This is a genomic window from Bradyrhizobium sp. CCGUVB1N3, from assembly GCF_024199925.1.
In the GTDB taxonomy this organism is placed as follows: Bacteria; Pseudomonadota; Alphaproteobacteria; order Rhizobiales; family Xanthobacteraceae; genus Bradyrhizobium.
Map to the genome: position 1 here is coordinate 1,764,338 of NZ_JANADR010000001.1, position 56,053 is coordinate 1,820,390.

Genomic DNA, 56,053 nt, shown 5'->3' on the forward strand with positions numbered 1-56,053 from the left:
TTCGTGCCGATGGCGCTTGCGACCGGCGCCGGCGCCGAGGTGCAGCGGCCGCTGGCCACCGTCGTGATCGGCGGCATCATCTCCTCGACCGTGCTGACGCTGCTGGTCCTGCCCGCCCTCTACGTGCTGTTCCGTCGTGACCACGGCCGCGAAACGCCTACAATGGGTTCTGATCTGGCGTGCGCCGATTCCGGGGAGCGGTAGACGTGGACAAGCACGACGACCATGCCGGTCATCATCATCATGACCACCACGACCATGTCGGGCACGACCATGGTCATAGCCACGGTCATGGCCACGGTGCGCATGTCCACGCGCCCGCAAGTTTTGGCAGGGCATTTGCGATCGGCATCTCACTGAATACTGCGCTCGTCGTCGCGCAAGGCGTTTACGGCTACCTCGCCAATTCCACCGCCCTGCTCGCCGACGCCAGCCACAATCTGAGCGACGTGCTCGGCCTCGTCATGGCCTGGGGAGCATCGGTCGCGGCGAGGCGCGCGCCCACGGGCCGCTTCACCTACGGCTTTCGCGCCTCGACCATTCTGGCCGCATTGGGGAACGCCGTCTTCCTCCTGGTCGCAACCGGTGCGATCGGCTGGGAGGCGATCCTGCGCCTGCGCGAGCCCGAGCCGATCGCCGGCGTCACGGTGATGATCGTCGCCGGCATCGGCATCCTCATCAACGGCGCGACCGCGATGCTGTTCGCGCGCGGACGCAAGGACGACATCAACATCCAGGGTGCGTTCCTGCACATGGCGGGAGACGCGGCGGTCTCGCTCGGCGTGGTCATCTCCGCGGCGCTGATCATGTGGACCGGCTGGCTCTGGCTCGATCCAGTCGCGAGCCTTCTGATCTGCGCCGTCATCCTCTGGAGCACGACGGGCCTGCTCCGCAGCTCCATCGACATGTCGATGGCCGCCGCGCCGCGCGGCACCGACCTCGACGCCATCAAGACCTTGCTGATCCAGCGGCCCGGCGTCTCCGATATTCACGATCTGCACGTCTGGCCGATCAGCACCACCGAAACGGCGCTGACGTGTCACCTCGTCATGCTGGGCGGTCACCCCGGCGACGCCTTCCTGATGGAGACCGCGCAGCTCCTTAAAACCTCCCACCGGATCGGCCACACGACGATCCAGATCGAGACCGGCCAGGACAACGGCTGCGCGCTCGCGCCCGATGATGTGGTGTGAGGAGATTGTGCGGTCGCCTCAATTTCAAGACGTCGTCCCGGACAAGCGAAGGGCCGATCCGGGACCCATACCCCCAGGATCAAATTTGGCGAAGACCGGTAACCACCATCTCGCGCCACAACTCCTCCCTGTGGTTATGGGTCCCGGCCTCCGCCGGGACGACACCGAGTTTGTGGCACGATGCTTCCAACTCGTTCGTGACAACGTCTGAAGGAGCGCGAGGCTACGCCGCCTTCGCCGTCACGATCCAGATCGCACCTTGCAGCACCACCGACGGCCCCTTGACGAACGGAGCCAGCGCTTCGCGGATCGAGCCTTTGGCGGCCTCGTAGGTCTCCGGCGGATGGCCTTGCAGCGCGCGGCTGGCGGGGCCGATTTGAACAGAGCCGTCGACGGCCGCGTCCAGGCCGCCACCGATCGCGATATCCATCGGAAGGTTATGGGGCTCCATCGCCACGTCCGCGAAGCCGGCGCCTCTCAGGATGCGCGTCACGCGCTCTTCCGACGCAAAGGCGAACGGACCGGGATCTTCCGGCCCGACCGGCGGCATCTTGGGCACATGTTTATAGACCGCCATCAGCGGCGTCATCATCCAGGGATTTTCGCGCGGCTCGCGCCAGCAGATGAAGGCGAGCCGCCCCGAAGGTTTCAGCGCGCGACGCAGGTTGGTGAAGGACGCAACCGGGTCGGCGAAAAACATCACGCCGAAACGCGAGGCGAGCAGATCGAAGCTTTGGGGCTCGAAGGGATAGACCGTCGCATCCGCCAGCACGAAATCGAGCGGCAGGTTCTTTGGCGAAAGTGCGCGGGCCTGCGACAGCATCGGGTCGGACACGTCGAGCCCGAGCGCAAATCCGTCAGGCGCCACTGCCTTGGCGAATGCAACAGTGGTCGCACCCGAGCCGCAGCCGATATCGAGCAGGCGCTCACCCGGCTTCGGCTTGGCGCGATCGATCAGGACGTCCGCGATCGGTCCGAGCAGGATCTCCTGTGCCGCGTGACGATCGGCCCATTTCTGGCCGCCGGGCCCATTCCAATAGGCAATCTGGTCGGCGTTCTCTTCGTGTCCGCTTGGCTGTACCATGGGGGCCCCTCTGGCAACTCGGTCGAAAGACCCCGATGCCGAAATGCAGAGACGCCGTCAACTGCGGCTGCCTGCTCTGTCGACTCGTCGGCGAGACACGTTTGAGTTCTCGCCGCGCTGCGCGGCGTCCGAGATCGACGGACGGTGAGAGGACCTAGCCGCTGAGCTGAGCTACGCCAATGCGCGAGGCAACGTCATTCGGCCGCCAGCGAGGCTCCGGTTCGCTTCGCAAGGACGCGGCGAAAGTCCGCTGCCAGCTCGTCATAGTAGCGAGCAAGCTCCTCATAGAAAGCCTTCCCAGCCTCGTCGCGCGCTTCCTGCGCTGCCTTCATGCAATGGGCGGCTTTGGACTCGTACCGTTCCAACTTCGTGCGAAGATCACTGATCACGGCGATACTCCACGCTGACGACAGGAGTTGGAACCGTGGTTCGGGCGGGGATCGAAAAGATGACCGAACGGAGGCAATTTTGGACCCGTCGGGGGCCCTTTCTGGGCGTCGGGTGCCTAGAGAAACGGGGATAAGGGGGGTGCCAACCGGTCGCGGCCGACTCGTCGCGCCATCAGCAAGCGAGCCCGGCAGGCAGACAAGCAAGGTCCAGCGGCGACCGCATTGGCCCCCTCCTTTGCGCATTTACCGAAATTGCGTTGGCCCGCCGGCGCGCTGATGGACGTGACGTCAGTCACAAATGGGGCTTTTGTTAATGCCATGCTCCGAATAATCTATTCTTATTGCGTTTTGGGGCTGGAATGGGCGCGCTTCGGCTTTTTGTTTTGTTGGTTTTTGCGACCTGGCTTGGTTCTGGCTCAGCTCAGGCCGAGAAGCGTGTCGCCCTGGTGATCGGCAATTCCGCCTACAAGAGCGCCCCCAGGCTCACCAACCCGGTAAACGATGCCACCCTGGTCGGCGACATGTTCAAGAAGGCCGGGTTCGAGCTGGTCGATATCAAGCTCGATCTCAATGCCGCCGAGATGCGCAGGGCGCTGCGCGACTTTGGCGGCAAGGCTCGCGAGGCCGAGGTGGCGGTCGTCTACTACGCCGGTCACGGCATCGAGCTGGACGGAACGAATTACCTGATCCCAACGGATGCGACCCTCGAGACGGACAGCGACGTCCTCGACGAGACGCTGCCGCTGGACCGTGCCCTGTTCGCGGTCGAACCGGCCAAGCAGCTCCGCCTCGTCATTCTGGATGCCTGCCGCGACAATCCCTTCTCCAAGACCATGAAGCGGACGATCGCCGCGCGCGCCATCGGGCGCGGCCTTGCCAAGGTCGAGCCCACGAGCCCGAATACCATGATCGCTTTCGCCGCGAAGGCGGGCTCGACCGCCTCGGACGGTGACTCCAAAAACAGCCCGTTTGCCGCAGCCCTCGTCGAGCGCCTGCCCTCGCCGGGTCTTGATCTGCGCAAGGCCTTCGGCTTCGTCCGCGACGACGTCCTCAAGAACACCGGCTACAAGCAGGAGCCTTATGTCTACGGCTCGCTCGGCGGCGATGACGTGCCGCTGGTCGCGGCAAAGCCGGTCGCAACAGGCCCACAGGCGAACCCTCAGGACGCAGTGCGCCGGGACTATGAGCTGGCGCTTCAGCTCGGCACCCGCGACGGCTGGACGGCGTTCCTCGGCCAATATCCCGACGGCTTCTATTCCAACCTGGCCAAGGGCCAATTGAACAAGATCGCGGCCGAAGAAACGCGCGCCGGCGCTGCCGAAAAGGCGCGGCAGGCCGAAGACGAGAAGGCGCGGCTCATCGCCGACCGGGCCAAGAAGGCCGAGCAGGAGAAGGCGGCTGCAGCGGCAAAGGCCGCCGAGGATGCTAAGCTCGCCGCAGAGAAGGCCAAACAGATCGAAGAAGCCAAGGCGACTGCCGCCGAGCAGCGACGGAGAGAGGCCGAGGCCGCCGTCGCCAAGGCGCTTGCTGACAAGCAGGCCGCTGAAAAGGCGCTCGCTGAAAAAACCGCAAATGACAAGGCTGCTGCCGAGCTCGCCGCCAAGCAAGTTGCGGCTGTCGCACCAACCTCATCGCAGCCGAGCCTGTCTCGGCAGGAGACCGCGAAGCTGGTGCAGTCCGAACTGCGGCGCGTCGGCTGTCTGGCAGCCGCTGCCGATGGCGACTGGAATGCATCATCGCAACGCTCGCTGACGCTGTTCAACAAGTATGCGGGAACGAAGTTCGACGCCAAGCTCGCGAGCTTCGATGCGTTCGACGCGATCAAAGCCAGGCAGGGACGGGTCTGCCCTCTCGTTTGCGACCACGGCTTCAAGGCGGATGGCGACGCCTGTGTGAAGATCACGTGCCGCGCCGGCTATCGCGTCAATGACGACAATGACTGCGAGAAGGTGCAGGACAAGAAGCCGGTCGCGACCCGCGAGGATACCAAGAAGCGCGATGCCGAGCGGAAGCAGATCGAAGCTGCACCCGCGAAGCCGTCTGCATCTGGTCAAATGATTTGTAACAATGCAGGCTGTCGGCCGCTAAGGCCCGGCTGTCGGGTTGCTACCCGGCCGTATGGACCTGGAGGCCAGGCCAATCCGGGAGGGGGACAAACGGAAGTGTGCGACTGAGCCACGGTCGAGGCGCGAACATTCTGTTGCAGACCGGGCACTGTAGCTCGTCTCGACAGGCCCGCCTTCGCTCGCTTCGCGTCAATGATGTTCGGAGGCTGGCTCGCCCAGCCGTAGCTCGCGAAGCAAGCGAAGGCTGGTGGGCGGTCACGGATTCGAACCGCGGACCCTCTCGGTGTAAACGAGATGCTCTAACCAGCTGAGCTAACCGCCCCTGGCCGCCTCTTTAGCCCCAGGGCCCCCGGAGGGGCAAGGGGCGAACGTCAATGCATATCAGTTCAGTCTCTGGGCCGCCCCGGCAAGACCGGCACCGTGTCGATCCACACCGCCGCCGATTGGCACCAGATCTGCCGGCTGGGCCGCAGGGCCTCGCGCTGGCGGATGCTGCCCCAGCGGATACCCCAATCGTCGGCCTCGGTGCCCTCGCCGCTGGTGAACAGCGGGGAGCCGCAGTCGCCACAAAAGTGCTGGAAGCGCATCCGGCCATTGTCGCCGCGCTTGCCATAGACCTTGGGCTTTCCGCCGGTCAGGCGGATGGTTTGGCCGGAGCAGATCGCGGTCACCCGAAAGGGAGAGCCGGTCAGCGCCTGGCAATCGGTGCAGTGGCACACCGAGACGGCCTCCGGATCGATCTCGGCCGCGTAGCTGACCCGGCCGCAATGGCATTGTCCGTCGATCTGCATGCCGCGCTCCCAAAACAAGAACGGCGCCCGAGGGCGCCGTTCTAATTTCCTTGGCAGGTCTCAGTGAGCGGTCAGGCCGCCGGCGGCTTCGTCGCCGTCCGGCTTCACCGTCACCTTGGTGTCTTCTTCCCAGACGATCGGCACCGGCTTCTTCACCAGCGCGCGGGCGACGACGTCGTCGAGCCGCGAGACCGGGACGATATCCATGCCGCCCTTGATCGCATCGGAAATCTCCGTGAGATCCTTGGCGTTGTCCTCGGGGATCAGCACCGTCTTGATGCCGCCACGGGCGGCAGCCAGGAGCTTCTCCTTCAGACCGCCGATCGGCAGCACGCGGCCGCGCAGCGTGATCTCGCCGGTCATCGCGACATCGTGGCGGACCGGAATGCCGGTCATGACCGAGATGATCGCGGTGGCCATCGCCACGCCTGCGGACGGGCCGTCCTTCGGGGTAGCGCCCTCCGGCACGTGCACGTGGATGTCGCGCCGGTCGAACTGCGGCGGCTCGATGCCGTAGTTGATCGCCCGCGAGCGGACATAGGACGCTGCCGCCGAGATCGATTCCTTCATCACGTCGCGCAGATTGCCGGTGACCGTCATCTTGCCCTTGCCGGGCATCATGACGCCTTCGATCGTCAGCAGCTCGCCGCCGACGTCGGTCCAGGCAAGCCCGGTGACGATGCCGACCTGAGGCTCGCTCTCGATCTCGCCGAAGCGATACTTCGGCACGCCGAGGAACTCTTCCAGAGTCTTCTCGGTGACCTTGACCGACTTCTTCTTGGAGATCATCAGCTCCTTCACCGCCTTGCGGGCGAGTGTCGACAGCTCACGCTCAAGATTACGCACACCCGCTTCGCGGGTATAGCGGCGGATCATCAGCAACAAAGCGTCGTCGTCGATCGACCATTCCTTGGAATCGAGGCCATGCTTGCCGATCGCGTTCGGGATCAGGTGCTTGCGCGCGATCTCGACCTTCTCGTTCTCGGTGTAGCCCGCGATCCGGATGATCTCCATGCGGTCCATCAGCGGCCCCGGAATATTGAGCGTATTCGCGGTCGTGATGAACATCACGTTGGAGAGATCGTAGTCGACTTCGAGGTAGTGGTCGTTGAAGGTCGAGTTCTGCTCGGGGTCCAGGACCTCGAGCAGCGCCGAGGACGGATCGCCGCGGAAATCGGCGCCCATCTTGTCGATCTCGTCCAGGAGGAACAGCGGATTGGACGACTTCGCCTTGCGCATCGACTGGATGATCTTGCCGGGCATCGAGCCGATATAGGTGCGGCGATGACCGCGGATCTCGGCCTCGTCGCGCACGCCGCCGAGCGAGACGCGCACGAATTCGCGCCCCGTCGCCTTGGCGATCGACTTGCCGAGCGAGGTCTTGCCGACGCCGGGAGGCCCGACCAGGCACAGGATCGGCCCGGTCAGCTTGTTGGCGCGCGACTGCACCGCAAGATACTCGACGATGCGGTCCTTGACCTTCTCGAGCCCGTAGTGATCGGCATCCAGAACCGCCTGCGCGGCTTCCAGATCCTTCTTGACCTTGGACTTCTTGTTCCACGGAATCGACAAGAGCCAATCCAGGTAGTTGCGCACGACAGTCGCTTCCGCGGACATCGGCGACATCTGGCGCAGCTTCTTCAGCTCGTGCTGCGCCTTCTCGCGCGCTTCCTTCGACAGCTTGGTCTTCGAGATCTTCTCTTCGAGATCAGCGAGCTCATCGCGACCATCGTCGTCGCCGAGCTCCTTCTGAATCGCCTTCATCTGCTCGTTGAGATAGTACTCGCGCTGCGTCTTCTCCATCTGGCGCTTGACGCGCGAGCGGATGCGCTTCTCGACCTGCAGCACCGAGATCTCGCTCTCCATCAGCCCCAGCACCTTCTCCAGGCGCGAGGTGACGGACAGCGTCTCCAGGATTCCTTGCCGATCCGCGATCTTGACGGCGAGATGCGAGGCAACGGTGTCGGCGAGCTTGGCGAAATCGGTGATCGCCTGCACGACACCGACGACCTCCGCCGAGATCTTCTTGTTAAGCTTCACATAGCTCTCGAAGTCGGACACGACCGAGCGCGCCAGCGCTTCGGCCTCGACCGACTTCGCATCGGTGTCGGCGAGCGCGACCGCGGTCGCTTCGTAATAGTCGGCGCGATCGGTATACTTCTCCACGCGCGCGCGCTCGAGCCCTTCGACCAGCACTTTCACGGTGCCGTCGGGAAGCTTCAGGAGCTGCAACACGCTGGCGAGCGTGCCTGTCTCGTAAATCGCATCGGGCGCCGGATCATCATCGGACGCGTTCTTCTGCGTCGCGAGCATGATCAGCGCGTCGTTCTTCATCACTTCTTCGAGCGCGCGGATCGACTTCTCGCGGCCAACGAAGAGCGGCACAATCATGTGCGGGAAGACGACGATGTCGCGCAAGGGAAGCACGGGATAAGCGTGCGTTTCGCCGTGATTGATGGTTGGCCGGGGTTTGGGACTAGTCATGGCCTTTTCCTTTTGCTTTGCCCCCTTGCACGCAGCCCGCTGTACCTAGCGCAACCGCCACAAGGTGCCGAGGTAATCCGCAAAGCCAGTAGGCCCTTAAGCTTGGACCGGCCTTGCCGGATCGAAATGAGGCGAATCTTGAAGAGATTTTCCTGCTCGCCGTCGACATTAGGTGGCTATCGACCCGGGGGGTGTCAAGTCATTGAAAAATGCGCGCCATTCGGCGCTTACGCACGCAGGACGAGCGACGCAACACCGGCTGCGGATACACATTCCGCAGCCGTCAATTCGAGAGGTTCGAAGGCTCAGACCAGTGCCGTTCAGGCGCTGGCATTCTCGACCGCACGATCGGAGCGATCGGCGTAGATGTAGAGCGGACGCGCTGTGCCTTCCACGACCTCGCGGGAGATCACGACCTCTTCCACACCTTCCAGGCCCGGCAGATCGAACATGGTCTCGAGCAGGATCGCCTCGAGGATCGAGCGCAGTCCGCGCGCGCCGGTCTTGCGTTCGATCGCCTTGCGGGCGACCGCGCCAAGCGCCTCGTCGGCGAAGGTCAGCTCGATGTTCTCCATCTCGAACAGGCGCTGATACTGCTTGACCAGCGCATTCTTCGGGTCGGTCAGGATCTTCTTCAGCGAGGTCTCGTCGAGATCCTCGAGCGTCGCAACGACCGGCAGACGGCCGACGAACTCAGGGATGAGGCCGTACTTCAGCAGATCCTCGGGCTCGACGTGGCGGAAGATCTCGCCGGTGCGGCGGTCTTCCGGTGCCATCACCGAGGCACCGAAGCCGATCGAGGTCGAACGGCCGCGCGCCGAGATGATCTTCTCGAGGCCCGAGAAGGCGCCGCCGCAGATGAACAGGATGTTGGTCGTGTCCACCTGCAGGAACTCCTGCTGCGGATGCTTGCGGCCGCCCTGCGGCGGGACCGAAGCCACCGTGCCTTCCATGATCTTCAGCAGGGCCTGCTGCACGCCCTCGCCCGACACGTCGCGGGTGATCGACGGGTTGTCGGACTTGCGGCTGATCTTGTCGATCTCGTCGATGTAGACGATGCCGCGCTGCGCGCGCTCGACGTTGTAGTCGGCGGCCTGGAGCAGCTTCAGGATGATGTTCTCGACGTCCTCGCCGACATAGCCGGCTTCGGTCAGCGTCGTCGCGTCGGCCATGGTGAAGGGCACGTCCAGGATGCGGGCGAGCGTCTGCGCGAGCAGCGTCTTGCCCGAGCCGGTCGGACCGATCAGCAGGATGTTCGACTTCGCGAGCTCGACGTCGTTGTGCTTGGTCTGGTGGTTGAGGCGCTTGTAGTGATTGTGCACCGCGACCGAGAGAACCTTCTTCGCATGGCTCTGGCCGATCACGTAGTCGTCCAGCACCTTGCAGATTTCCTTCGGCGTCGGAATTCCGTCGCGCGACTTCACCAGCGAGGACTTGTTCTCCTCACGGATGATGTCCATGCAGAGCTCGACACACTCGTCGCAGATGAAGACCGTGGGACCCGCGATCAGTTTGCGGACTTCGTGCTGGCTCTTGCCGCAGAACGAGCAATATAGCGTGTTCTTGGAGTCGCTCGTGCCGACCTTACTCATTCATATCTCCGTCCGCGGTTCGATCCCGTCCGCTCGATCGCTCCATTCCGGCACGACAGCCGGATAGAGTTCAAATAGAGCAAATTCCGTACCAAAAAAGACCCTACGCGTTACATCCCGTGCGAATCACGGTCACTCGATTCTCCCGCGATCTTAGCCGATCAATCGTAGCCAACCATGCTGTCACCCGACTATCAAGAATTCGCTAATCGGGGGGGCGCCGGCTACCCGTGACAATACCGTGATTTCACGTCTTGGCACGGAAGAACTGATCGAAATCACCCGGGCGTTGCTGGATTACCACGAAAGAACCAGCACGAAAGCGGAACTTTCCGCCTGTCGCGAGGCGCAAGGCTGCTTTTTGCGCCGCACGACGCGCCATTAACGTGAAGGCCGCCCTGACGATCCCAGGTAATCCCAGGGATCGCCGTTACCATATCGGTAGTGCTACGGGGCTTTCGACGCTGCCGGCTCCTCGGCGCGCTTGTCGATCACCTTGTCGACAAGGCCAAATTCCTTGGCGTCGTTTGCCGTGAGGAACTTGTCGCGCTCCAGCGCATCCTCGATCGACTTGTAGGTCTGACCGGTGTGCTTGACGTAGATCTCGTTGAGCCGCTTCTTCAGGTTCAGGATTTCCTGGGCGTGCAGCATGATGTCGGTGGCCTGGCCCTGGAAGCCGCCGGAAGGCTGGTGCACCATGATGCGCGCGTTCGGCAGCGAGAAGCGCATGTCCTTCTCGCCGGCGGCGAGCAGCAGCGAGCCCATCGAGGCCGCCTGTCCCGTGCAGAGCGTGGAGACCGGCGGGCGGATGAACTGCATGGTGTCGTAGATCGCAAGGCCCGACGTCACCACGCCGCCCGGCGAGTTGATGTACATCGAGATTTCCTTCTTCGGATTCTCGGCTTCGAGGAACAGAAGCTGTGCGACGACCAGCGTCGACATGCCGTCCTCAACCGGTCCGGTCACGAAGATGATGCGCTCTTTCAACAGGCGCGAGAAGATGTCGTAGGCGCGCTCGCCACGGTTGGTCTGCTCGACCACCATGGGCACGAGGTTCATGTAGGTTTCAACCGGATCGCGCATGAGTCACCTAGGTTTTTAGAGGCGGACATCCTCGCGGCAAGACAGTCTTGGCTGGAATTGCCGAGCGCGGATGGACGTCCCGTGATGCAGGACTTGGTAGGCCGTTACGACAGATATAGCCCAATTGGCTCCAGACAAGGCCGGAGCGAATTAAGGCTTAATCGGACAAAACAGTTGAATCTGATTCGCGGAAACAGGCCCAGCCGGCCACCTGGCTAGCGCGCCCGCTTCCGCTGATCATCCTTAACAGAACGCTTTCTTTCGAAGCCTTACGCAGCGGTCTTGTCCGCCTCGTCATCCTTGTAGAGCTCCTCGCGCGAGACCTTCTTCTCGGTCACGTTGGCGAGCTCGAGGATGAAGTCGACGACCTTGTCCTCATAGATCGGTGCGCGAAGCTGGGCCAGCGCGTTGGCATTGTTGCGGTAATAGTCCCATACTTCCTTCTCGCGGCCCGGCACCTGGCGCGCGCGCTCGATCACTGCGCGACCCACCTCATCATCGGTCACGGTGATCTTGTTCTTCTCGCCGATCTCCGACAGCACGAGACCGAGGCGCACGCGGCGGTCGGCGATCTTGCGATACTCTTCGTTGGCCTTCTCCTCAGTGGTGTCCTCATCGGCGAAGGTCTTGCCGGCGGAGTCCATCTCGGCCTTGACCGAATTCCACATCAGATTGAACTCCTCGTCGACGAGCGAGGGCGGCGCATCGAAGCGATGGGCCTCGTCGAGACGATCGAGCAGCGCGCGCTTGACGCGCTGGCGCGTCGCGGTGGCGAACTCGGCGACGAGCCGCTCGCGCGCGGCTTCCTTCAGTTTGTCCAGTGATTCAAGGCCGAGCGACTTGGCGAACTCGTCGTCGATCTTGGTGTCCTGCGCCGCCTCGATCAGCGTTGCGGTGGTCTCGAACTCGGCGTCTTTGCCGGCGAGCTTCTCGCTCATATAGTTCTTCGGGAACGACGCCTTCACCGTACGGGTCTCGCCCGCACCGATGCCGATGAGCTGATCCTCGAAGCCGGGAATGAAGGTGTTGGAGCCGATCTGGACTTGGATGCCCTCGCCGGTACCGCCCTCGAAGGCTTCGCCGTTGATGGTGCCCTTGAAGCTGACGGTGACGCGATCGCCGGAGGCCGCCTTGGCGCCCTCGCCCTTGTCGCTGTAGCTGCGGTTGTTGTCGGCGATACGCTTGATGGCTTCGTCGACCTCGACGTCGGTCACGTCGGCGACCGGCTTCTCGACCTGGAAGCTCTTGAAGTCGGCGAGCTGGATCGGCGGCACCACTTCGATCGCGACCGTATAGGTCAGGTCGGACTTGCCCGAGAGCAATTCCTCGACCTCTTTCTGCTCGGTCGGCATGGTGATCTTCGGCTCGGTCGCAAGGCGGAAGCCGCGCTCCTGGAAGATCTGCGTGTTGGTGTCGCGAATGGTCTGGTCGATGGTCTCGGCCATCACCGAACGGCCATAGACCTTCTTCAGGTGAGCAACCGGCACCTTGCCGGGACGGAAGCCGTTGAGGCGCACCTTGTCCTTGAGGTCGACGAGCTTGGCGTCGGCCTTGGCATCGAGATCAGACGCGGCAACGCTGATCTTGAACTCGTGCTTCAATCCTTCCGAGAGGGTCTCTGTGACCTGCATGGCGTCCAATCTTCTTCTCGCTTCGTCACGGCGCTTGCCGCCGCGACATTTGTCATCAATCGATCCGGCGCGCGGGCAAAACGCCTTTGCGCCGGTGGTTCATCGGACCTACCTCCACGGGACAAAACGTCCATGAGGAACGAGGTCCTTCAGTAATCCGTGCAAACGCTGAAAGCGCTTGGTGCGGGCGGAGGGACTCGAACCCCCACAACTTTCGTCACTGGAACCTAAATCCAGCGCGTCTACCAGTTCCGCCACGCCCGCGTGAAGTTGCATCAAGACCGGCCGCGATGCCGCGGGCGGCCGGGCTTATAGCATGTGCCCGCCTGTCCGCAGCAAAAAAATGGCCGTGTGGACGCCCTCTTCAGATAGGCGCGGCGGCTGGACTTATCCAGCGCGGCGTGGTCCGCATCGCCCTTATGACGAAGCGATTTTTTGTCCCGACCCGACGAGAGGTTTTGGCCGGCCTGGCGGCCTCGGCGGCGGGCCTGGCCGGGGGCGGGGCGGCGCCGTCGGCAGCCGCGCGGCTCGCCCTCCAGGCGCGGCCTGCGACCCTGGCTCTGAGGCCGGGACAGCCGGCTACACCAATCTGGGAGCTGGCGGCGCCACGTGCTGCGGGTGGTGTCCGTCTCAAGCGCGGCGACCGCTGCGAAGTGACTTTGCGGAACGACCTGCCCGTGCCAGTCACACCGGTCTGGTACGGCCTCGATGGCGCGGCGGCTGCCGAGCCGCTGCTGGGCGGCGCAGCCGTGGCCCCGGGAACGACAACAACATCAATCATTTCAATGCCTCACGCCGGGACCCTGCTGGCTGACCTCAGCCTGCTTGAGGAGGGCCTGAAGCAGCCCACGCGGCCGCTCCCGATCATCATCGAGGAAACCGACCGCGTCGCCGTGGATCGTGATGAGGTGCTGTTGATTGAGGAATGGCGCCTGCGGCCGGATGGGGCTGCAATCGTCGCAGGCACCGACCCCAGAGAGACAACAATCCTCTATACCCTCAACGGGCGGACTTCATTCGAGCTCTCAGCCTCCGGCAATCAGCGGCTGCGGCTGCGCTTTATCAACGGCTCCCAACGTACTGTCCTGGCGATCAAATTGGAAAACCACGACGTCCGCGTGATGGCCATGGACGGACAGCCTGCCGAGCCCTTCCCGGCTCGCAACGGTGCTCTGGTGCTCGCCCCCGGCGCGCGCGTAGACGCATTTGTGGATACGGCCACATCGGCCTCATTCCTGCTGCATGACGGCAAGGAAGCGCGCCAGATCGGGACCCTCGCGATCACCGGCAGGTTCGAGCGAGGCGCGCCGTTGCTGCCGCCACCGCCGCTCCCCTCGAATGACCTTCCCGTCCAGCTCGATCTGAAGGGCGCCCTCCGGTTCGATGTCGCGCTCGGCGCCCCTGACGCCGGTTGGACCCGCCCTGCAAGCTTCTCCGCCTCCTCCGCCCCCGCCTTTCGGGCCAAGGCCGGTCGCACCGTCGTGCTGGCCTTGAAGAACTCCGGGCCAGTCACCACCGCCTTCCACCTGCATGGCCATCATTTCCGCCTGCTCGACCGACTCGACGACGGCTGGAAACCGTACTGGCTCGACACGCTCGCGATCGAGCCGGGCCAAACCCAGCGCATCGCGTTCGCGGCGAACTACCCTGGACGCTGGCTGGTCGAGTCTGTCGCGACCGACTGGGCCGCGCCACGGCTCGTCCGCTGGTACGCGGTGGAGTGAATGCCCTACCGGCGTCTCCAGACGTAGCGAGCGTCCGGCTCCTTCTCCTCGTTCCCCGTCCCGTCGGTCTCCTCGACCAGCTCGAATCCGCGGGACTCGTAGAAGCGTCGTGCCCGAACGTTGCGCTGGAAGGTCCAGAGCTGCAGGTGGTCGAAGGCGTTCTTGGCGACGTCAAGGAGTTCGGTGCCGACACCGCGATCTTGCGCGTTGGGCAGCACATAGAGTTGTTCGATCCAGCCGTCGCGGAAAGCGATGATCCCGCCCAACGCGTCGCCGTCAAAGCGTCCCCACAGGCGGCACGTAACGAAGAGCCGCTCGCGATAGAACCAGCGGTCCTCCTCGGGCGTGTGCAGCCCGACCAGCCACGGCAGCGCATGGTCGAAGGCGATGCGGTGGACCCGCGCGGCCGCGTCCATGTCGGCCAGCGCGAGCTGCTTGAGCACTAGTACTCCACTCCCAGCGCATCATAGATCCGCCGGTGCACCGCCGGCAGCGTCTCGGTCAGGTCCTCCGCGATCAGCCCCGGCCCCGCTTCGCTCGCCGCCTCACCATGGATCCAGACGCCGATACTCGCAGCCTCGAAGGCCGGCACGCCCTGCGCCAGGAGGCCCGCGATGATGCCGGCAAGCACGTCGCCGGCGCCTGCAGTGGCGAGCCAGGGCGGCGCGTTGGCGGCGATGGTGGCGCGGCCATCGGGCGCGGCGATGGTGGTGTCCGGCCCCTTCAGAAGCACGACTGCGCCGCAGCGCTCGGCGGCGGCACGGACGCGCTCGAGCTTTGAGCGGCCCGGATGCTTGTTGCTGAGGTCGGAGAACAGGCGTGGAAACTCGCCCTCATGCGGCGTCAGCACGACCCCTGTGTCGTGCGACGACTTGATCGATTCAAAGAGCCGTTCGGGATTGGCTGCAAAGCTCGTCAGCGCATCCGCATCGAGCACGAGGTGGCGCTGGGCTGTGAGCGCGGTGTGGACGAAGTCGCAGGTGCGCGTCCCTGTGCCCGTGCCCGGACCGATGATGCAGGTATTGTAGCGCTTGTCGACGAGGAGCTCGCCGAACTCGATCGCGGTATCGACCGGGCGGACCATCACCGCCGTCAAGGCGCCCGCGTTGATCGCGAGCGCATCGCGCGGCGATGCCAGGGTTACGAGCCCTGCGCCGGCACGCAATGCGCCGCGCGCGGCGAGACGCGCGGCGCCGGTTGCCGCGGCATCACCGGAAACCGCGAGCACGTGGCCGCGCGCGTATTTGTGGCCGTCGATCCGCGGCACCGGAAAATTCGCGCCCCAAAAGTCCGGATCGTTATCGAATAGCTGCGGCTTGATCTCCTCGAGCACCTCGCTGCCGATGCCGATGTCGGCGACGCGCACGCGGCCGCAATGGATCCGGCCGGGCAACAGAAGATGCGCGGGCTTCTTACGGAAGAAGGTGACGGTCTCGGTGGCATTCACCGCAACGCCCATCACGCTTGCGCTGGCGCCGTTGATGCCGCTCGGCAGATCGACGGCCAGCACCGGCGCGCCATTGGCGTTGATCGCCTCGATCATCTCACGCGCCTCGCCCTCGAGCGGACGGCTGAGGCCGGCGCCGAACAGCGCATCGATGATCAGCGCGGGCCTGCCGATCGCCTGCGGATTGAACGGCAAGAGCGGATGCTTCCAGCCGCGCGCGGCGGAGGCCGCATCGCCCTGGAGCTGGTCGCGCTCGCACATCAGGATGACGGAGACCTCGCGCCCCAGGGCGGCCAGCTCGGCGGCTGCGACAAAACCGTCGCCACCGTTGTTGCCGGGACCGGCCACGACCAGAATCGGCCCCTCTTCCGCCAGCGCGCTCGCCGCTTCAGCGACCGCCTGGCCGGCGCTCAGCATCAGCTTGAAACCGGGTGTGCCGGCCGCGATGGTGAGCTGGTCGGCCCGCTGCATTTCAGCGTTGGTCAGAACTTCCATGCCACTTCCCTGGTACAAACGCCTTTTCAACAGGCAGTTTCCGTGCCGATCCCGGGCTAAAACCCACAATCTGCACATAGATTGAACTGTTTGCCTATTTCGTAGTCTTCGCTATTTTGGACTGGTTGGTCCCACCTATCCGAGATGCTCGTTAAAGGGCTGATAACGCACCAAAAATCAGGGCATTTGCAACTTGGCATAGACCCTGCTTTCGAGGAAGCCGCTTCGGTTCGTCGTGCTCACTGGCATTCATCAGGGTGTGACCGGCCGCCGCCCGGGCTGGTCAGGCAGCTTGGGACAGCGAGGACTACTCCGCGCGAAGAGAAAGCGCATCCTGACGAAGACGTTGCTATTTGATCGAAAGGCCGGGAGGCGCGCAGTGAAGAAAATCGAAGCCATCATCAAGCCGTTCAAGCTCGACGAGGTGAAAGAGGCGCTCCAGGAAGTCGGACTGCAGGGCATTACCGTCACCGAGGCCAAGGGCTTCGGACGCCAGAAGGGCCATGCCGAACTTTACCGCGGGGCAGAATACATCGTGGACTTCCTGCCCAAGGTGAAAATCGAAATCGTGATCGGCGACGACTTGGTCGAGCGCGCGATCGACGCGATCCGCCGCGCGGCACAGACCGGACGCATCGGCGACGGCAAGATCTTCGTCTCAAACATCGAAGAAGCCATCCGCATCCGGACCGGCGAATCCGGGCTGGACGCTATCTGAGCCGGGTGCTATCCCGCATTTTGCGACACTCTAGCTAGAAAGAAGGCTGCTTCGGCGGCCTGATTTCGCTTGTACACGCGCGCGAACTCGCCACAGGGCGAGAATAACCTTGCTCATCTGGAAACCGACCCGCAGAGCCAAAAGGGGTATGCATGAAGACCGCCAAAGACGTTCTGAAAGCGATCAAGGATAACGACGTCAAGTACGTCGACCTCCGTTTCACCGATCCGCGCGGCAAGTGGCAGCACGTGACCTTCGACGTCAGCATGATCGAAGAGGACACCTTCGCCGAGGGCCAGATGTTCGACGGCTCCTCGATCGCCGGCTGGAAGGCGATCAACGAGTCCGACATGTGCCTGATGCCGGATCCGGTCACCGCGACGATCGATCCGTTCTTCGCCGAAACCACCATGGTCATCATCTGCGACGTGCTCGAGCCGACCACCGGCGAGCCCTATAATCGCGACCCACGCGGCATGGCCAAGAAGGCCGAGGCGATGGTCAAGTCGATGGGCATCGGCGACACCGTCTATGTCGGTCCCGAGGCCGAGTTCTTCGTGTTCGACGACGTGCGCTATTCGGCAACCCCCTACAACACCGGCTTCAGGCTCGACTCCTCGGAGTTCCCGACCAACTCCGACACGGAATATGAGGGCGGCAACCTCGGCCACCGCATCCGCACCAAGGCGGGCTACTTCCCGGTACCGCCGCAGGATTCCGTGCAGGACATGCGCTCGGAAATGCTGGGCGCCATGGCCAAGATGGGCGTGAAGGTCGAAAAGCATCACCATGAGGTCGCATCTGCCCAGCACGAGCTCGGCATGAAGTTCGACACGCTCACGCTGATGGCCGACCACCTGCAGATCTACAAATACTGCATCCATCAGGTCGCGCATATCTACGGCAAGACCGCCACTTTCATGCCGAAGCCGGTGTTCGGCGACAACGGCTCGGGCATGCACGTGCACCAGTCGATCTGGAAGGACGGCAAGCCGGTGTTCGCGGGCAACAAGTACGCCGACCTGTCGGAGACCTGCCTCCACTACATTGGCGGCATCATCAAGCACGCCAAGGCAATCAACGCCTTCACCAACCCGACGACCAACTCCTACAAGCGTCTGGTCCCGGGCTATGAGGCGCCGGTGCTGCTCGCCTACTCCGCGCGTAACCGCTCGGCTTCCTGCCGCATCCCCTACACCGCTTCGCCGAAGGCCAAGCGCGTCGAGGTGCGCTTCCCCGATCCGCTCGCCAACCCCTATCTCGGCTTCGCCGCGATGCTGATGGCGGGACTCGACGGTGTGAAGAACAAGCTCGATCCGGGCCCCGCAATGGACAAGGATCTCTATGATCTTCCGAAGGAAGAGCTGAAGCAGATCCCGACGGTGTGCGGCTCGCTCCGCGAGGCGCTGGAAAACCTCGACAAGGACCGCGCCTTCCTCAAGGCCGGCGGCGTGTTCGACGACGACTTCATCGACAGCTACATCGAGCTGAAGATGACCGAAGTCGAGCGCTTCGAAATGACCCCGCACCCGGTCGAGTTCGAGATGTATTATTCGGGCTAAGCGGCCCCGGACAACGACAAACGAAAGGCGCTCCGCAAGGGGCGCCTTTTTGTTTGCATCGTCGGTAGGATGGGTTTTGCTGCGCTCGCAGCGACGGCGCGGCTGCTACGCCGTCGCCCGCTGCCGCGCCACGAGCGCCTCGCCGAAAGCCTGAAAGATCTTCCGGTTGATCGGGTTGCGCTGCGGGTCGTATTCGGCGTGCCATTGCACGCCGAGCGCAAAGGTCGGCGCCTCCGCAATGCGGATCGCCTCGATGGTGCCGTCCTCGGCGACGCCTTCGATCAGCACGCGCTTGCCCGGCTCGAGGATGCCCTGGCCGTGCAGCGAATTGACCTTGATCTTCTCGCAACCGAGAATTTTTGCGAAGGTCCCGCCGGGCGTGAGATCGACCTCGTGGCGGTCGGCGAACACCACGGTCGGATCAGGGTGGATCTCGCCAGTCTCCAGCCGCGGCATGCGGTGGTTCATGCGGCCGGGCAGCTCACGGATCTCGGGGTGCAGCGAGCCACCGAAGGCGACGTTCATCTCCTGGAGGCCGCGGCAGATGCCGAACAGCGGGATACCGCGGGCGACGCAGGCGACCGACAGCGCCAGCGCGACCTCGTCGCGGTGGATGTCGTAAGGCTCGTGCTTCTGGCAGGGGTCGACGTTGAAGCGTGTCGGATGGACGTTGGCGCGGGCGCCGGTGAGCACGATGCCATCAACGCAATCGAGCAGCGCACCGATATCGGTGATGTCGGGCGAACCCGCAAACATCAGCGGCAGGCCGCCGCAGACCTCGGCCACGGCGCGCAAGTTTCGCTCCCCGACCATCTGAACCTGAAATCGATTTTCGACGCGATGGGAATTCCCAATCACGCCGACGACCGGCTTTTTCATTTCCCGTTCCGACCTCCCCGCCGAAGAAGATTCTCCAAACATGCCCGTCGGATGGAACAATTTCAACCGAAGGGATCGCGGGACGGCAATGCTATTTTCGCCTGAATGCCCCACCGGACGCGCAATGGAGGCCCGAACCGCCCGTGCCCGCGGGGTCCGGGGCTCGAGGGGGCGTTCGTGAAGCCCAACCGAGGTCGCAGGACGCGTCAAACCGGCACGCGGGTCCCGGCTTGATCCGTGGCGGGATTTCGCGAAAGAGTGCCGTGCACACCTGCCGCAAAAAACGCCTGCCGCGCAAAGGACATCATGTGACGATTCCAGCAGATGGACGATCCCGGACCCGCGACGACCTGGCCTGGGCGATCGCGGTCGGCGGCATCGGTATCGTGCTGTTTGCAGCGCTCCTGGTCTTCACCTGGTATTTCGCCGCGACACTGCTGCTGATCTTCACAGGCATGCTGCTCGGCGTCGGCCTCAACGCCCTGACCAACGCGCTCGGGCGCCATGTCGGCCTGCCGCATCCATTCCGGCTTGCGATCGTCTGCATCGTGCTCGCCGCGATGCTCGCGGGCATCGCCTATCTCGGCGGCGCGACCATCGCCGAGCAGGCCTCCGCGCTCAGCAACACCATCAAGTCGCAACTCGTCACCGTGAAAGCCTTCCTCGAGAGCCACGGTATCGACACCAGCTTCTTCGACATCGGCAACGCCTCCTCAGCGAACGCGACGCCGTCCGGCTCGGAAACCGCGCCAAGCGCGTCTCCCCCGCACGCCGGACTTCCCGGCGCAGGGGCGCTGGCCTCCAGCGGCGGGGCCATCGTGAGCCAGACCCTCAAGCTGCTGCTCGGCACGATCAGCGCCGTCGGCAACTTCTTCATCGTGCTGTTCCTAGGATTTGCCTTCGCGGCGCAGCCCGGCGTCTATCACGACGGGCTCCTGTTCATCGCACCGGCAAGGCATCGCTCGCGTGCCACGGTCATCATCGATGGCATCAGCGAGACGCTGGAGCGCTGGCTGATCGCGCAGATCATCGTCATGCTCGCGGTCGGCGTGGTGACCTGGATCGGGCTTGCAATCATCGGCATCCCCGGCTCGTTCATCCTGGGTATCCAGGCCGGTCTCCTCGCCTTCATCCCGACGGTCGGCGCCATCATCGCAGGCGTGATCGTGGTGCTGGCAAGCATCGCGTCAGGCTGGGTCGCGGCTCTCTCCGCCTTAATCCTGTTTCTCGGCGTCCACGCGATGGAGAGCTACGTGCTGACGCCGATCCTGCAGCGGCAGGCGCTCGACATTCCGCCCGCCACGCTGTTCGCATTCCAGATCCTGCTCGGCGTCGTCTTCGGCATCTGGGGCCTGGCGCTGGCGCTCCCGCTGGTTGCCATCGCCAAGGTTTTGCTGGATCATTTCAAGAGCTACGAGGCGCCGGCCGCGGCGGCGTGAGACAGCTCAGGCCGTCGTCACCACCGTATTGGTGTGCTCGACCTCGGGCGGTGCGGCAAAGTACTGACCGACGAGGCCGCGCCATTCGGTGAAATTCTCCGAGCCGCGGAAGTCCACCGTGTGGTTCTCCAGCGTCTCCCACTTCACCATCAACCGGTAGCGCTGCGGCTTCTCGATCGATTTGTGCAGCTCGAAACCGTGAAAGCCCTTGGAGCGGCCGAACGCGGCCTTGGCCTTGGCCACCGCCGCCTCGAAATCCTTCTCGGTGCCCGGCTTGACGTCGATTTGCGCGATCTCGGTGATCATCGTTTCCACCCTTCTTGTCTGACAGGCGTGTCTAGCGCAGACGGCCGAAAAGAAAAAGGCGCCGAAGCGGCGCCTTGGGAGCAGCCGAACCACCCTGCTCTCTCAGCTGAACAACAAGACCATGCCGGCCACCGTCAGTGCGCACGCGACAAACAGTGTGAGCGGCCAGTGGTCGCGTTTCTGTATGTAGCGGCCTTGGGCACGGCGCTCGGTGATCAGCGCCGTCTCATATTCGTCCGATGTCGAGAAGATGCAGCCGAAACCGCCGCGCGCGCTTGCCGCGGCCGCTTCGAGCGACACCATGGTGGCTTGCGAGGTCTGCTGGCGGATCGACTCCATGGCCACGATGGTAGGGGTCGATGGTAAACAGCGCCTTACCGCAAGCCCTCTTCTTGCAACCTACGCCGTCACGGGCCGTGGCACCGGGAGCCGCGCTGCGGTCTGGCGGCGCCAGTTCTCCAGCGACAGCGGCAGCTCTTCCGCGGCTTCGACGCGATTGCGGCCGCCGCGCTTGGCCTGGTAGAGCGCGGTGTCGGCGGCAGCCAGCAGCACCTCGAGCTCGGTACCGGCCGGGCCGCCGGCAACGCCGATGCTGACGGTGGTGTCGACCGGGCCCTCGTCGACGACGATGCCCGAGGTCTCGAACGCCTCGCGTACGCGTTCGGCGACCAGCACGCCCTCTTCCAGCGAGCACGGCAACAGCGCCGCGAACTCCTCGCCGCCGATCCGACCCGACAGGTCGGAGATACGCAGATTGGTGGTCACGACGGTCGAGAACAGCTTGAGCATCTCGTCGCCCGCGGGGTGGCCGAAGCGGTCGTTGATCGACTTGAAGTGGTCGATGTCGAAGATCATGACGGTGACCGGCCGCCCCGCCTTGGCTTCGCGCTCGATGACGCGCGAGCAGGCTTCGGCAAAGCCGCGCCGGTTGAACATGCCGGTCAGCGGATCCATCGACGCGGCCGTCTTGTGCGCGGTCACCGTGCGCTCGGACACCAGCATGAAGATCACGAACACGGTGCCGACGGCGTAGAGGATGAGCTCGACCGCGAACACCGTGACCCAGTTGCTGGTGGAGAAATGCGGGTCGTTCGGCCGCAGGAAGCCGCCGATCAGGATCGGCAGCATCAGCACGCAGCCGTGCATGATCGGCACGGCGTAGACCGGCCAGCTCCGTTGCAGGCTCTTGCGCCGTTCGGACCAGAGCTCGCCCGCGGTCAGTGCCGCGTAGACCGAGACGATGCCGGCGCCGACCATCATGCGCAGCGTCGCGGCGGCCGGATCGAGCAACGTCACCGCGGCAGCCCAGCCGAGCGCTCCGATAAGAAGTCCGGGCCAGTTCGGCCTGCGGCCGTGGAAGACGCGCGCGGCATTCCAGACCATGCCGCAGGCGACGAAGCCGACGGCGTTCAGCGCGAGATAGAGCTGCGCGCCGAGCTTGTCGCCGGCGGCCGTCCACAGCGCGACGGAAGCCGCGCCGAGCAGATAGGCGGTGCCCCACCATTTCAGCGCGGGACTTTTCTCTTGCCTGCCGAAGAACACCATCATGGCGCCGAGCAGTGCGGCTACCATCGTGGCAACCAGGTATAGCGTGATGCTATCGAGCGACATCATGTCAGCCCCCTTTGAAACCAAGCCATTACGCGATCAGCCCGATCGCGTGCCCTTCCAATTGCCACGCTAGGTCCCGCCGGGTTCCATTCAGGTTTTCATGCAGACGCAACTTTTCGGGAAAACACCGGCTCAATTTGCATACAAACGAACAACAAAAAGGGCGCCGAATTCGGCGCCCTTTTGCATTTCATTGAAGCCGCTTTCGCGACGAATTTTACCGAAGCGATTAGCGCTTGGAGAACTGGAAGGACCGGCGGGCCTTCGCCTTGCCGTACTTCTTGCGCTCGACGACGCGGGAGTCGCGGGTCAGGAAGCCGCCCTTCTTGAGCACGGTGCGCAGCTCCGGCTCGAAATAGGTGAGCGCCCTGGAGATGCCGTGACGGACCGCCCCGGCCTGGCCGGACAGACCGCCGCCGGCGACGGTGCAGATCACGTCGTACTGGCCGGAACGCTGGGCCACGGAGAACGGCTGCTCGATCATCATGCGCAGCACGGGACGGGCGAAATAGACCTCGACCTCGCGCGAATTCACCGTGACCTTGCCGGCGCCCGGCTTGATCCAGACGCGGGCGACCGCGTCCTTGCGCTTGCCGGTGGCGTAGGCGCGATTGAGCTTGTCGACCTTCTTCTCGTGCTTGGGCGCATCGGGCGCCGCCGTCTTGAGCTGCGAGAGCTGGTCGAGCGACTGGATGGATTCGGCCATGTTATGCGGCCCTCGTGTTCTTGCGGTTCAACTTGGCGATGTCGATCTTTTCCGGGCTCTGGGCCTCGTGCGGATGATCGGCCCCGCCATAGACGCGGAGGTTGCCCATCTGGACGCGACCGAGCGGACCGCGGGGGATCATGCGCTCGACGGCCTTCTCGAGCACGCGCTCGGGATGCTTGCCCTCGAGGATCTGGCGCGCGGTGCGCTCCTTGACGTGGCCGACGTAGCCGGTGTGCTTGTAGTAGGTCTTCTGCTCGCGCTTGCGACCGGTCAGGACCGCGTGCTGGGCGTTGATGATGATGACGTTGTCGCCGCAATCAACGTGCGGGGTATAGGTCGGAAGGTGCTTGCCGCGCAGCCGCATGGCGACGATGGTGGCGAGACGGCCGACGACCAGACCCTTGGCGTCGATCAGCACCCACTTCTTCGTCACCTCGGCGGGCTTTGCCGAAAAGGTTTTCATATCTGGATTTCCGTGGACGGGGAGATGACGGCGCGAACGACGCGCCGGACTGCGCGGTTTCTAGAGAAGGGATGCGCGCCGGTCAATGCCCGACAGGAGAAATTAGGCAAGTAAAATCAGTGGCTTAAAAATATGGTGCTATATTACCTCAGAAAAGTTCAAACATTTGGAATGGAATAGGTCGATGTGACATGCGCAATCGGGTCCGCCGACGTGCCCGAGAGCAGGTTCACCTCTCCGACCGCCAAACGCTTGCCGAGCTTTAGAAGCCGGGCCTCCGCCAGCACGTCCTGCCCCGGCTGGCCCTTGCGCAGGAAGTTGATGTTGAGGTTGGTCGTGACCGCGAGCCCGATCGGCCCGATCGCAGACAGCAGCACCACGTACATGGCGAAATCGGCCAGCGCCATCAGCGTCGGCCCCGACACGGTTCCCCCCGGCCGCAGCATCCTTTCGCTGTAGCGCTGGCGCAGCAGCGCGGACTGTCCGTCGGCGCTTTCGATGGTGATGTCGTCGCCGCTGAAGGCCTGGGGAAACTCCTCACGGAGAAACTGCTCGACCTCAGCCACGCTCATTTTCGCTAACGCCATGCCACCCCTCACCCTCGCTTCACGTTGCCTGTTACATTAAGTTATCTGCGTCATCCAACTGCAATATCCCAAGCGGAATCTTCAATGTCCGTCCAGCCCGCCCGCACCCCCTCCCCGGAACCGCCGATCCTGCTGCGGGAGATCGTCGGCAGCGTCGCCGTGCTGACGCTGAACCGCCCTGCTGCGCGCAACAGCCTGTCGGAGGCGATGATCGGCCAGCTGCATGCGAGTTTCAACGCGATTGCCGAGGACAAGCGCATCCGCGCCGCCGTCGTCGCCGCCAACGGCCCGGCCTTTTCCGCCGGCCACGACATCAAGGAATTGACCGCGCGCCGCAGCGATCCCGATCGCGGCCGCGCCTATTTCGCCGAGATCATGAATGCCTGCAGCGCGATGATGCAGGCGATCGTGCGCCTGCCCAAGCCGGTGGTCGCTGCCGTCCAGGGGATTGCGACGGCGGCCGGCTGCCAGCTCGTCGCAAGCTGCGATCTCGCCATCGCCTCGGACGCCGCAAGCTTCGCCACGCCCGGCGTCGACATCGGCCTGTTCTGCTCGACGCCGATGGTGGCGCTGTCGCGCAACGTGCCGCGCAAGCAGGCAATGGAAATGCTGCTCACGGGCGAGCCGATCCTTGCCGCGCGCGCCCGCGAGATCGGCCTCGTCAACCGTGTGGTCGCAGCCGGCACTGAGCGCGATGCCGCGATTGCGCTGGCGGAACAGGTCGCGCTGAAATCCGCCTACACCATCAAGCTTGGCAAGGAGGCGTTCTATCGCCAGGCCGAGATGAGCCTTGCGGATGCCTATCGCTACGCGGCGGAGGTGATGACCGAGAACATGATGGCGCGCGACGCCGAAGAAGGCATCGGCGCGTTCATCGAAAAGCGCGAACCGAAATGGGAAGATAAGTGAACCGCCGACTCCTCATCCTGAGGAGCCGCGGAACGCGGCGCCTCGAAGGATGAAGGCCCCGCCGCTGGCCTCATGGTTCGAGACGCGCGTTCCGCGCTCCTCACCATGAGGGGCTAGAGAAAAGAGCAAAATGAATCACGACGCCTATCCCGACAATTACATCCGCGGCATCCTCAACAGTGTGAAGTCGATCGCGATGGTCGGCGCCTCGCCGGTCAATGTGCGGCCGAGCTACTTTGCGTTCAAATATCTGGCGCAGCGCGGCTACGACATGATCCCGGTCAATCCCGGCCATGTCGGCAAGGAGCTCCTTGGAAAGCCTTTCGTCGCCTCGCTCGCGGACATCGGCCGTCCCGTCGACATGATCGACATCTTCCGCAACTCCAGCCACATCATGCCCGTGGTGGAGGAAGCCCTGGCGCTCGATCCGCTGCCGAAGGTGATCTGGATGCAGCTTGGCGCACGCGACGATGCGGCCGCGGAGAAGGCCGAGGCCGCCGGTATCAAGGTCGTGATGAACCGCTGCCCCAAGATCGAATATGGCCGGCTGTCTTCGGAAATCTCCTGGATGGGCGTCAATTCGCGCACGCTCAGCTCCAAGCGTCCGCCCGCGCCGACGCAAGGCATGCAATTGTCGCTCAATCGCATGAGCGTCGGCGGCGGCAATACCGCAGCGGCCGATCGCGCGGCCAAGAACAAGACCGAGCAGAGCTGACGCATCTGCGAAAGATTCGTTTCGCGAACGCGACAAAGCGAAGCAAGGCCATTCCGAATAAGGCGAGGTGCGCGCGAGTGCCTTGACGACGGCCACCGCCGCGATCAGCATGCCGCGCGTTTTTCAGCCTACCCAAGAACAGGACGCCACGAATGAGCGATCGCCTTCCGGGATTTTCGACCCTTGCCGTGCATGCCGGTGCACAGCCCGATCCGACGACCGGTGCACGCGCAACGCCGATTTATCAGACGACCTCTTTCGTCTTCAACGACGCGGACCACGCCGCCTCGCTGTTCGGCCTCCAGTCATTCGGCAACATCTATACCCGCATCGGCAATCCCACGAATGCCGTGCTGGAAGAGCGCGTCGCAGCGCTCGAAGGCGGCACCGCCGCGCTCGCGGTCGCCTCGGGCCATGCCGCGCAGGTCGTGGTGATGCAGCAATTGCTCCAACCCGGCGACGAGTTCATCGCCGCGCGAAAGCTCTATGGCGGCTCGATCAACCAGTTCACCCACTCGTTCAAGAGCTTTGGCTGGAACGTGGTGTGGGCCGATCCCGATGACATCGCAAGCTTCGAGCGCGCGGTGACGCCGCGCACCAAGGCGATCTTCGTCGAGTCCATCGCCAATCCCGGCGGCAGCATCACCGACATCGAGGCGATCTCCACGGTGGCCCGCAAGGCCGGCGTGCCGCTGATCGTCGACAACACGCTGGCGACGCCCTATCTGATCAAGCCGATCGACCACGGCGCCGACATCGTCGTGCACTCGCTGACGAAGTTTCTGGGCGGCCACGGCAACTCGATCGGCGGCGTCATCGTCGATGCCGGCACCTTCGACTGGTCGAAGGACGGCAAATATCCGATGCTCTCGGAGCCGCGCCCCGAATATCACGGCATCAAGCTGCACGAGACGTTCGGCAATTTCGCCTTCGCGATCGCCTGCCGCGTGCTGGGCCTGCGCGACCTCGGACCAGCGCTGTCGCCGTTCAACGCCTTCCTCATCCTCACCGGCATCGAGACGCTGCCGCTGCGCATGCAGAAGCACTGCGACAATGCCAAGGCGATCGCCGAATTCCTGTCCGCCCATTCCGCCGTGGCGTCGGTAAGCTATGCGGGTCTGGCGAACGACAAGTACAACCAGCTCGCGCGCAAGTACGCGCCGAAGGGCGCAGGCGCGGTGTTCACCTTCAGCCTGAGGGGCGGCTATGATGCGGGTGTCAGCCTGGTGTCGAAGCTGACGCTGTTCTCGCATCTGGCTAATGTCGGCGACACCCGCTCGCTGGTGATCCACCCGGCTTCCACTACGCACAGCCAGCTCGACGACGCCGCCAAGGTAAGGTCCGGCGCCGGTCCCGACGTGGTGCGCCTGTCGATCGGCATCGAGGACAAGGAAGACCTGATCGCGGACCTCGAGCAGGCCTTGGGCGGGTAATTTGCTTGTCATTCCGGGGCGCCTCGAAGAGGCGAACCCGGAATCTCGCGCCGCAACTTCTGGATTCCGGGTTCGTCGCTTCGCGACGCCCCCGAATGACGGGGCTCTCGTTAACGCTCTCTGTGGTCCCGGCTGACATACTGAGTTGCCCAGGTTGATTCGGAGCCGACCATGCTGCGCTGGATAATGTCCCCTCTGGCCGTGATGCTGATGGTCACGAGCGCACTCGCGGCCGATCAGGTCGTCGTGCACAAGAAGCGACACGTCGAGCAATTGCCGCCGGGCCTGCCGCGTCCGCATTACAAATACCGCACCACGATCGCCCCGGCGGAACCACCGAAGGTCTGGGTCGAGACCGATCCGGACGCGCTGATCTCGCCGGCCTATGGCGTCGGCAGCTACATCCGCAACCTGCCGGGCACCCCGCTGCTGCCGGGCGCATATACGCTGCCGGGTTATTACGGCCGCCCATGGGACTACGATTATCAGGGGGCGTATTACGGCGGTCCGCAGGTCGACTATTTCTGGCGCCTGCCCTACGCCTGCGGCGTCTACGGCTATTGCTGATCAGCCGGCCTGGCCCACGGGAACGACGCGCGAGTAGGTTTCAGTGGACTTTCGCGCGGCAAGCCGCTCGGCCTGCATCACGGCCAGCGTCAGCACGAGGATCGCGACCGCCTGATGCGCGAGCGCGAGCCCCATCGGCACCTGGTTGAGCAGCGTCAGGATGCCGAGCACGGCCTGCAAGCTCACCGCCGCAAACAGCCACACGGCGCCGCTCGCAGCAGAACCTGCACGCGAGCGCACGGCGTCGAACGCATGCAGCGCCGCAAGCACGAACAGCGCATAGGCCGTCATGCGGTGCTCGAACTGCACGGTCAGCACGTTGTCGAACAGGTTGCGCCACCACGGCGTCTCGAACCACAGCCGCTCCGCCGACGGGATGAACGCGCCGTCGATCTCGGGCCAGGTGTTGTAGGCGCGCCCGGCCCGCAGGCCCGCCACCAGCGCACCGAGATAAAGCTGCACGAAGGTCACGACGACGAGCACCACGCTCGTCAGCTTCAGTCGCACTGAGGCAACGATCTCCTGCCGCGCACCGAGCCGCCGCAGGGTCCAGACGATGCCGGCAAAGATCAGCAGCGCAAGAACCAGATGCGTCGCCAGCCGATACTGCGACACTTCGACCCGTTCGGAGAGGCCAGAGGCCACCATCCACCAGCCGACCGCGCCTTGCAGTGCGCCAAGGCCGAACAGCAGCCACAGCCGCCGTTTCAATTCGCTCGACAGACCCCCGCGCCACAGGAAGAACAGGAACGGCAACAGATAGGCGACGCCGATGAAGCGCCCGAGCAGCCGGTGGCTCCATTCCCACCAGAAGATGGTCTTGAAGTCCGACAGGCTCATGCCGGCATTGAGCTCGCGATATTGCGGGATCTTCTTGTAGGCCTCGAAGGCCTCGGTCCACTGCGTCTCGGTGAGCGGCGGCACGCTGCCCGTCACTGGCTTCCATTCGACGATCGAAAGCCCGGACTCCGTCAGCCGCGTCGCGCCGCCGACCAGCACCATCAGCGCGATCAGCGCGGCCACGGCGACGAGCCACCAGCGCACGGCGCGATGCGGGTCCGATGGAGCTGATATCGTGGTCATTTTGGCCGGAAAACCAATGCTTGAACCAGGCTGCGCGCCCCTTATAGTCCCCCGCTCCCGCAGCGCAAGTTACGCGAAAAGCCGCAAGCTCCCGCCCATGAAGATCCGTACCCGCAAGTTCCTCGGTACCATCGCGCTCCTGGTGCTGGCGGCGACGTGGGCGCTGCTCGGCATGGTCCTGGCGCAGCTGCCGTGGATCGCGGAATCCGGCTGGCGCCAGGCGATCTATTACGTCGTGGTCGGCATGGGCTGGGTGCTGCCGGCAATGCCGGTCGTGAGCTGGATGCAGCGGCCCGACCCGGCCTGACCTACGCAAACGCGCTTGCGCGTTTGTCGGCAGCAAACTCGGGTGTCTTAACTCAACTCACCGCGCTGCCCGTCGGCTTCACTGGCGGAAACGTCGCGCCCGAGACGAGCACGCGCAGCATCCGCAGCGAGCGGCGGCGGCCATCCCAGGAAATCCGTGGCAACGCGCGCAGATTGGTCCGCCCCTCGACGTCCACGATTCCCGGAATCGTCGACACCGCGCTGGCAAAGCCCGCCTCCTCCGCCATCACCACGTGGCTGCGCCGGAACGAGATGCGATCGCCGAACGGATAGGCAAAGTGTCCGATCTCGCGGTGGAACGCGGACTCCGCCACAGCCTTGCCCATCGCCATCTCGCGCGCCGCGGCCGTATCCTTCATGGTGGCGAGCGCGGCATGATTCACCGTCGCGCTGCCGATCGTCACCAGCGGGTCGGCCGCAAGTTTCGAAAGATCCGACCAATCCATCGACGCCTCGCGCGAGACGGCGGCGAGATCGACGCGATAGCGCTTGCAGAGATCGTTGATCGCAGCCGACAGCTCCGCCGGCGGCAAGGTTCTGAGCCAGTCTTCGAGCAGCGTGAACAGCGCCTGCTTCTCCGCGCGCTCGGTGACGACGAAGCGCTGCTCCTTCTCGCCCATCATCAGGCTGATGCGGCTCTCGCTCGCGATCACCTGCTCGAGTGCGAGCCACCAGGCGTCGCCGACGCCGTCGGGAAAGGCGGTCGGCACGTAGACCGTGAAGGGTACGCCATGGCGCGACAGCACCGGATAGGCGAATGTGACGAGATCCTTGTACGCACCATCGAAGGTCAGCGCCACGAAGCGCCGCTGCGCGGGCAGCGTCACCGCACGCCGGCAGACCTCATCCATGCCGACGATGTCGAACTTCCACCGCTTCAGGGCGCGAAGCATGCGGTCGAGGAATTTTGGCGTGATCTCGCCCGCAAGCAGCGGCTGGAACGGCACGCGCCCGCGCGGCCTGACGCGCTGAAAGCGCAGGATCGCACCGGCGCCGCCTGCCCTCCGTTCGCGCAGCCGGTGCTGGCCGGTGAACCAGGCCAGTTCCAGCCGCAGCCGTTCCATCCATCGGTCGTCGGAAGCCAAGATCCACCTTTTGCGAGCCGGCGAGCGGCCGGTTCCCCTTTCCATTGTCCTTACTCTTTGTTGACACTTCTTTGCAAAGGTCGGCCACAGGCCGAACTACGCTTGTTTTCCGTTTTCTCGACAGGTTTCGCGAATGACCATGGCTGCGGCGATGCAAAGCCGGACGGCAGAAGCGCCAGCGCGGTCGAAAGCGAGCCGCATCGCTGAGGTCGACATCGTCGGCGATCTGGCTACGGCCGAACCGGACTGGCGCGCGCTGGAGAAGACCGGCCACCTCGCCACTCCCTATCAGCGTTTCGACCTGCTCGCTCCCTGGCAACGTCTCGTCGGCGAGAACGAAGGCGCGACGCCGTTCATCGTCATTGCCCGCGATGCCGAGCGTCGGCCGCTCGTCGTGCTGCCGCTGTGCACACGGCAAAACCACGGCGTCACCGTCGCCTGCTTCATGGGCGGCAAGCATACGACATTCAACATGGGCTTGTGGGACGCCGATTTCGCCGGCCACGCCACCGCCACCGATCTCGACGCGCTGCTCGCGGCCTTGCGCGCACGCGGCGGCATTGACGTGCTTGCGCTACCGCAGCAGCCGATGCGCTGGCGCGACCAGCAAAACCCGTTCGCGCTTCTGCCGCGCCAGAATTCCATCAACGGCTGCCCGCTGCTCGCGATGCCGCCGGGCGGACCGCCGGCGTCGCGCATCAGCAATTCGTTCCGCCGTCGCCTGAAGAGCAAGGAAAAGAAGCTTCAGGCGCTCGCCGGCTACCGCTATCACCTCGCCACTACCGATGACGACATCACGCGCCTGCTCGACTGGTTCTTCCGCGTCAAGCCGGTGCGGATGGCGGAGCAGAAGCTGCCGAACGTGTTCGCCGAGCCCGGCGTCGAGGCGTTCGTCCGCTCGGCCTGCCTCACGCCGCGCGGCGACGGCCGCGTCATCGACATCCATGCGCTGGAATGCGACGAGGAGGTGATCGCGATCTACGCCGGCGTCGCCGACGACCGCCGCTTCTCGATGATGTTCAACACCTACACGATGACGGAGCACGCGCGCTACAGCCCCGGCCTGATCCTGATGCGCAACATCATCGACCGCTATGCGGAAGCAGGCTACGACGCCCTCGATCTCGGCATCGGCTCGGACGACTACAAGCGCCTGTTCTGCAAGAGCGACGAAGAGGTCTTTGACAGCTTTGTCCCGCTGACCTCGCGCGGCAAGCTCGCGGCGATGGCGATGTCATCGCTCAGCCACGGCAAGCGCCTCGTGAAGCAGAACCAGGTACTTTTCGACCTCGCGCGAAAACTACGCCGGGCGTTCGGGTAAGCGTAGCGCCGAACAGCGTCGCCCCGCCTAAGCCGCCACCACGCGGGGCGCTTCCACGGCATCCGACGGCTGAACCGGCTTCTGCAGCATCGTCACTTCGTTGAATCCGACCGCCTTGAGCTGCTCGCACATCGCAGTGCGGGCGTCAGCTGGCATGCCGGCGTCCGGCACCACGACGGCGCGGGCGTTCGTCGTCAACAGTTCGGCGGGCAAGTCGGACGCGCTGCCTGCGTCGAGCAGCACGTGGTCGTAGACGCGGAGCAAGGCGTCGATCGCCAGCGTCACGCGCGGCGATTGCAGCAGGCTGCGGTCGAAGCCGGGGCGACCTGCCGCGACCAGCTGCAGGCGCGAGAGCTTGTCCTTGGTGATGATCTGCGCAAACGAAGCCTCGCCCTGCATCAACTCGGCAAGGCCCGGTGCAGCCGGATCGGCCGAGATGGCCGGAATCGTCGGCGAGGATGCCGCGAGATCGACGACCACGACGCGCGCCTCGCGCGCCAGAAGGCGCGCTAGCGTCAACGCAGTCAACGTGATGCCCTCGCCCGCCGCGGTGCCGAGCACCGTCACCTTGCGCGCGGCGGTGCCGGCGCGGCGCAGGCTGTCGGCAAGCTGTTCGATCTCGGCGAACTCGGTGATATCAGCGTCGGAAGCCATCTCCGGCTGGAGCGGCGCCGGCTCGCTCACCACGGGCTCGGGCTCGACGGCTGGCTCACTGCGGGCAGCAACGCGCGAGGCGGCGGAGGTCGGCGTGAATGCGGCGATTGCCCGCGGCGCGGTCATGCGCAGGAGTTCGCCGGTGACGACGACCCCCGTGCTGAGCAGCAGCGTCGCCAGCGTGGCGATGAGCACGATCGGCAGCTTTTTCGGATAGGCGATCGTGTTCGAGACGATGGCGCGCGAGATGATGCGCCCTTCGGTCGGCGCGGTGTCGATGGTCTCGCGGGTATTGGCCTCGCGATATTTGGCGAGATAGGTCTCGAGCAGGTCGCGCTGCGCCTTGGCCTCGCGCTCCAGCGCCCGAAGCTGGACGTCCTGGCCGTTGGTCGAGGTCGCCTGCTTCTTGAGCTGCTCGAGGCTGGCGGTGAGGCTGTCGACGCGGCTGCCGGCGATCCGCGCGTCATTCTCCAGCGAGCGCGAGATCTTGCCCGCCTCGTCACGGATCTGCGTGTCGAGGTCCCCGATCTGCGCCTTCAATTCCTTGATGCGCGGATGGTTGCCGAGCAGCGTCGAGGACTGCTCGGCGAGCTGCGCCCGCAGCGTCACCCGCTGCTCGGACAGCCGGCGCATCAGCTCGGAATTCAGCACCTCCGATGCTTCGATCGGCTTGCCGCTCTGGAGCATCTCGCGGATCAGCCGCGCCCTGGCTTCGGCATCGGCCTTCATCGCGCGCGCATTGTTGAGCTGGGTGTTGATCTCACCCATCTGCTGATTCGACAGCGTGGTGTTGTTGGTGCCGATGAACAGCGACGATTTGGAGCGAAAATCCTCGGCCTTGGCCTCGGCTTCCGAGACCTTCTTGCGCAGGTTCTCGATCTCGCCGGACAGCCACGCGCTGGCCGACTTGGCCTGCTCCTGGCGCGCGCTCTGTTGCAGCACCAGATAGCCGTCGGCGATCGAATTGGCGACGCGCGCGGCGAGCTCCGGATCGCCCGACTGGAATTCAACGACGATCACGCGCGACTTGTCGACCGCATAGGCGGTCAGACGGTCGTAATAGGCATCCAGCACCCGCTCTTCCGGCGTCATCGAGAACGGATCGCGGCCGATCCCGAACAGCGCGGCCAGCGATTTCAGCGGCGAGATGCCGCGCAGAACCGGGTCGAATTCGGGCAGCTCCGCGAGCTTGTTCTTCTTGATGATCTCGCGCGCCAGATCGCGCGACAGCACGAGCTGCACCTGGCTGGTGACGGCCTCGGCATCGAGCGCCTGCCGCTCCTCGGTGCTGCGGTCGCTGGTCGGACGCAGGAACACGTTCTCGCGGCCGTCGATCAAAATGCGGGCTTCCGACTTGTAGCGCGGCGTCACCAGATTGACGCCGGCGAGCGCGAGCACCAGCGCCAGCACCGTCGGCACCATGATGAAACGGCGCCTGCGCTTGAGGGCAGCGCCGAGCGCATGCAGATCGATGTCGCCGGATTCGGCTTGCGCCTGGCGCGCGACAGCGGCAGCAGGCTTCGGCTCAGGCTTGTGCAAGGCCCGCTCGATCACGGCCTTGTACTTGCCGGCTCGCCAGAACGCTAAACGCATCGCACACTCCCGCAGGGCAACGCCACTACCCACCTCAACGGAGGCGATTACACTCCATTAAGGTTGCCGCTGGGTTAATCGCGCCGCACGCGTGCATGGCCCGACCGCGCGATCGCGCACCAACACCATTTGTTAACCATGAGACCCCTTAATCGGGATCGATAATTCAGTGGATTGCTCCGTCATCGCCTGCGAGCGCCGGTTCAGATCATGCCCCCCTCCGTCGACCAGCCGCTTCGCATCGTGCACGCCGTGCGTGCCCCGGTCGGCGGCATCTTCCGCCACATCCTCGACCTCGCCAACGGCCAGGTCGATCGTGGACATCATGTCGGGATTCTCGCCGACAATCTGACCGGCGGCGAGCGCGCAGAGAACGCTCTGGCCGAGATCGCGCCGCGCCTGAAGCTCGGCGTCCACCGGCTGGCAATCCGCCGCGAACCATCGCCCGACGACTTTCTCGTGTGGCTGCGCATGAGGCGCCTGATCGGGAAGCTCAATCCGCATGTCATGCACGGCCACGGCGCCAAGGCCGGCGCCTTCGTGCGGCTCAAGCGGCGCTCGAGTGACACCATCCGCATCTACACCCCGCATGGCGGCTCGCTGCACTATCCCCTGCACACCTTCAAGGGCGAGTTTTACGCGCGACTGGAACGGACGCTGACGAACAGCACCGACCTGTTCCTGTTCGAAAGCGCCTTTGCCCGCGACACCTATCAGCGCATCGTCGGCACGCCCAAGGGCGTGGTGCGCTGCGTCTTCAACGGCGTGACGCCGGAGGAATTCGAGCCCGTCGTCACCGCCGACGATGCGACCGACCTCGCCTATGTCGGCGAGTTCCGGCACATCAAGGGCGCCGACCTCCTCGTCGACGCGGTGGCGCGCCTGCACGCCCAGGGCCGCAACGTCACGCTGACGCTCGGCGGCGACGGCGAGGAAATGGCGGCGCTGAAGGCGCAGGTCGAGAAGCTTGGCCTCGCTGGTTCGATCCGCTTCATCGGCCACGTCAAGGCGCGATACGGCTTCTCCAAGGGGCGGCTGCTGGTCGTTCCCTCGCGCGGCGATTCCATGCCCTATGTCGTGATCGAGGCCGGTGCGGCCGGCATCCCCATGATCGCCGCGAAGGTCGGCGGCATCCCCGAGATCTTCGGCGCCGAGAGTTCCGCCCTCTTCGCCCCGAGCAATGCCGAGGCCATGGCGGAGGCGATTGGCGCTGCGCTGGACGATCCACAGGCGACCGCCCAACGCGCGGCGCGCTTGCGAGAGCGGATCGCGGCGCACTTCTCCCAACGGGCGATGGTGGACGGCGTGCTGGCCGGCTACAGCGACGCGTTTGCCAATCGTTAACCATCCTTAAAGCGGCTTTAGAATTTCTTCCGATTTGTCCGATAAGCGGGAGCGAGGGGGACTCCCGCGCTACGCGCGCCAATATGCGCGTCCGTCGGGTTTCAGGAATGGACGTGGACGACCGTGGAACCGCTCAACGCACGCTCGATGCTCGACGCCGCGACCAGTGCCGCGGCCACCCCCGTTGACAAGCCCTTTGTCGAACGCCGTCGCCGGCTTTCGCCGGCAGCACTTGCTGTCGTCAACCAGAAGGTCGCCCGCGCCTATTCGCCGATCGTGATCACCGGCTTCGCGCGCGTCGCCGATTTCGTTCTGCTCAGCCTCGTCGGCACGGCGCTCTATTTCGGTTACGTCGCGCCGCAGACCGGCGTCCGCTGGGAATATCTCGCCGCGATCTGCGCCGTCGCGGCCGCAGCCGTCATCTGCTTCCAGGCCGCCGACATGTATCAGGTGCAGCTCTTCCGCGGTCAGCTCCGCCAGATGACGCGGATGATCTCGTCCTGGTCGTTCGTGTTCCTGCTGTTCATCGGTATTTCCTTCTTCGCAAGGCTCGGCAGCGAAGTCTCGCGGCTGTGGCTCGCGGCCTTCTTCTTCCTCGGTCTTGCCGCGCTCGTCGCCGAGCGCCTGGCGCTGCGAACGCTGGTGCGCACCTGGGCGCGCGAGGGCCGGCTCGACCGCCGCACCATCATCGTCGGCTCGGACCGCAACGGCGAGGAGCTGGTCGAGGCGCTGAAGGCGCAGGAGGATTCCGACATCCACGTGCTCGGCGTGTTCGACGATCGGAACGACAGCCGCGCGCTCGACACCTGCGCCGGCGCGCCGAAGCTCGGCAAGGTCGACGACATCGTCGAGTTCGCCCGCCGCACCCGCGTCGATCTCGTGCTGTTCGCTCTGCCGATCTCGGCCGAGACGCGCATCCTCGAAATGCTGAAGAAGCTCTGGGTGCTGCCGGTCGACATCCGCCTTTCCGCGCACACCAACAAGCTGCGTTTCCGTCCCCGCTCCTATTCCTATCTCGGCGAGGTGCCCACCCTCGACGTGTTCGAGGCGCCGATCACCGACTGGGACCTGGTGATGAAATGGCTGTTCGACCGCATCGTCGGCGGCCTCGCGCTGCTCGCGGCACTTCCCGTGATGGCGCTGATGGCGCTGGCGGTGAAGCTCGACAGCCCCGGCCCCGTGTTGTTCCGGCAAAAACGCTTCGGCTTCAACAACGAGCGCATCGACGTCTACAAATTCCGCTCGATGTATCACCATCAGGCTGACCCGACAGCCTCGAAGGTCGTCACCAAGAACGATCCGCGCGTCACCCGCGTCGGCCGCTTCATCCGCAAGACCAGCCTCGACGAGCTGCCGCAGCTCTTCAACGTGCTCTTCTCCGGCAATCTCTCCCTCGTCGGCCCGCGCCCGCACGCCGTCCAGGGCAAGCTCCAGAGCCGGCTGTTCGACGAGGCCGTCGACGGCTATTTCGCGCGCCACCGCGTCAAGCCGGGCATCACCGGCTGGGCCCAGATCAACGGCTGGCGCGGCGAAATCGACAACGAAGAGAAGATCCAGAAGCGCGTCGAGTTCGACCTCTACTACATCGAGAACTGGTCGGTGCTGTTCGACCTCTACATCCTCCTGAAGACGCCGATCTCGCTGCTGACCAAGAACGAGAACGCGTATTGAGGTTGGATTGCCCAAACCAAGCTGTCATCGCCCGGCTTAACCGGGCGATCCAGTAATCACCGGCAGCGGACGTCACCACTGACGGCGCGGAGTACTGGATGCCCCGCCTTCGCGGGGCATGACTGCGAAATGTGTACCAGTTGCGTAAGCGTGTGAGCGTGTGATGGCGTATGCGGCGACAGCCGGGGGAATGAACGTAGCCGCACCGGCTGCGCCCGGCGTGCTGGCCTTGCAGCGCGCGATGGTGTGGCTGGTCGGCGCCTCCGGTGCGGTGGTCTTCATCGAGCCCAGCCCCTACGAGATCGTGACGCTGCTTGCGAGCGTCGCCTTCTTCGCCACCGGCCTGCGGCTCCGCCTCGTGTTCATGCCGCTCGTGCTGCTGCTGATCCTGCTCAATGTCGGCTATACCGTCAGCGCGATTCCGCTGCTTGGCCAGTCCGAGGTCGCAAGCTGGATCGCGACCTCCTGGTACATGGCGGTAACGGTGGTGTTCTTCGCCATGGTCACATCGGAGGATACGGCAGCGCGGCTCGACATGCTGCGCCGCGGCCTCGTGGTCGGCGCGATGGTCGCCTCGACCTCGGCGATTGCCGGCTACTTCAATCTCGTTCCCGGCGGCCACGACCTCCTGACGCTCTACGAGCGCGCGCGCGGCACGTTCAAGGACCCGAACGTGCTCGGCGCGTTCCTGATCCTGCCGGCGCTGTTCTCGCTGCAAAGCGTGGTCTCGGACAAGCTGGCCAAGGCGTTCCGCAATGCGATCGCCTTTGCCATCATGGCGCTCGCGATCCTGCTCGCCTTCTCGCGCGCCGCCTGGGGCGGCCTGATCCTGACCTCCGGCTTCATGCTGGCGCTGATGGTACTGACCAGCCCGAGCAATGCGCAGCGCTCGCGCATCATCATCATGGCGCTGGTCGCGGCCGTGCTGGGGCTGGCGCTGATCGCGATCCTGCTCTCATTCGACTCCATCGCCGAGATGTTCAAGCAGCGCGCGAGCTTCGACCAGAGCTACGACGAAGGCCGCTTCGGCCGCTTCGGCCGCCACATCCTCGGCGCGGAGATGGCGCTCGACCTGCCGTTCGGCATCGGGCCCCTGCAATTCCACCGCTACTTCCCGGAAGATACCCACAACTCCTATCTCAACGCATTCATGTCCGGCGGCTGGCTCTCCGGCATCTGCTATCCCGCGCTCGTCTTCACCACCGTGATCACGGGCTTTCGCCACGTCTTCGTTCGCGTGCCCTGGCAGCGCGCCTATCTTGCGATCTTCTCCGCCTTCGTCGGCACCGTCGGCGAAAGTTTCATCATCGACACCGACCACTGGCGGCATTTCTGGATGATGCTGGGCGCCATGTGGGGCATGATCGCGGCTGCGCAGGCCTATAAGGCGGCTCCGGTCAGCGAGGCGACTTCGGCGTCTTGAGATTGGCGCGCTTTTCCGGCGGCGTGTCGAGCACGCCGTTCAGCGCTTCCGTCGCCTCGAGCACGCCCTTGTAGGCATCGGTCGCGAAACGCAGCAACAGCTTCAGCTCCTCGTCGGAATAGCGGCTCCAGACCTTGTGCATCGCCTGCTGCATCGGCACGTAGAGCTTGCCGATCTCGGCGGTGGCCTCCGGCACGATGGTGATGAACACCTTGCGACGGTCGTCCTCGTCCCGCTCGCGGCGCACATAGCCCGCCTTCTCAAGCCGGTCGACGACGCCGGTGATGGCCCCCGTCGTCAGCCCCGTGACCTCGGCGAGCCGTCCCGCGGTCGCGCGTCCTTCGAGCTGCAGAAAGTCCATGCATTCGAGGTCGGAGCCGGAAATTCCGGCAACATTCGCAACGGCCTGGCCGTACAGCACACCCTGCGCCGAGGAGCGGCGCATCGCCTCCTCGAGCTCCTGCACCAAGCCTGCGCGCGCTTTTCCCCTTGACAAGGCCGGCCTCATATCTTAGCGAATATATATCTTAGCTACTAAGATAATTAGCAGCCGTGATTTCTACTAGCACCGCAGCAGTCCCAGGAGCAAGCCATGTCGTCACGTCCCCGCAAGGCCCTCATCATCGGCGCCGGTATCGCCGGGCCCGTCGCCGGAATCCTGCTTCGCCGCGCCGGCATCGAGGCGCAGATCTTCGAGGCCTGGCCCTACTCCAAGGGAATCGGCGGCGGCTTGCAGCTCGCGCCGAACGGCATGCAGGTGATGGACGAGATCGGGCTCGCGCGCGAGGTGATCAGCTACGGCTCGATCGCCGACTCCTTCGACTTCTATTCGCAAGGCGGCCAGAAGCTCGGTTCGATCAACCGCGACATGGAGCGGCGCTTCGGCCAGCCGGCGGTGAATATCTGCCGCGCCACGCTGAACGAGATCCTGATCGACAAGGCCTGGTGCTCCTGCGTCTCGCTCTATTTCGAAAAGCGCCTGATCAAGATCGAGGACCGCGGCGACCAGCCGATCATCGCCTATTTCGCCGATGGCACCACCGCGGAAGGCGACTTCCTCATCGGCGCCGACGGCGTGCACTCTGTGGCACGCCGGCAGGTCGTGCCGGACGGGCCGCAGCCGTTCAACACCGGCCTGATCGGCTTCGGCGGCTTCGTGCCGCGCAAGGTGCTTGCCGGCCGCGCGATCGGCCAGCGCGTCGAGACCACGTTCGGCCAGAGCGGCTTCTTCGGCTACGGCTTTTGCAGCTCCAATCCCGACGACGGTGTGATGTGGTGGAGCACGCAGCCCGCGCACGGCATGGACGCGGCGATGTTCCGCGCACAGGATCAGGCGACGCTCAAGCAGCACCTGCGCGACTTCCATCGCGGCTGGCACGATCCGATTCCCGCGATCATCGAGGCGGCGGAGAACATCGTGGTCACCGATACGCTCGATGTCGCAACCCTGCCGACCTGGTCGCGCAAGCGCTCGCTGCTGATCGGGGACGCCGCGCATGCGACGAGCCCGCATGCCGGCCAGGGCGCCTCGCTCGCGCTGGAAGATGCACTTCGCCTCGGCCGGCTGATGGCGGAGGGCCAGGAGCTCAGCGCCACCTTCCAGAACTTCGAGGCCGAGCGCCGCCCCCGTGCGGAAAAGATCGTCGCGATCGCGCGCCGCAACGGCAACAGCAAGCGCGAATTCTCGGCCACCGGCGCCTTCATCCGCGATCAGATGCTGAAATGGCTGCTACCGCTGAGCTCAAAGGGGATGGATTTCATGTACGCCTACGACGCGCGGGCGGCGTAGGCGCACGCTGCCGTAGGATGGGCAAAGCGACTTGTCCGCCGTAGCTCGAAGAGCGAAGGCGGAAGCGTGCTCACCACTTCTGTACGAGATCGTGGAGAGATGGTGGGCACGGCGCTTCGCGCCTTTGCCCACCCTACAATCTGCGGCTAGCTTTCAACCCTGAAAGTCAGCCCCGCGTGCTCCTCGAGCCGCTTGATCAGCTTGTGCTGCATCGCTGCGCCCGGGGTCCAGAAGCCGCCCGCAACATCGGGCGTGTCGCGCAACAGGCAGATCGCGCATTCGGAGATCATCTTCGAGGTCGAACCATAGCCGGGGTCGCGATCGCCAGTGACACCGGCGCGGACCTGGCGGCCGTCGGGCGCGATCGCAACATAAAGCAGATTGAAGAGACCTTTTTCCCGCTCCTCCTTCGACGGCCCCTCGCCCGGCTTCGGCGCGTTGGGGCCGGTCTTCTCGGCGTTGGCGGCCATCACACGCTTCGCATTGGCCTCGCCCTTCTCGCCTGCGCCGGTCAGGACCATCTCGTCGTACACGAAGTCCTGCCCGTACGGAAAGCCCATCAGCATGTTGGAGCGATGGACGTTGCGCGTGTTGATCAGCGCCATCATGAACGGCGCGGCCCAGGATTGCAGGTCCTCCTCATAGGCCGCCCTGTTTCCCTTCGGCTGCTTCGGCCCGGTGAAGCCGGGCGTCAGCGCGAAGTGATCGTTGAGAATGGCGACAAGGCTGAGGTCCTTGGCGACCGCATCGAAGGTCGCCTTCGCACTCGCCGCGGTGCCGCCTGACAGCGTGCCGCGCATGTCGCGCACACGCCCCTTCACGCGCGCAGCCGGCGCACCGAGCACACGCTTGGCCTCTTCCTGCACGAAGAACGTACCGAGCTCGAACGGGACGGAATCATAGCCGCACGAGAACACGATGCGCGCGCCGCTCGTCTTGGCCGCCGCCTCATACTTGTCGATCATCTGCCGCATCCAGACCGGCTCGCCGCAGAGATCGAAATAGTCCGTGCCCGCTGCCACGCAAGCGGCTAGCAGCTCTTCACCGTAGAACTGATACGGGCCGACGGTCGTGATCACCGACTTCGTCTGCGCGACCATCGCCTTCAACGAAGCCGGATCGGACGCATCCGCCACAAGCAGCGGCGTATCCACCGACGCGCCGATCGCATCGCGCACCGATTTCAGCTTGTCGAGGCTGCGGCCAGCCATCGCCCATTTCAGCGCCTTGTCGTCCTTGTAATGCGCGGCCAGATATTCGGCGACGAGCTGGCCGGTGAAACCGGTCGCGCCATAGACGACGATGTCGAATTTCGACGAAGAACTCATGTTGCATCCTCAATTTGCTTCGTCATTGCGAGGAGCGAAGCGACGAAGCAATCCAGACTGTTTCCGCGTCGGCATCCTGGATTGCTTCGCTTCGCTCGCAATGACGATTTACTTCTTTCCGTAACTCACGCCCATGCCGGCACGGACGTCGCTTTGAATTCCATAGGGCGGGATCGGATAACGCAGGCCGTTTTTCGCCAGCGCCTTCATGCCCGTGATCGCCTTGGCGAGATGCGCTGGGCTCAGCGCCATCAGCATCTCCTCGTCCGGCACGCCGCCATAGCGCCGTTCGGCATAGCATGGCAAGGACAGGCTGGGCTCGCCGGTCTTGAGCGCCCGCCCCCAGGAATCCGCGCAGGCGGTCTCGCCGACCACGCCCCATTCGAACTTCTTGTAGCCGGTATATTGCAGCCCGTTGATCAGGATGATCATCTGCCCCGGCGTCGCGTAGACCAGGCAAATGTCCGGAGGATCGAGCCGGCCGCTTGCCAGCGGGCTCACCGCGAGCGCCTGATATTGTCCGAACGGCACGACATCGAGCGCTTCCTGACGCTTGCGCGCGTCCTCGGCCGTGCCATGCCACACGCCGACATAGTTTTCGCCCGCGAGCCATTTCTCGTCCTGCGGCGCAAGGCCGATCACGGCGCGGCACTGGCTGCCAACGAGATCGTCGGCGGTGATGCCGACGGTCCAGCCGAGGCGCGAGGCCATGCTGACGATCTGGTCAGTGGTGTGAACCGCGTTCGGCCGGCGGATCTTCGGGATCGCCTCCATGTCCTCGGCACGCGCGAACAGCTTCATGCCGATCACCGTCGTCTTCAGCCGCAACAGCGTGTTGAGGTCGGCTACGATGCCGGCGAGATCGAAGCTACCAGCGTCCTGTTGGTGCATGGCGTCCTCCGGGGGCGGCGATCACACCGCCTCTCTTTGTGGTCCCCGTTTCTAGTCCTTGGCTGGCCCCGGAAGCAACTCGCCGGTGCGGCCCATCAGACGGTAGGCGACAAGCCCGATCCATTCGCGCACGGCGATGTCGGTTCGCATGATCCCGTCGATGCCCATATTGGTGAAGGTGAGGAGATCCTCGCGCCCACCCATTCGCCAATCCACGGGATAGGCCTCGACGTCAAAACCGGCCTTGCGGAAGATCCCGACCGAGCGCGGCATGTGGAACGCCGAGGTCACCAGAAGCCAGCGCTCGCCGGGTTTCGGCACGACCAGCTCTTTCGTGAACATCGCGTTCTCGTAGGTGTTGCGCGAGTTGCGCTCCACGATCAGGCGCTCCCTGGCGATGCCGAGATTTTCCAGGATCGGCGCGGAGTAGTCGGCCTCCTTGGCCTCGGTGGAGATCAGATTGGCATTGCCGCCGGTGAAGACGATCCGCGCATTCGGGTAGCGCCGTGCGAGCGCGGCCGGCGCCAGCATGCGATCGGCGGCATGGGCGACGACCGGTGTTTGATGCGCCGACGACAGGTCGGTATCGACGGAGCCGCCGAGCACGATGATGCCGTCGGGCGCGCCGCGCGAGGCATCCCACTGCGGAAAGCGCTGTTCCAGGGGATAGAGCAGGAGCTTGCCGAGCGGCGAGAACGCCACGAGCGCGAGGAGAACCAGCACGGTCACCGCAAGCCTGCGTCCGGCTCGCGCAAAGCGCGTCGTCATCAGAACGAGCGCGAGAATGCCGAGCTCGACCAGGAAATTGATCGGCAATAGCGCGACGCCGAGCGTCTTGGACAGGACGAATAACAGGGGAGCCTCGCTTTGGGATCATCGAGCCTATCGATGCGCGGACCTTGACGGGCCGATCCATCTTCAGAAATCTTCTTGAAAGAGGATGGATTGCCGGGTCAAGCCCGGCAGTGACAAGTCCTGATGAAAACAGCCGCAAACGACCGGACCAGACCCATGCCCCATCACCACCTGCAGTCCAGCCCCGAAACCTGCCATTGGGGCTTCTTCGAGGCGAAGCTGAACCCGGTCCTCTCCATCGAGAGCGGCGACGAGGTGACGGTCGACACCATCAGCGGCGGGCCGGACGTGCTGCCCGACCGCAAGCAGTTTCATATTCCGCCGGAGCTGTTCGAGGTTCATGCGAAGTCCGAGCGCATGCTGCCCGGCCACATTCTCACCGGCCCGATCGCAGTGAACGGTGCCGAGCCCGGCGACGTGCTCGAGGTCCATATCCTCGACATTCAGCTCAGGCAGGATTGGGGCTGGAATCTGATCAAGCCGCTGTCCGGCACCCTGCCCGACGACTTCCACGAGACGCGTATCCTCAACATCCCGCTCGATCTGACGCGGATGGTCGGCCGCATGCCCTGGGGCCTCGACCTGCCGCTCAAACCGTTCTTCGGCGTGATGGGCGTCGCGCCGCCGCCCGCCTGGGGCCGCATCTCCTCCCTGATCCCGCGCGCGATGGGCGGCAATCTCGACAACAAGGAGCTCGGTGCGGGCGCCACGCTCTATTTGCCGGTATTCGTGCCGGGCGCGCTGTTCTCCTGTGGCGACGGCCATGGCGTGCAGGGCGACGGCGAAGTCTGCGTCACCGCGATCGAGACCGCGCTGCAAGGCCGCTTCCGCCTCACGCTGCGCAAGGACATGAAGCTCGCCTACCCCCGCGCCGAGACCGCCTCGCACTACATGACCATGGCGATGGACCCGGACCTCGACCAATGCGTGGTGCGCGCGCTGCGCGACATGATCGCGCTGCTGGGCGAGAAGCGAAACCTGTCGCGTGAGGACGCCTATACGCTGTGCAGCCTGGCTGCGGATCTGCGGGTGACGCAGACCGTCAACGGCTCAAAAGGCATCCATTGCATGATCGAGAAATCGCTCGTGCACGGCTAGCTCGCAGCGCCTCTCTTTCCCCACAGCCCGCCCTCCAACCGCCCGGCACAGCCGCGCGCGGGCTGTCGCGCAGAATTTTTCCAGCGATTCCAATAGGCTAGAACACCGGCTTGATCCGGATTTGACTCCTCCACGTTTCCAAATAGAGTCTTAATCGTTACTTTTCTGTACCCGAGTAAGAGGCTAGCGTTCGCGTCATGGCCACCGAAAAAGCCGAGACTGACCGCATTCCCGTAACCTTGGCGCTCTCGACCATCACGTATCTCGAAAAACTGGTGAGACAGGGCACCCACGGCACCAGCGTTCCCGGCGTCGCACGGACCTTGATCGAGGAAGGCATCCGTCTCGCCATCAAGGACGGACTTTTGTCGATTCGCGACAATGGCAGGACGTGAGGTTTGGGAAGCGCATAGCGGACGGTTTCGGACGGCGTGGTCGATTTGCAACCTGGGACCGTCACAACATGCCTGCTATTTCACCGACTTCGCCAACGTCCGCTGCGACCTGGACCGACGAGCGCATCCAACTTTTGAAAAGCCATTTTCACGCCGGCCTGTCCTGCCGCGAGATCGCTGCCGATATCGGCGTCAGCCGCAACGCCGTCATCGGCAAGCTCAGCCGCCTCAACCTGACGCGCGGTCCGAAGCGGGAGGAGCGGAGCGCTGACAAGAGCACCGCGCGGGCCCTGAGGACCCTCCGCAGGCTGCAATATGAAATGCTCACCGCGATCCATAGCGAGGACGAGCCACCGCTCGCGCACGCACCGATCGACGAGGCCAACCGCTGCTCGCTGCTCGAATTGTCGGAGAACCGCTGCCGCTGGCCGATCTCGACACCGGGCGCGGATGATTTCTGTTTCTGCGGCAACGCCTCGCCCGACGGCCAGTCTTATTGCACGGGCCACGCGCGCCTCGCCTACCGGCCGAACTCACGCGCGCGCCTGATGCGCGTTTGACCGCGCTCGCAGCCACCACAAAAATAAAAACCTCCGGCAGGGCACTGCCGGAGGTTCTGGAGGCCTAGCATGAAGCCAGGAGCCGTTAGCTTAACTTTCGGCTGGATCGGAATATAGCTGAGTAACTAAGGTAAGTAAATAAATATGAGGGCGAATGAATCGCATGGCTGTTATTCGCTTTTTGCGCAAGGCGCGCTTTACGAAATCGATCACTGAAAAAAGCCAGCAGGAAGGACGACCAAGAAAAACCCCGGCGGTTGCCCGCCGGGGTTCTCTGATCGGTCGAGAGATCGATCTTAGAAGTTGCGCTGAGCGCGGAGGAGCATGGAGACCGAGTTCTGGTCCTTCAGCTCATACACGGCTGCCGGCTTGGCAGAGGCAGCAATGCCCGGGCTGTTGATGGCGCCGGTATACTTCTGGTCCAGATGCGACCAGTTCACGTCAGCAGTGAACGCCAGGTTCTTGACCGGAGTCCACACGGTGTTGACACCGATGACCGCGAAGTTGAAGTCCGGGTTACAGGTCGAACCGGCCACGGCGATCGTTGCGAAGTTCGTGCAGATCAGCGCCTTGCCCGTATCGCCGTACCTCAGCTGACCATAGCCACCGTAGACGGCGCTCGCCCAGTTCGGGGTCCAGTTGTGGGTGTAGCCACCACGGAAGCCCCAGGTCTTGACGGTGTCGATGCCGGTGCCGGTGCCGAAGACGCCGTCAGCAACGCCGGCGATTCCGACGCTCTGGTAGGCGCCAGCCAGGCCGGTGCCGCTGAACATGAAGAAGCTCTGCGGAAACAGGCTCTGGAAGTTGTAGCGGCTTGCACCATCCGTGTAGACGGCCTGCAGGTTGATGACGTCGCCAGGTCCGGTCGGGATGTTCTTGATCGACAAGACACCCGAAACCGCCCAGCCCCACTTGTCGGCAGGGTGACCGCTGACTTCCGTGGTGCCGTAATAGGCGGAATGGATGTCATGCGCGGCAACCGAAATCTGGGCCAGACCCCAGGCCTGGTCGACGCGAACATTACCGACGATGTCGGGAGAACGCGTGCCACCCCAATCGTTGGCACCGTAGACACCCGTCACGAACTGAGCGGCGGTACCCGACGACACATTCCAGAGATTCGACTGGCCGTTTGCGGCCGTCGTCAGATCCTGCAAGGCCACCGAACCGGTGATGCCCTGACCGAAATCAGCCGTGTAAGCGACCTGGTTCACGCCGTTGGTGAAGTTGGAACCGCCCGGAAGCGTATCGGGACCGCCAGCCGGATAGCCCGTCCACGGAGCGTCGAAGATCGAGACCGTCTTGCCGAAGGTGAAGCCCGCGAACTGGACGAACGCATGGAAGAGGCCGAGCTGGGCGGAACCATCAGAGGACCCTTGCGCCGACCCGTTGCTGCCGGTCAAGGTGTTGCTCGTCCAGGTAAAGACCATGTCCGCGTAGGTACGCACCACGCCATACTCGGTCGCCGTGCGGGTATCGACGGTAAAGTCCATACGAGCGCGGCTGAACCAGTAGTTGGTCAGACGGTTATTCGCACCCTGGTTCGCGCCTTGCTGGAAATTATAGTCGCCCGCGCCAACCGACGTGTCGGCACGAACGTAGCCACCGAACTTGATGCAGGTGTCGGTGCCCGGCATGTAGTAGAATCCGGCTCCGTACAGGGAGCAGATCTTCACGTATTCGACCGCCTTGGCCTTCACGGGGAGATCGGCTGCCTGCGCTCCGCCAACGGCGATCAGACCCGCCGCTGAACCGAGCAAAAAGCTCTTCACCAATTTCATCTTTAACCTCCAAGTTGCTCATTCATGGCGAGGCGGGCCATCAGCCCCCAGATCCCCGCCTTTTGAAAACCGCTCGGCCGCTTCCCGCCTTCGGACGCGCGCGCCTTGGCGCGGGCAACCTGAGCGAACCACCTGCAACGGGACGGCCGAAGAATCCTCTTGAACCGTCGGCGACGAATATGCATGCTCTACTTCACTAATCAAAATAGTTTATTAGATCAGTTATCTTATTGCACCGATGCTGTGGCCCGGGCGCAACACCGACCGCAGCCGTAAAGGCTGACCAGGTCATCTGTGTAATATGCGTGAGATAATTACCTTGCTCCGCCCTTGCGTCAGGGCAGACTTGCGTCGACAATGGGCGGGCCATGGCGCCGGTGACAAGAATCAAACCAGGGAGGGAAGCCGTGTCCGCGACGAGGAAGGACGGGGCGCGTCATCGCGCCGTCGGACATCTGGACATCATCAAGTGCTTCACGTGGGAGATCACCTCGATCAACAACCATCTCGAGGAGCTGCGCCAGTTCTGGGCCCGCACGCTGGGCATCTCGGGTCCGCAATGGATGATCCTGATGGCGATCTCCGACCTCGACAAGGACGACGGCGTTCCCGTCAACGTGGTCTCCAAGCTGCTCCACGTCGATCCGTCCTTCGTCACCACCCAGTCGAAGCTCCTGGAGAAGAAGGGCCTGCTGCGCCGCAAGCCCTCCCTGACCGACGCGCGGGTGGTCCGGCTGTCGCTCACCGACAAGATGCAGAAACATCTCGCAAGCCGAACCGAGCAGTACAAAGCGATCCGGGACTACGTATTCGAGGGGTTCGACCAGGACGAGTTGACCGCGTTCACCGAGAAGCTCGCCACCCTCAAGAATCGCCTCGAGAAAGCCTGCGTGAAGGTCTCGCTGGATTTCTGAAAAACTAAGCCGGCAGCGCACCAAGCCGCGACGCCAGCCAGTCGAAGATGTACTCGTTCGCAAGACTCGGGTTGTCGGCATGCGACTGCGCCGCGGCGGTCTCCTCGGCGGTGAACACCCGAAGCGTCACGTCCGACCGCGTGGCGCGCACCTGCTGCACCATCTGCCGCGCGCGGTCCGGCTTCAGCCAGCCGTCGTCACCGAGCGTGATCAGCACCGGACAATCGATGTCGCGGGCGATCAGGGTGGCCTCCGGTCCGAGAACGAGACTCGCATTGTTCGGCATGACGCGGTTGGCGAGGAAGGCGCGCTCGTGCAGATCCCACAGCCCGCCGTCACACACCGCCGCAGCGAGCCGCGGCTCGTGCACGATCGCGCGGGCCACGAATGAGGAGCCCCAGCCATCCGCGAGGATCGCGACGCGGCCAAAGTCGACGTCGGCGCGCGATGACAGATAGTCCATGATCGCGGTGATCGACGTCTCGAGATCGCGCCGACGCAGGATCCTGTCGAGGTCATCGTCGCCGCGCTCGCCGAGGAGATCGATCGCCAGCATCGACAGGCCCCGCTCGCGCGCGAACGGCGCGAGCTTGATCAGGAATTCCTCCTTGCGATGCCCGGGCTCGCCGATGCAGACCACCGTCGCCGCCGGCCGGCCCGTCGGCTGCGCCGGCAGGAAGTAGCCCTGGAGCGAATGACCGTTCGGCCAGGGCATCGTGACGACCTCGCCTGCGGGACTGCTCACCTTGAGGAAGCTGCGCGCGCAACCCTGCATCGCCAGGACTGCATCAATGCGCCGCGGGTCCACAGGCTCGAGCGGAACGGCCGCGGCATTGTAGTAGCTGACGGCGCGAAGCCAGTTGCGCTGGGCGGTGGCGAGATGGCCGCCGGCGAACGCCGCGTCGCCGCGCTCGCGATTGGCCTGTGCAAGCGCCAGCCATTCGCGGTGCCAGGAGAGTTCGTCGCCGCGCCTGATCCGTCGCGCAATCAGGAGGCATTCGGCGATCGTCGCCCCGCCCTCCTGGGCGGCCGCGAGCAATCGCATGAATTCGGCGGACAGGTCTTCCCGCTCTGGCCAGAAAGCCCAATCGTCGGGAAGGCAAGCGGGGATCATGCGAGACGAAGCTTCATTTGCCATCTTCAACAATTGACCGAATAACTTATTTTAGTCCAGCTACCAAGAGGCCGGCGGCCGAAGCGGCACCGCAATCGCGCGCCTGGCGATCAAGTTCGCTTGAGTGAGCGCGTGATATCGCGTGGGTGACATCCCGTGCTTCGCGTACGCGACGGCCGCAGCAGAATTTTCCGCGTCAACTTGCCGCGGCGACGGTCTTTGGCTGGCAAGCGAGTCGCAATGCTCCCGGAGACGAGATGGAAAAAGCGCGCGCTCCCTTATGACCGTCACCCTGAGGTGCCGGAGCGTGGCGGAGGCCTCGAAGGGCGACGGCCGGGCTGCATCCCGGCCGCTCATCCTTCGAGGCTCGCTACGCGAGCACCTCAGGATGACGGGACAAGCACCGACGCTATTGCGATCACAACGACAGACCTCATCGATGGAGATGCCCCTCGCCTCACCCCAACCGCCAGCCGACCTCCTGCGCAAAGTTCTCGTAGAAGTCGCGCTCATAGGCCTCTTCCGGCGTCGCGCGCACGCGCTGATCGAGGCGCACGGCGTCCTCGCCGACCAGGATGCGCCATCTCTCGGCCTTGACGCCGTCGAGGATGATCTTGGCGGCCTGCGCGGCCGTGGTCGGGGCATCCTCGCGAAAGCTGCGGGCGCGCTCGGCGAAGACGGCCTGGATGTCCTCGTCCGACATCTTCTCCGCGTCCGGCACTCCGGCCGCGACCATGCGCTTGCGGGTCAGCACGACCTCATCGGGATTGAGACGCTCTGAGCCGTCGCCGCTCTGCACCCTGCGCGAGTTGGAGACGATCGAGGTGCCGATGTGACCGGGCATCACCACCGAGCATTTGACGTGCGGCGCATGCAGGCGGAGATCGTTGATCAACGCCTCGGTAAAGCCTTTCACCGCGAATTTTGCCGAGCTGTAGGCGGTGTGCGCCTGCCCCATGCCGATCGAGGCCCAGAAGCCGTTGACGCTCGCGGTGTTGACGATGTGCGCCTCGTCGGCCGCAACCAGCATCGGCAGGAAAGTGCGCACGCCGAGATAGACGCCGCCCCAGCAGATGTTGAAGGTGCGCTCCCATTGCTCGCGCGTGTTGGTGAACAGGCTGCCACCGCCGCCGATGCCGGCATTGTTGAACAGCAGGTGGATCCTGTCCGTCTTCTGCTGCTCGGCGAGCTCGTCGCGAAACCGCTTGAGATGATCTTCGATCGCGACGTCGGCGACGTGGGTGGTGACGCGCAGGCCCTGCGGCAGCTTCTCGACCTCGCACAGCCGCTTGGTCTCGGCCATCGCGGCTTCCGAAACGTCGCACATCGCGACGTTGCAGCCTTCGGCCACGAGCTGGCGCGCCAGTTCACGCCCCATCCCCGTTCCCCCGCCGGTGATGACGGCGATCTTTCCGGAAAAGTCCTTCATGGGTTCGGCCCCCTCGCTATTGGTCTGGTTGTTGGTCTTGTTGGCCTTCACGGGCAATGCACGGGGCCGTCGCAAAGTGTAGCAGCGCCGCGCCTGCGGTAAAGCAGGCCGGCGCTGCGCCACGACGACGGCGAATTATTTCGGCGGACGAATTATTCCGCCGCCTGGACATCGGCGCGCGCGGCCAAGTCTGCGGCCGAAGTCTTCGGCAGGCCCTGAAGCATCTGCGCATGGCGCGTGCAGGCCGGAAGATTGTCGGCGGTGATCGCATTCCACAGCGCGAGCAGCTTCCTCTGCAGCTCGAGCGCACGACCACGATTGCCGGCCTTCACCGCGTTCAAACCTACCGGCTGCAACCGCAGCGATGAAGCGGGCGAGCGGCGACGTAGCCTATATGATGGTTCATAGCGGCCGGTTCCCCGTATTTGTCCGGCTTCGGATTGAGGGGAATTTTTTTACAATCCGAATCGTCAAATGGGGCGAAAGCTGAAGTGAGTCTTCAAGCCATCGTGTCGCGGTCGACACACGGCGTGGCACTCCACTTGCATCTCCTCATGGCGAGTAACAACCAAAGAGGTGAAATGCACATGTTTATTACCGTCGTGGCCGTGCTCTGCCGGCTTGGCGCAACAGCCTCAGGCGGTTGCGTCGAGGAAATCGTGACCGACAGCAACATGACACCCGAAATCTCGCTCATGCAGTGTGCGGTCGGCGCGCAGGCCGAACTCGCAAAATGGATGGGCGAACACCCGATCTATCACGTCAACTGGCGCATCGAACGCTACAAGTGTGTGCTAGGTCACTACGAGATCAAGGGCCACGCCTAAGGCCCAACCCCGAAAGGGGAGGAAACGCCCCAAGGGGGACCGGCTTCTGCCGACCTCTTGCCAAACGTCTGAAATTGGTCGGAGCGAGGATTTGAGCCTCCGACGCTAGCTTCCTAAGCGGAGGCAAGCATTTGATTGTTGTAGATTTTTTCGAAATTGAACTTGCTATCCGGCGAATTGAATCACACGTGCGTTCTGGTTCGGTTGCGAGCTGCATCATGCGACCGGCAAAAGCAGAAGACCGATCGAAGCCAACCTGACTCTCGCTCCAATGGTGCGGGAGGGGCTTGCGCGCGCCATGAGATTCTATGGCGGAAAGCCCGCCACGCCCGATTCGTCATTCATGACGCAACGGGCCAACCTGGGCAGGCAAATGCCGACGGGCATCCGTTGGCAACTGTCCGCCCGAAAACGACTGCGATGAGATGGTGTGGCTAAGCTGCAACGCGCCCTGTGTTCCGACAGGGAACGTCGGATACCGAACCGTTTGTAGGCTCGCGTCGAGATTACGGTACTTGCGCCGAGACTGACATCAGCCGCTTGATATCGGACTCGGTGGCCGCCCGGTATATTTCGGGCGGCCCTTTCCATTTCCGACGCTGCGATTTGGGTTCTGCAATGAACCGCAATCGATACTTCGAAGGGCCGCGTTGCACGGCGTGCGACCAGCCACGCACACTCATCCGAAGCGAACCCGCCGGCGGGCGGTATGAAATTCGATCGTATGAATGTCCAGCCTGCAACAGCGTGCTGCGAATAGTCGAGCGCATCGAACCGAGCATGTTTCCGCGCTGATCAGAACCTCGTCGATGAAAGCGACTTGGTTGCGCCAGACGCTTCTTCGAATGCGCTTACCGTGTCGGCGGAGTTATTTCGACGAGTTGAATTTGGCGGCGCGAAGTCCGTCACTTCGAGGCTTGGTCGATCTTGTGTCCCAAATGCCCGGTGTCGTGGTCGCGACGCAACTGGCTCAGCGACGTCTCGTTCAACTGAAGCAGGACCTCGCTGAGCTGGGTCGCATCCGGATAACCGGCCGCGAAACCCTTGCCGTAGATCTTGCGCAACGTACCGACCAGCGTGTTGCCGTGCTTCTTGCTGATCGCGCCATCCTTGTCCCGATGGCGACCGTCCAGGCCAGGTCCCTTCATGTGTCTCTCCCTGCGGTGCGTCTAACGCGCCGGGACAGCGTGCGCCCAATGGAGTTGATTGGCAACGGTATGACGCGGGGGAGTTGATGCAGGCGGGTGGCTAAGCGGCCTGTTCCTCAAGCGAGGTGTATACTCGACCATCTGGATCAACGATCTGAACGTCCCAGCACCCATCCTCGACAAGCTCTTTGGCTTTCTTGAGGGCGGCGGTGAGTGACAGCCGCTTGAGACTGACGATGCCTGCCGTGTCGAAACCGCTGATTTCAAACATGCTGCTCCTCCCGTTTTGCCGAATCCTACACTCTTGGCGTGAGTTGTCTGCAACTTTTGTCGCGCTTCGAAGCAGGCTGCCCCAATCCTCGGGGGAGCACAACACCTTGCTTCAGCGAGAACCGGGACACGCCGCTCGGGCAATTCAATCCCACAGCCCCGTAGTCGGCCGGGGTTGCCGGGCATGCCAGGCGGCCACGTCGCTAACGCGGAATTAATCCGAAAAGCCCACAATTTTGGAAAGTTGTAGATGGGGCCGCGCAGAGGAGGCGTCGTGAGGACGTTCCGCCGACGGCTTCCTGTTGCTTGCTCATTTGGGGTCAATGCACGTGACCACGACATCCGAAACGCAAGGCCTCACCGGGCAATTCGACCCCGCAGCGCTCGCACGTGCGGTCGCAGCCCCAGAAGCTCCGGTACTGATCAAGCGGTCCAGCCGGAAATCGGTCCTGGCACTGTCCGTGTGTGCCTTGGCCATCAATGGCTCGGCGGCCATCTATACACTGCCGTTTGACCTTCCGTCGCCGCATGTCAGCAGCTTGGCTGAACTGCTTCCGCGCTGGGAAGCTTCCGCGCCAAAACCGGATCCGGTTGTCGCTGCTTTGAAGGATATTCAGTCGGCCCAGCAGCAACATGCCGCCTCGCTGCAGGAGAACAATCACTCATTGCAGCAAAATGCGGCTCTGCAGCAGCAGGATTCAGCTATCCTCGGCTCTCTGCGACAGAGCATCACGGACGAACGGGTCGATGTGAAGAAGATGTCGGCGCAGCTTTCTACGCTTATCGCGAAGGTCGACTCGCTGCAAAGTGCCATGATGTCGGAAATAACCTCTTCCATCCCAAGAGGGCGCGCTCGTGATCGACTGGCGATGCGCAAACGGTTGGCTCGGCAGTCGAAGTCTCTAGGGCCCGTTTCAGTTGGAGGAGCTCCCCTGAGTACGCCAGCCACAGTTTCAGCCCCGGAGAGTTGAATGCGCGTCAAGCAAAACGCTTGGGACTATGTCCCGCGCCAATTTCGGCGGTGACAGTGCACTCAACTCTCTCCGCCTCCATGCCCGACGACACGGCAATAAATTGCGGTGACACCCAATTCTCGTCCGGCCGCAATTCGAAGTGATCGGCACCAATCATCGTCACAGGCCTATATTCGACAGTATCTGAGCATCGTGGATGCCGGAGGATTGCGGCCGGTCCGTTCATCCGCTTAATCTGATCATGCCGGATGGTGATCAGGTCGAGATCATTGTCGCGGCCGCACTTCCGCTGATTGTGAGGCTGTCCCATGCACCCGAATTCGATGACCATTCCGTCTGGCCGCTTGCCGCCCGGCGCCTTCGGCCATACGCGCAGCGTCGTGCGCCGCAACTATGCCTTCATGCCGCCTGAAGGCATCATGGACAGCTATCTGCCCGCATATGAAAAGACGATCGTCCGTTTTCAGGCAGCGCCGGCACTCGGAGCAAAATTCGCACAGGCGATGCTCGAGATCGAGGGCGGTGGCGGCACGCGCGCGCCGATCAGCGATCGCCTCCAGCGCTTCTTCTACGTCATCGGCGGCACGGTACTGCTCTCCGTGAATGACGCGGCACAGATCGAACTTGGCCCGGAGGGCTATGCCTATATGCCGCCGCACACACGGTTCTCGCTTCGGAATGCCGGAGCGAACCAGGCGCAGGTCATCGGTCTCTGGAAGCCTTACGAGGCAATAGACCTGCCGCAGCCAGATCCGATCGTGTCGCACAGGAAAAACGTGGAATGTATCAACCACAATGGCACGGAAGGTCGTACCTGGGAGCACCTGCTCGGCTTCAACGACTTACGGTTTGACATGGAGATGAACATCCTGAGCTTCCAGCCGGGCGCACATTTTCCAGATGTCGAGACACACATCATGGAGCATGGCCTCTACATGCTGGAAGGCCAGGGCATGTATCTTCTCGGTGCCGACTGGCACGAGACTTGGACCAGCGACTTCATCTGGATGGGCCCGTATTGCCCGCAGCTCTTCTACCCGACAGGATGGAGCAAAGCCGCCTATCTCCTCTACAAGGATGTCAATCGCGATGTCACCTTCTGACGCGCATCAAAAGCCGGCGAGGAGGTACAGGCTCGTGAGATAGGGCCGCCAGCGAGTCTCGCGTCAGTACCGACGGAGCTTCTGGGCTACTCCGAGTGCGCGCATCGCTTTGCCGCTCTTTGACGGTACGATGGATTTGCGCTCGGCGGAGCGCACAGGGAGGGACGGCTCTGGTGTGTTCCAGCCTCGCGCGCCGGAGCCCGTTCTCGTTTGCAGGATCGGGCAGGCCATCGAACGCGAGGAATAGCCATGAAATCCAGTCGTGAAGCGATCTCGCTGTACGGCAAGCTCGTAGATGCGTGACCTTGAAGAAAGCGACCGCGAAGCCTGGGCTCGCATGGCCGCACACCATATCGTTGACGGCGCCTTAGCCGCGAGCGAGCGAATGCCAGGACCGCATCCGGCACCGGACCAAGTCGCGCTCCTGCGTGAGATCGCGCGGCGTGCCTTGTGGCATTTGCCCAACTCGGGCGACGAGGCGCGGCAGTTGGTTCGCTACATTGATATCGAAAATCTGCGCCAACCGAAGGGTTGAAAGCAAAAGCGCGGGACCGAAACCCTGCGCCCTTTGCTCTGGAAGCGAGGCCCGGCATTGGAGGCAAATCCGAACCGGACCTCGCAGCCGCCAACCCCGCGGGGGAATCGACGGCGACAGTAGATCGCATGGTAGGCTGACATCCGCCTTACAAGGCCCGCCGTTTCCTTGAGCCAGATCAACGTCCGGCGCTACAGCCGAGCAAAACACAAGCCGTCTCAGAACAGGTCGATGATCTGATCATGATCGGCAGAAACACAAATGAACGTGCAAGTCGGTTCCGCCAGATATTCATGGGCCTGATACTCGCCCTGATCTGGGCGCCCACCTTCTGGTTCATGGTCAAACTGTTTCTAGCATTCCCGAAAGGATAGGCCCGCCAGCGTGAACCGGCGGGCCCCGATGTCACCGACTCAGTCGGCGGGCCTCTACAATCAGTCGGCGGGCCTTGCGTAGCAGATCCGGCCATGACCCAGCGAACGTTGCAGACAATCGAATGGAACGCTTATCCGCTTCAAATCCCACCAGCGAAGGAGCGCCTGCTGTTGATCGTGTCGGCAGCCGGCCAGCCACCAAGTCTCAAGCTCATAGGCAAGAGTGAGGTTGCAATCGGATATTGGACGGGCGACGCCTTTCGGGTGATGTCCGGCTTTTTGCGACCGCG

56 protein-coding genes and 2 tRNA genes (2 of these 58 cut by a window edge) are annotated in these 56,053 nt (G+C 63.8%); 26 read left to right on the forward strand and 32 right to left on the reverse strand.

Annotated features, from left to right (window positions below; translation table 11 throughout):
- A protein-coding gene (locus NLM33_RS08305) for an efflux RND transporter permease subunit (protein ID WP_254095603.1) crosses the window boundary here: on the forward strand, window positions 1-204 show its final stretch. The gene continues 3,015 nt to the left of window position 1, outside the view; only the last 204 of its 3,219 coding nucleotides appear in the window; the start codon falls outside the window, past its left edge; the stop codon is at window positions 202-204.
- A gap of 2 nt (window positions 205-206) precedes the next feature.
- A complete protein-coding gene (locus NLM33_RS08310) occupies window positions 207-1,193 on the forward strand; it encodes a cation diffusion facilitator family transporter (protein WP_254095604.1) in 987 nt (328 codons plus the stop codon).
- A 223-nt stretch (window positions 1,194-1,416) separates the two neighbouring features.
- Here the strand turns inward: NLM33_RS08310 and NLM33_RS08315 are convergent, their stop codons facing one another.
- Together NLM33_RS08315 and NLM33_RS08320 are read right to left on the reverse strand one after the other, a co-directional pair.
- Window positions 1,417-2,277, reverse strand: coding sequence for a class I SAM-dependent methyltransferase (locus NLM33_RS08315; protein WP_254095605.1), 861 nt, complete (start codon window positions 2,275-2,277; stop codon window positions 1,417-1,419).
- Between the two features lie 194 nt (window positions 2,278-2,471).
- Window positions 2,472-2,666, reverse strand: coding sequence for a hypothetical protein (locus NLM33_RS08320; RefSeq protein ID WP_254095606.1), 195 nt, complete (start codon window positions 2,664-2,666; stop codon window positions 2,472-2,474).
- 359 nt (window positions 2,667-3,025) lie between these two features.
- Here NLM33_RS08320 and NLM33_RS08325 point away from each other — a divergent pair, with 359 nt between their 5' ends.
- Window positions 3,026-4,840 carry a caspase family protein gene (locus NLM33_RS08325; protein ID WP_254095607.1) on the forward strand — a complete coding sequence of 605 codons (1,815 nt, stop codon included), beginning with the start codon at window positions 3,026-3,028 and terminating at the stop codon, window positions 4,838-4,840.
- Window positions 4,841-4,977: 137 nt separating this feature from the next.
- Here the strand turns inward: NLM33_RS08325 and NLM33_RS08330 are convergent.
- The 7 genes from NLM33_RS08330 to NLM33_RS08360 all read right to left on the reverse strand — a co-directional run bounded on the left by NLM33_RS08330 (window position 4,978) and on the right by NLM33_RS08360 (window position 12,577).
- Window positions 4,978-5,054: transfer RNA gene (locus tag NLM33_RS08330), tRNA-Val, on the reverse strand.
- 64 nt (window positions 5,055-5,118) lie between these two features.
- Complete coding sequence (locus NLM33_RS08335) at window positions 5,119-5,523, reverse strand: GFA family protein (protein WP_254095608.1); 405 nt, start codon at window positions 5,521-5,523, stop codon at window positions 5,119-5,121.
- Window positions 5,524-5,583: 60 nt separating this feature from the next.
- Window positions 5,584-8,007 (reverse strand): endopeptidase La, encoded by a 2,424-nt coding sequence (gene lon / locus NLM33_RS08340; RefSeq protein WP_254095609.1) that lies wholly within the window; start codon window positions 8,005-8,007, stop codon window positions 5,584-5,586.
- A 320-nt stretch (window positions 8,008-8,327) separates the two neighbouring features.
- Complete coding sequence (gene clpX / locus NLM33_RS08345; RefSeq protein WP_254095610.1) at window positions 8,328-9,599, reverse strand: ATP-dependent Clp protease ATP-binding subunit ClpX; 1,272 nt, start codon at window positions 9,597-9,599, stop codon at window positions 8,328-8,330.
- A gap of 447 nt (window positions 9,600-10,046) precedes the next feature.
- Window positions 10,047-10,682, reverse strand: a complete 636-nt coding sequence (locus NLM33_RS08350) for an ATP-dependent Clp protease proteolytic subunit (RefSeq protein WP_254095611.1) — start codon at window positions 10,680-10,682, stop codon at window positions 10,047-10,049.
- Window positions 10,683-10,951: 269 nt separating this feature from the next.
- Window positions 10,952-12,313 carry a trigger factor gene (gene tig / locus NLM33_RS08355; protein WP_254095612.1) on the reverse strand — a complete coding sequence of 454 codons (1,362 nt, stop codon included), beginning with the start codon at window positions 12,311-12,313 and terminating at the stop codon, window positions 10,952-10,954.
- Window positions 12,314-12,492: 179 nt separating this feature from the next.
- Window positions 12,493-12,577 (reverse strand) — tRNA-Leu (locus tag NLM33_RS08360).
- A gap of 155 nt (window positions 12,578-12,732) precedes the next feature.
- Here NLM33_RS08360 and NLM33_RS08365 point away from each other — a divergent pair.
- On the forward strand, window positions 12,733-14,037 hold the full coding sequence (locus NLM33_RS08365) for a multicopper oxidase family protein (protein WP_254095613.1): 1,305 nt from the start codon (window positions 12,733-12,735) through the stop codon (window positions 14,035-14,037).
- Window positions 14,038-14,042: 5 nt separating this feature from the next.
- Here NLM33_RS08365 and NLM33_RS08370 read toward each other — a convergent pair whose 3' ends face one another.
- Window positions 14,043-14,480, reverse strand: a complete 438-nt coding sequence (locus NLM33_RS08370; protein ID WP_254095614.1) for an N-acetyltransferase — start codon at window positions 14,478-14,480, stop codon at window positions 14,043-14,045.
- A complete protein-coding gene (locus NLM33_RS08375) occupies window positions 14,480-15,979 on the reverse strand; it encodes an NAD(P)H-hydrate dehydratase (RefSeq protein WP_254095615.1) in 1,500 nt (499 codons plus the stop codon). The genes NLM33_RS08370 and NLM33_RS08375 overlap by 1 nt, the downstream gene beginning before the upstream one ends.
- A 379-nt stretch (window positions 15,980-16,358) precedes the next feature.
- Between NLM33_RS08375 and NLM33_RS08380 the strand changes: the two genes are divergently transcribed.
- Window positions 16,359-16,697: a P-II family nitrogen regulator gene (locus tag NLM33_RS08380; RefSeq protein WP_007603495.1), complete on the forward strand. Its 339-nt coding sequence runs from the start codon at window positions 16,359-16,361 to the stop codon at window positions 16,695-16,697.
- A gap of 152 nt (window positions 16,698-16,849) precedes the next feature.
- The gene (gene glnA, locus NLM33_RS08385; RefSeq protein WP_254095616.1) at window positions 16,850-18,259 is read left to right on the forward strand and encodes a type I glutamate--ammonia ligase; all 1,410 of its coding nucleotides are present in this window, start codon (window positions 16,850-16,852) and stop codon (window positions 18,257-18,259) included.
- Between the two features lie 105 nt (window positions 18,260-18,364).
- On the opposite strand, the gene NLM33_RS08390 is transcribed toward glnA, so the two are convergent.
- Entirely contained in the window at window positions 18,365-19,138 is a 774-nt protein-coding gene (locus NLM33_RS08390) for a gamma-glutamyl-gamma-aminobutyrate hydrolase family protein (protein WP_254095617.1), read from the reverse strand.
- 308 nt (window positions 19,139-19,446) lie between these two features.
- Here NLM33_RS08390 and NLM33_RS08395 point away from each other — a divergent pair, with 308 nt between their 5' ends.
- The gene (locus NLM33_RS08395; protein ID WP_254095618.1) at window positions 19,447-20,577 is read left to right on the forward strand and encodes an AI-2E family transporter; all 1,131 of its coding nucleotides are present in this window, start codon (window positions 19,447-19,449) and stop codon (window positions 20,575-20,577) included.
- Between the two features lie 6 nt (window positions 20,578-20,583).
- Here the strand turns inward: NLM33_RS08395 and NLM33_RS08400 are convergent, their stop codons facing one another.
- The 6 genes from NLM33_RS08400 to NLM33_RS08425 form a co-directional block, all read right to left on the reverse strand.
- Window positions 20,584-20,883, reverse strand: a complete 300-nt coding sequence (locus NLM33_RS08400; RefSeq protein WP_254095619.1) for an antibiotic biosynthesis monooxygenase — start codon at window positions 20,881-20,883, stop codon at window positions 20,584-20,586.
- Between the two features lie 102 nt (window positions 20,884-20,985).
- Window positions 20,986-21,222, reverse strand: a complete 237-nt coding sequence (locus tag NLM33_RS08405) for a hypothetical protein (RefSeq protein ID WP_254095620.1) — start codon at window positions 21,220-21,222, stop codon at window positions 20,986-20,988.
- Window positions 21,223-21,282: 60 nt separating this feature from the next.
- Window positions 21,283-22,497 (reverse strand): diguanylate cyclase, encoded by a 1,215-nt coding sequence (locus tag NLM33_RS08410; RefSeq protein ID WP_254095621.1) that lies wholly within the window; start codon window positions 22,495-22,497, stop codon window positions 21,283-21,285.
- A gap of 226 nt (window positions 22,498-22,723) precedes the next feature.
- Window positions 22,724-23,200 carry a 30S ribosomal protein S9 gene (rpsI, locus tag NLM33_RS08415; protein WP_254095622.1) on the reverse strand — a complete coding sequence of 159 codons (477 nt, stop codon included), beginning with the start codon at window positions 23,198-23,200 and terminating at the stop codon, window positions 22,724-22,726.
- Between the two features lies 1 nt (window position 23,201).
- Window positions 23,202-23,666: a 50S ribosomal protein L13 gene (gene rplM, locus NLM33_RS08420; RefSeq protein WP_254095623.1), complete on the reverse strand. Its 465-nt coding sequence runs from the start codon at window positions 23,664-23,666 to the stop codon at window positions 23,202-23,204.
- A 158-nt stretch (window positions 23,667-23,824) separates the two neighbouring features.
- Entirely contained in the window at window positions 23,825-24,253 is a 429-nt protein-coding gene (locus NLM33_RS08425) for a PaaI family thioesterase (RefSeq protein WP_254095624.1), read from the reverse strand.
- Between the two features lie 84 nt (window positions 24,254-24,337).
- Here NLM33_RS08425 and NLM33_RS08430 point away from each other — a divergent pair, with 84 nt between their 5' ends.
- From NLM33_RS08430 to NLM33_RS08445, 4 genes are all read left to right on the forward strand, one after another.
- A complete protein-coding gene (locus tag NLM33_RS08430; protein ID WP_254095625.1) occupies window positions 24,338-25,162 on the forward strand; it encodes an enoyl-CoA hydratase in 825 nt (274 codons plus the stop codon).
- A 130-nt stretch (window positions 25,163-25,292) separates the two neighbouring features.
- A complete protein-coding gene (locus NLM33_RS08435; protein ID WP_254095626.1) occupies window positions 25,293-25,877 on the forward strand; it encodes a CoA-binding protein in 585 nt (194 codons plus the stop codon).
- 152 nt (window positions 25,878-26,029) lie between these two features.
- Complete coding sequence (locus NLM33_RS08440) at window positions 26,030-27,310, forward strand: O-acetylhomoserine aminocarboxypropyltransferase (RefSeq protein WP_254095627.1); 1,281 nt, start codon at window positions 26,030-26,032, stop codon at window positions 27,308-27,310.
- Between the two features lie 171 nt (window positions 27,311-27,481).
- The gene (locus tag NLM33_RS08445; protein ID WP_254095628.1) at window positions 27,482-27,877 is read left to right on the forward strand and encodes a hypothetical protein; all 396 of its coding nucleotides are present in this window, start codon (window positions 27,482-27,484) and stop codon (window positions 27,875-27,877) included.
- Here NLM33_RS08445 and NLM33_RS08450 read toward each other — a convergent pair whose 3' ends face one another.
- Window positions 27,878-28,960, reverse strand: coding sequence for a COX15/CtaA family protein (locus tag NLM33_RS08450; RefSeq protein WP_254095629.1), 1,083 nt, complete (start codon window positions 28,958-28,960; stop codon window positions 27,878-27,880).
- Window positions 28,961-29,057: 97 nt separating this feature from the next.
- On the opposite strand from NLM33_RS08450, the gene NLM33_RS08455 reads away from it, so the two are divergent.
- Window positions 29,058-29,267, forward strand: a complete 210-nt coding sequence (locus NLM33_RS08455) for a DUF2842 domain-containing protein (protein ID WP_027522860.1) — start codon at window positions 29,058-29,060, stop codon at window positions 29,265-29,267.
- Window positions 29,268-29,319: 52 nt separating this feature from the next.
- Here the strand turns inward: NLM33_RS08455 and NLM33_RS08460 are convergent, their stop codons facing one another.
- Window positions 29,320-30,372, reverse strand: coding sequence for a polysaccharide deacetylase family protein (locus NLM33_RS08460; protein ID WP_254095630.1), 1,053 nt, complete (start codon window positions 30,370-30,372; stop codon window positions 29,320-29,322).
- Between the two features lie 133 nt (window positions 30,373-30,505).
- Here NLM33_RS08460 and NLM33_RS08465 point away from each other — a divergent pair, with 133 nt between their 5' ends.
- A complete protein-coding gene (locus NLM33_RS08465) occupies window positions 30,506-31,693 on the forward strand; it encodes a GNAT family N-acetyltransferase (protein ID WP_254095631.1) in 1,188 nt (395 codons plus the stop codon).
- A 27-nt stretch (window positions 31,694-31,720) separates the two neighbouring features.
- Here NLM33_RS08465 and NLM33_RS08470 read toward each other — a convergent pair whose 3' ends face one another.
- The gene (locus NLM33_RS08470) at window positions 31,721-33,940 is read right to left on the reverse strand and encodes an exopolysaccharide transport family protein (protein ID WP_254095632.1); all 2,220 of its coding nucleotides are present in this window, start codon (window positions 33,938-33,940) and stop codon (window positions 31,721-31,723) included.
- Between the two features lie 210 nt (window positions 33,941-34,150).
- Between NLM33_RS08470 and NLM33_RS08475 the strand changes: the two genes are divergently transcribed.
- From NLM33_RS08475 to NLM33_RS08485, 3 genes are all read left to right on the forward strand, one after another.
- Window positions 34,151-35,284, forward strand: coding sequence for a glycosyltransferase family 4 protein (locus tag NLM33_RS08475; protein ID WP_254095633.1), 1,134 nt, complete (start codon window positions 34,151-34,153; stop codon window positions 35,282-35,284).
- A 123-nt stretch (window positions 35,285-35,407) separates the two neighbouring features.
- Complete coding sequence (locus NLM33_RS08480; protein WP_254095634.1) at window positions 35,408-36,955, forward strand: undecaprenyl-phosphate glucose phosphotransferase; 1,548 nt, start codon at window positions 35,408-35,410, stop codon at window positions 36,953-36,955.
- A gap of 163 nt (window positions 36,956-37,118) precedes the next feature.
- Window positions 37,119-38,378 carry an O-antigen ligase gene (locus NLM33_RS08485; RefSeq protein ID WP_254095635.1) on the forward strand — a complete coding sequence of 420 codons (1,260 nt, stop codon included), beginning with the start codon at window positions 37,119-37,121 and terminating at the stop codon, window positions 38,376-38,378.
- Here the strand turns inward: NLM33_RS08485 and NLM33_RS08490 are convergent.
- Window positions 38,353-38,823, reverse strand: coding sequence for a MarR family winged helix-turn-helix transcriptional regulator (locus tag NLM33_RS08490; protein ID WP_254105689.1), 471 nt, complete (start codon window positions 38,821-38,823; stop codon window positions 38,353-38,355). The genes NLM33_RS08485 and NLM33_RS08490 overlap by 26 nt on opposite strands.
- A gap of 147 nt (window positions 38,824-38,970) precedes the next feature.
- On the opposite strand from NLM33_RS08490, the gene NLM33_RS08495 reads away from it, so the two are divergent.
- Complete coding sequence (locus NLM33_RS08495; RefSeq protein WP_254095636.1) at window positions 38,971-40,167, forward strand: FAD-dependent monooxygenase; 1,197 nt, start codon at window positions 38,971-38,973, stop codon at window positions 40,165-40,167.
- A 146-nt stretch (window positions 40,168-40,313) separates the two neighbouring features.
- Here NLM33_RS08495 and NLM33_RS08500 read toward each other — a convergent pair whose 3' ends face one another.
- The 3 genes from NLM33_RS08500 to NLM33_RS08510 all read right to left on the reverse strand — a co-directional run bounded on the left by NLM33_RS08500 (window position 40,314) and on the right by NLM33_RS08510 (window position 43,241).
- Window positions 40,314-41,495: a trans-acting enoyl reductase family protein gene (locus NLM33_RS08500; RefSeq protein ID WP_254095637.1), complete on the reverse strand. Its 1,182-nt coding sequence runs from the start codon at window positions 41,493-41,495 to the stop codon at window positions 40,314-40,316.
- A 108-nt stretch (window positions 41,496-41,603) separates the two neighbouring features.
- Window positions 41,604-42,386 (reverse strand): DUF169 domain-containing protein, encoded by a 783-nt coding sequence (locus NLM33_RS08505; protein ID WP_254095638.1) that lies wholly within the window; start codon window positions 42,384-42,386, stop codon window positions 41,604-41,606.
- Between the two features lie 51 nt (window positions 42,387-42,437).
- The gene (locus NLM33_RS08510; RefSeq protein ID WP_254105690.1) at window positions 42,438-43,241 is read right to left on the reverse strand and encodes a YdcF family protein; all 804 of its coding nucleotides are present in this window, start codon (window positions 43,239-43,241) and stop codon (window positions 42,438-42,440) included.
- A gap of 156 nt (window positions 43,242-43,397) precedes the next feature.
- On the opposite strand from NLM33_RS08510, the gene NLM33_RS08515 reads away from it, so the two are divergent.
- From NLM33_RS08515 to NLM33_RS08525, 3 genes are all read left to right on the forward strand, one after another.
- Window positions 43,398-44,339, forward strand: a complete 942-nt coding sequence (locus tag NLM33_RS08515) for an acetamidase/formamidase family protein (RefSeq protein ID WP_254095639.1) — start codon at window positions 43,398-43,400, stop codon at window positions 44,337-44,339.
- A 197-nt stretch (window positions 44,340-44,536) separates the two neighbouring features.
- Window positions 44,537-44,734 (forward strand): hypothetical protein, encoded by a 198-nt coding sequence (locus tag NLM33_RS08520; protein WP_007603456.1) that lies wholly within the window; start codon window positions 44,537-44,539, stop codon window positions 44,732-44,734.
- A 68-nt stretch (window positions 44,735-44,802) separates the two neighbouring features.
- Window positions 44,803-45,294 carry a GcrA family cell cycle regulator gene (locus NLM33_RS08525; RefSeq protein ID WP_254095640.1) on the forward strand — a complete coding sequence of 164 codons (492 nt, stop codon included), beginning with the start codon at window positions 44,803-44,805 and terminating at the stop codon, window positions 45,292-45,294.
- Window positions 45,295-45,590: 296 nt separating this feature from the next.
- On the opposite strand, the gene NLM33_RS08530 is transcribed toward NLM33_RS08525, so the two are convergent.
- Window positions 45,591-47,075: a porin gene (locus tag NLM33_RS08530; protein WP_254095641.1), complete on the reverse strand. Its 1,485-nt coding sequence runs from the start codon at window positions 47,073-47,075 to the stop codon at window positions 45,591-45,593.
- A gap of 407 nt (window positions 47,076-47,482) precedes the next feature.
- Between NLM33_RS08530 and NLM33_RS08535 the strand changes: the two genes are divergently transcribed.
- Complete coding sequence (locus tag NLM33_RS08535) at window positions 47,483-47,989, forward strand: MarR family winged helix-turn-helix transcriptional regulator (protein ID WP_254095642.1); 507 nt, start codon at window positions 47,483-47,485, stop codon at window positions 47,987-47,989.
- Window positions 47,990-47,993: 4 nt separating this feature from the next.
- Here the strand turns inward: NLM33_RS08535 and NLM33_RS08540 are convergent, their stop codons facing one another.
- From NLM33_RS08540 to NLM33_RS08550, 3 genes are all read right to left on the reverse strand, one after another.
- Window positions 47,994-49,103, reverse strand: coding sequence for a S9 family peptidase (locus NLM33_RS08540; RefSeq protein ID WP_254095643.1), 1,110 nt, complete (start codon window positions 49,101-49,103; stop codon window positions 47,994-47,996).
- Window positions 49,104-49,560: 457 nt separating this feature from the next.
- Entirely contained in the window at window positions 49,561-50,532 is a 972-nt protein-coding gene (locus NLM33_RS08545) for an SDR family oxidoreductase (RefSeq protein ID WP_254105691.1), read from the reverse strand.
- A 152-nt stretch (window positions 50,533-50,684) separates the two neighbouring features.
- Window positions 50,685-50,864, reverse strand: a complete 180-nt coding sequence (locus tag NLM33_RS08550) for a hypothetical protein (protein WP_254095644.1) — start codon at window positions 50,862-50,864, stop codon at window positions 50,685-50,687.
- Between the two features lie 249 nt (window positions 50,865-51,113).
- On the opposite strand from NLM33_RS08550, the gene NLM33_RS08555 reads away from it, so the two are divergent.
- Complete coding sequence (locus tag NLM33_RS08555) at window positions 51,114-51,359, forward strand: hypothetical protein (protein ID WP_254095645.1); 246 nt, start codon at window positions 51,114-51,116, stop codon at window positions 51,357-51,359.
- Window positions 51,360-52,264: 905 nt separating this feature from the next.
- Here NLM33_RS08555 and NLM33_RS08560 read toward each other — a convergent pair.
- Together NLM33_RS08560 and NLM33_RS08565 are read right to left on the reverse strand one after the other, a co-directional pair.
- Entirely contained in the window at window positions 52,265-52,507 is a 243-nt protein-coding gene (locus NLM33_RS08560) for a hypothetical protein (protein ID WP_254095646.1), read from the reverse strand.
- A gap of 100 nt (window positions 52,508-52,607) precedes the next feature.
- Window positions 52,608-52,778 (reverse strand): hypothetical protein, encoded by a 171-nt coding sequence (locus tag NLM33_RS08565; protein ID WP_254095647.1) that lies wholly within the window; start codon window positions 52,776-52,778, stop codon window positions 52,608-52,610.
- A 322-nt stretch (window positions 52,779-53,100) separates the two neighbouring features.
- On the opposite strand from NLM33_RS08565, the gene NLM33_RS08570 reads away from it, so the two are divergent.
- Window positions 53,101-53,748, forward strand: coding sequence for a hypothetical protein (locus NLM33_RS08570; protein ID WP_254095648.1), 648 nt, complete (start codon window positions 53,101-53,103; stop codon window positions 53,746-53,748).
- Between the two features lie 7 nt (window positions 53,749-53,755).
- Here NLM33_RS08570 and NLM33_RS08575 read toward each other — a convergent pair whose 3' ends face one another.
- Window positions 53,756-54,082: a hypothetical protein gene (locus tag NLM33_RS08575; protein WP_254095649.1), complete on the reverse strand. Its 327-nt coding sequence runs from the start codon at window positions 54,080-54,082 to the stop codon at window positions 53,756-53,758.
- Here NLM33_RS08575 and allE point away from each other — a divergent pair.
- The 3 genes from allE to NLM33_RS08590 all read left to right on the forward strand — a co-directional run.
- A complete protein-coding gene (allE, locus tag NLM33_RS08580; RefSeq protein WP_254095650.1) occupies window positions 54,075-54,854 on the forward strand; it encodes a (S)-ureidoglycine aminohydrolase in 780 nt (259 codons plus the stop codon). The two genes, NLM33_RS08575 and allE, sit on opposite strands and share 8 nt — an antisense overlap.
- Window positions 54,855-55,149: 295 nt before the next feature.
- Window positions 55,150-55,389, forward strand: coding sequence for a hypothetical protein (locus NLM33_RS08585; protein ID WP_254095651.1), 240 nt, complete (start codon window positions 55,150-55,152; stop codon window positions 55,387-55,389).
- Between the two features lie 467 nt (window positions 55,390-55,856).
- Window positions 55,857-56,053, forward strand: the 5' portion of a protein-coding gene (locus NLM33_RS08590; protein ID WP_254095652.1) for a hypothetical protein. The gene runs 115 nt beyond the window's last position; 197 of the gene's 312 nt are visible here — the first part of the coding sequence; its start codon is at window positions 55,857-55,859; the stop codon falls past the right edge of the window.

Coding starts and splice junctions, on each gene's coding strand:
- NLM33_RS08315 (WP_254095605.1), bottom strand. CDS start 2,277: ATGGTACAGCCAAGCGGACACGAAGAGAACGCCGACCAGATTGCCTAT.
- NLM33_RS08325 (WP_254095607.1), top strand. CDS start 3,026: ATGGGCGCGCTTCGGCTTTTTGTTTTGTTGGTTTTTGCGACCTGGCTT.
- NLM33_RS08335 (WP_254095608.1), bottom strand. CDS start 5,523: ATGCAGATCGACGGACAATGCCATTGCGGCCGGGTCAGCTACGCGGCC.
- lon (WP_254095609.1), bottom strand. CDS start 8,007: ATGACTAGTCCCAAACCCCGGCCAACCATCAATCACGGCGAAACGCAC.
- clpX (WP_254095610.1), bottom strand. CDS start 9,599: ATGAGTAAGGTCGGCACGAGCGACTCCAAGAACACGCTATATTGCTCG.
- NLM33_RS08350 (WP_254095611.1), bottom strand. CDS start 10,682: ATGCGCGATCCGGTTGAAACCTACATGAACCTCGTGCCCATGGTGGTC.
- tig (WP_254095612.1), bottom strand. CDS start 12,313: ATGCAGGTCACAGAGACCCTCTCGGAAGGATTGAAGCACGAGTTCAAG.
- NLM33_RS08365 (WP_254095613.1), top strand. CDS start 12,733: ATGACGAAGCGATTTTTTGTCCCGACCCGACGAGAGGTTTTGGCCGGC.
- NLM33_RS08375 (WP_254095615.1), bottom strand. CDS start 15,979: ATGGAAGTTCTGACCAACGCTGAAATGCAGCGGGCCGACCAGCTCACC.
- glnA (WP_254095616.1), top strand. CDS start 16,850: ATGAAGACCGCCAAAGACGTTCTGAAAGCGATCAAGGATAACGACGTC.
- NLM33_RS08390 (WP_254095617.1), bottom strand. CDS start 19,138: ATGAAAAAGCCGGTCGTCGGCGTGATTGGGAATTCCCATCGCGTCGAA.
- NLM33_RS08400 (WP_254095619.1), bottom strand. CDS start 20,883: ATGATCACCGAGATCGCGCAAATCGACGTCAAGCCGGGCACCGAGAAG.
- NLM33_RS08405 (WP_254095620.1), bottom strand. CDS start 21,222: ATGGAGTCGATCCGCCAGCAGACCTCGCAAGCCACCATGGTGTCGCTC.
- NLM33_RS08410 (WP_254095621.1), bottom strand. CDS start 22,497: ATGATGTCGCTCGATAGCATCACGCTATACCTGGTTGCCACGATGGTA.
- rpsI (WP_254095622.1), bottom strand. CDS start 23,200: ATGGCCGAATCCATCCAGTCGCTCGACCAGCTCTCGCAGCTCAAGACG.
- rplM (WP_254095623.1), bottom strand. CDS start 23,666: ATGAAAACCTTTTCGGCAAAGCCCGCCGAGGTGACGAAGAAGTGGGTG.
- NLM33_RS08425 (WP_254095624.1), bottom strand. CDS start 24,253: ATGGCGTTAGCGAAAATGAGCGTGGCTGAGGTCGAGCAGTTTCTCCGT.
- NLM33_RS08430 (WP_254095625.1), top strand. CDS start 24,338: ATGTCCGTCCAGCCCGCCCGCACCCCCTCCCCGGAACCGCCGATCCTG.
- NLM33_RS08435 (WP_254095626.1), top strand. CDS start 25,293: ATGAATCACGACGCCTATCCCGACAATTACATCCGCGGCATCCTCAAC.
- NLM33_RS08440 (WP_254095627.1), top strand. CDS start 26,030: ATGAGCGATCGCCTTCCGGGATTTTCGACCCTTGCCGTGCATGCCGGT.
- NLM33_RS08445 (WP_254095628.1), top strand. CDS start 27,482: ATGCTGCGCTGGATAATGTCCCCTCTGGCCGTGATGCTGATGGTCACG.
- NLM33_RS08450 (WP_254095629.1), bottom strand. CDS start 28,960: ATGACCACGATATCAGCTCCATCGGACCCGCATCGCGCCGTGCGCTGG.
- NLM33_RS08455 (WP_027522860.1), top strand. CDS start 29,058: ATGAAGATCCGTACCCGCAAGTTCCTCGGTACCATCGCGCTCCTGGTG.
- NLM33_RS08465 (WP_254095631.1), top strand. CDS start 30,506: ATGACCATGGCTGCGGCGATGCAAAGCCGGACGGCAGAAGCGCCAGCG.
- NLM33_RS08470 (WP_254095632.1), bottom strand. CDS start 33,940: ATGCGTTTAGCGTTCTGGCGAGCCGGCAAGTACAAGGCCGTGATCGAG.
- NLM33_RS08475 (WP_254095633.1), top strand. CDS start 34,151: ATGCCCCCCTCCGTCGACCAGCCGCTTCGCATCGTGCACGCCGTGCGT.
- NLM33_RS08485 (WP_254095635.1), top strand. CDS start 37,119: ATGGCGTATGCGGCGACAGCCGGGGGAATGAACGTAGCCGCACCGGCT.
- NLM33_RS08490 (WP_254105689.1), bottom strand. CDS start 38,823: ATGCGCCGCTCCTCGGCGCAGGGTGTGCTGTACGGCCAGGCCGTTGCG.
- NLM33_RS08495 (WP_254095636.1), top strand. CDS start 38,971: ATGTCGTCACGTCCCCGCAAGGCCCTCATCATCGGCGCCGGTATCGCC.
- NLM33_RS08500 (WP_254095637.1), bottom strand. CDS start 41,495: ATGAGTTCTTCGTCGAAATTCGACATCGTCGTCTATGGCGCGACCGGT.
- NLM33_RS08505 (WP_254095638.1), bottom strand. CDS start 42,386: ATGCACCAACAGGACGCTGGTAGCTTCGATCTCGCCGGCATCGTAGCC.
- NLM33_RS08515 (WP_254095639.1), top strand. CDS start 43,398: ATGCCCCATCACCACCTGCAGTCCAGCCCCGAAACCTGCCATTGGGGC.
- NLM33_RS08520 (WP_007603456.1), top strand. CDS start 44,537: ATGGCCACCGAAAAAGCCGAGACTGACCGCATTCCCGTAACCTTGGCG.
- NLM33_RS08525 (WP_254095640.1), top strand. CDS start 44,803: ATGCCTGCTATTTCACCGACTTCGCCAACGTCCGCTGCGACCTGGACC.
- NLM33_RS08530 (WP_254095641.1), bottom strand. CDS start 47,075: ATGAAATTGGTGAAGAGCTTTTTGCTCGGTTCAGCGGCGGGTCTGATC.
- NLM33_RS08540 (WP_254095643.1), bottom strand. CDS start 49,103: ATGATCCCCGCTTGCCTTCCCGACGATTGGGCTTTCTGGCCAGAGCGG.
- NLM33_RS08545 (WP_254105691.1), bottom strand. CDS start 50,532: ATGAAGGACTTTTCCGGAAAGATCGCCGTCATCACCGGCGGGGGAACG.
- NLM33_RS08555 (WP_254095645.1), top strand. CDS start 51,114: ATGCACATGTTTATTACCGTCGTGGCCGTGCTCTGCCGGCTTGGCGCA.
- NLM33_RS08560 (WP_254095646.1), bottom strand. CDS start 52,507: ATGAAGGGACCTGGCCTGGACGGTCGCCATCGGGACAAGGATGGCGCG.
- NLM33_RS08565 (WP_254095647.1), bottom strand. CDS start 52,778: ATGTTTGAAATCAGCGGTTTCGACACGGCAGGCATCGTCAGTCTCAAG.
- NLM33_RS08570 (WP_254095648.1), top strand. CDS start 53,101: ATGCACGTGACCACGACATCCGAAACGCAAGGCCTCACCGGGCAATTC.
- allE (WP_254095650.1), top strand. CDS start 54,075: ATGACCATTCCGTCTGGCCGCTTGCCGCCCGGCGCCTTCGGCCATACG.
- NLM33_RS08575 (WP_254095649.1), bottom strand. CDS start 54,082: ATGGTCATCGAATTCGGGTGCATGGGACAGCCTCACAATCAGCGGAAG.
- NLM33_RS08585 (WP_254095651.1), top strand. CDS start 55,150: ATGCGTGACCTTGAAGAAAGCGACCGCGAAGCCTGGGCTCGCATGGCC.